62 protein-coding genes and 1 pseudogene (2 of these 63 cut by a window edge) are annotated in these 54075 nt (G+C 60.9%); 31 read left to right on the forward strand and 32 right to left on the reverse strand.

All coding sequences use genetic code 11. The annotated features are described in order from the left end of the window. From hflC to rpiA, 4 genes are all read right to left on the reverse strand, one after another. Positions 1-260, reverse strand: the 5' portion of a protein-coding gene (gene hflC / locus ACR0J1_RS03375) for a protease modulator HflC (RefSeq protein WP_480730500.1). The gene continues 634 nt to the left of window position 1, outside the view; 260 of the gene's 894 nt are visible here — the first part of the coding sequence; its start codon is at positions 258-260; its stop codon lies beyond the left edge, outside the window. Then, complete coding sequence (hflK, locus tag ACR0J1_RS03380; protein WP_480730502.1) at positions 260-1402, reverse strand: FtsH protease activity modulator HflK; 1143 nt, start codon at positions 1400-1402, stop codon at positions 260-262. Before hflK ends, hflC begins: the two co-directional genes overlap by 1 nt. A 72-nt stretch (positions 1403-1474) precedes the next feature. After that, positions 1475-2833 carry a glutathione-disulfide reductase gene (gene gor, locus ACR0J1_RS03385; RefSeq protein ID WP_480730504.1) on the reverse strand — a complete coding sequence of 453 codons (1359 nt, stop codon included), beginning with the start codon at positions 2831-2833 and terminating at the stop codon, positions 1475-1477. A 130-nt stretch (positions 2834-2963) separates the two neighbouring features. Continuing rightward, the gene (rpiA, locus tag ACR0J1_RS03390) at positions 2964-3749 is read right to left on the reverse strand and encodes a ribose-5-phosphate isomerase RpiA (protein ID WP_480730506.1); all 786 of its coding nucleotides are present in this window, start codon (positions 3747-3749) and stop codon (positions 2964-2966) included. 167 nt (positions 3750-3916) lie between these two features. On the opposite strand from rpiA, the gene ACR0J1_RS03395 reads away from it, so the two are divergent. From ACR0J1_RS03395 to ACR0J1_RS03405, 3 genes are read left to right on the forward strand one after another with little or no spacing between them, the layout of a single operon-like run. Continuing rightward, the gene (locus ACR0J1_RS03395) at positions 3917-4615 is read left to right on the forward strand and encodes a glutathione S-transferase family protein (RefSeq protein WP_480730508.1); all 699 of its coding nucleotides are present in this window, start codon (positions 3917-3919) and stop codon (positions 4613-4615) included. A 1-nt stretch (position 4616) separates the two neighbouring features. Then, positions 4617-5990 (forward strand): L-serine ammonia-lyase, encoded by a 1374-nt coding sequence (locus tag ACR0J1_RS03400; protein ID WP_480730510.1) that lies wholly within the window; start codon positions 4617-4619, stop codon positions 5988-5990. A 44-nt stretch (positions 5991-6034) separates the two neighbouring features. Then, a complete protein-coding gene (locus ACR0J1_RS03405) occupies positions 6035-6949 on the forward strand; it encodes a DMT family transporter (RefSeq protein WP_480730512.1) in 915 nt (304 codons plus the stop codon). Here ACR0J1_RS03405 and ACR0J1_RS03410 read toward each other — a convergent pair. Then, a complete protein-coding gene (locus ACR0J1_RS03410; protein ID WP_480730513.1) occupies positions 6894-7601 on the reverse strand; it encodes a thiamine diphosphokinase in 708 nt (235 codons plus the stop codon). The genes ACR0J1_RS03405 and ACR0J1_RS03410 overlap by 56 nt on opposite strands. Positions 7602-7723: 122 nt before the next feature. Between ACR0J1_RS03410 and ACR0J1_RS03415 the strand changes: the two genes are divergently transcribed. Beyond that, a complete protein-coding gene (locus tag ACR0J1_RS03415) occupies positions 7724-9424 on the forward strand; it encodes a hypothetical protein (protein ID WP_480730515.1) in 1701 nt (566 codons plus the stop codon). A gap of 152 nt (positions 9425-9576) precedes the next feature. On the opposite strand, the gene ACR0J1_RS03420 is transcribed toward ACR0J1_RS03415, so the two are convergent. From ACR0J1_RS03420 to nthA, 6 genes are all read right to left on the reverse strand, one after another. Next, positions 9577-10281 carry a porin family protein gene (locus ACR0J1_RS03420; RefSeq protein ID WP_480730517.1) on the reverse strand — a complete coding sequence of 235 codons (705 nt, stop codon included), beginning with the start codon at positions 10279-10281 and terminating at the stop codon, positions 9577-9579. Between the two features lie 82 nt (positions 10282-10363). Then, on the reverse strand, positions 10364-10606 hold the full coding sequence (locus ACR0J1_RS03425; RefSeq protein WP_480730519.1) for a DUF2842 domain-containing protein: 243 nt from the start codon (positions 10604-10606) through the stop codon (positions 10364-10366). After that, complete coding sequence (locus tag ACR0J1_RS03430; RefSeq protein ID WP_480730521.1) at positions 10606-11898, reverse strand: adenylosuccinate synthase; 1293 nt, start codon at positions 11896-11898, stop codon at positions 10606-10608. The genes ACR0J1_RS03425 and ACR0J1_RS03430 overlap by 1 nt, the downstream gene beginning before the upstream one ends. A 217-nt stretch (positions 11899-12115) precedes the next feature. Then, positions 12116-12451 carry a nitrile hydratase accessory protein gene (locus tag ACR0J1_RS03435; protein ID WP_480730523.1) on the reverse strand — a complete coding sequence of 112 codons (336 nt, stop codon included), beginning with the start codon at positions 12449-12451 and terminating at the stop codon, positions 12116-12118. Further along, entirely contained in the window at positions 12448-13125 is a 678-nt protein-coding gene (gene nthB / locus ACR0J1_RS03440; protein ID WP_480730525.1) for a nitrile hydratase subunit beta, read from the reverse strand. The genes ACR0J1_RS03435 and nthB overlap by 4 nt, the downstream gene beginning before the upstream one ends. Beyond that, positions 13122-13736 (reverse strand): nitrile hydratase subunit alpha, encoded by a 615-nt coding sequence (nthA, locus tag ACR0J1_RS03445; RefSeq protein WP_480730527.1) that lies wholly within the window; start codon positions 13734-13736, stop codon positions 13122-13124. The genes nthB and nthA overlap by 4 nt, the downstream gene beginning before the upstream one ends. Positions 13737-13887: 151 nt before the next feature. On the opposite strand from nthA, the gene secG reads away from it, so the two are divergent. The 6 genes from secG (at position 13888) to ACR0J1_RS03475 (ending at position 18091) form a co-directional block, all read left to right on the forward strand. Then, complete coding sequence (secG, locus tag ACR0J1_RS03450; protein WP_480730529.1) at positions 13888-14253, forward strand: preprotein translocase subunit SecG; 366 nt, start codon at positions 13888-13890, stop codon at positions 14251-14253. A 159-nt stretch (positions 14254-14412) separates the two neighbouring features. After that, entirely contained in the window at positions 14413-16056 is a 1644-nt protein-coding gene (locus tag ACR0J1_RS03455; RefSeq protein ID WP_480730530.1) for a CTP synthase, read from the forward strand. A 102-nt stretch (positions 16057-16158) separates the two neighbouring features. Beyond that, positions 16159-16935 (forward strand): isocitrate lyase/PEP mutase family protein, encoded by a 777-nt coding sequence (locus ACR0J1_RS03460; RefSeq protein ID WP_480730532.1) that lies wholly within the window; start codon positions 16159-16161, stop codon positions 16933-16935. A gap of 71 nt (positions 16936-17006) precedes the next feature. Continuing rightward, positions 17007-17189, forward strand: coding sequence for a hypothetical protein (locus tag ACR0J1_RS03465; RefSeq protein ID WP_480730534.1), 183 nt, complete (start codon positions 17007-17009; stop codon positions 17187-17189). Beyond that, positions 17183-17632, forward strand: a complete 450-nt coding sequence (locus ACR0J1_RS03470) for a tellurite resistance TerB family protein (protein ID WP_480730536.1) — start codon at positions 17183-17185, stop codon at positions 17630-17632. The genes ACR0J1_RS03465 and ACR0J1_RS03470 overlap by 7 nt, the downstream gene beginning before the upstream one ends. Positions 17633-17653: 21 nt before the next feature. Then, positions 17654-18091 carry a tellurite resistance TerB family protein gene (locus tag ACR0J1_RS03475; protein WP_480730538.1) on the forward strand — a complete coding sequence of 146 codons (438 nt, stop codon included), beginning with the start codon at positions 17654-17656 and terminating at the stop codon, positions 18089-18091. Positions 18092-18131: 40 nt separating this feature from the next. Here ACR0J1_RS03475 and ACR0J1_RS03480 read toward each other — a convergent pair whose 3' ends face one another. Next, entirely contained in the window at positions 18132-18725 is a 594-nt protein-coding gene (locus ACR0J1_RS03480; protein WP_480730539.1) for an NUDIX hydrolase, read from the reverse strand. Positions 18726-18913: 188 nt separating this feature from the next. On the opposite strand from ACR0J1_RS03480, the gene ACR0J1_RS03485 reads away from it, so the two are divergent. From ACR0J1_RS03485 to ACR0J1_RS03500, 4 genes are all read left to right on the forward strand, one after another. After that, positions 18914-19690 (forward strand): ABC transporter ATP-binding protein, encoded by a 777-nt coding sequence (locus ACR0J1_RS03485; RefSeq protein WP_480529376.1) that lies wholly within the window; start codon positions 18914-18916, stop codon positions 19688-19690. A 37-nt stretch (positions 19691-19727) separates the two neighbouring features. Then, complete coding sequence (locus ACR0J1_RS03490; RefSeq protein WP_480730542.1) at positions 19728-20477, forward strand: transporter substrate-binding domain-containing protein; 750 nt, start codon at positions 19728-19730, stop codon at positions 20475-20477. Positions 20478-20559: 82 nt separating this feature from the next. Next, positions 20560-21447 carry an ABC transporter permease gene (locus ACR0J1_RS03495; RefSeq protein WP_480730544.1) on the forward strand — a complete coding sequence of 296 codons (888 nt, stop codon included), beginning with the start codon at positions 20560-20562 and terminating at the stop codon, positions 21445-21447. Then, positions 21444-22250 carry an ABC transporter permease gene (locus ACR0J1_RS03500; protein ID WP_480730546.1) on the forward strand — a complete coding sequence of 269 codons (807 nt, stop codon included), beginning with the start codon at positions 21444-21446 and terminating at the stop codon, positions 22248-22250. Before ACR0J1_RS03495 ends, ACR0J1_RS03500 begins: the two co-directional genes overlap by 4 nt. Here the strand turns inward: ACR0J1_RS03500 and ACR0J1_RS03505 are convergent. Next, the gene (locus ACR0J1_RS03505; RefSeq protein WP_480730548.1) at positions 22247-23056 is read right to left on the reverse strand and encodes a M90 family metallopeptidase; all 810 of its coding nucleotides are present in this window, start codon (positions 23054-23056) and stop codon (positions 22247-22249) included. The genes ACR0J1_RS03500 and ACR0J1_RS03505 overlap by 4 nt on opposite strands. Before the next feature lie 229 nt (positions 23057-23285). Between ACR0J1_RS03505 and ACR0J1_RS03510 the strand changes: the two genes are divergently transcribed. Continuing rightward, positions 23286-24485 (forward strand): DegT/DnrJ/EryC1/StrS family aminotransferase, encoded by a 1200-nt coding sequence (locus ACR0J1_RS03510; protein WP_480730550.1) that lies wholly within the window; start codon positions 23286-23288, stop codon positions 24483-24485. Here the strand turns inward: ACR0J1_RS03510 and ACR0J1_RS03515 are convergent. The 4 genes from ACR0J1_RS03515 to ACR0J1_RS03530 all read right to left on the reverse strand — a co-directional run bounded on the left by ACR0J1_RS03515 (position 24482) and on the right by ACR0J1_RS03530 (position 28320). Further along, the gene (locus tag ACR0J1_RS03515; protein ID WP_480730552.1) at positions 24482-25243 is read right to left on the reverse strand and encodes a trypsin-like serine peptidase; all 762 of its coding nucleotides are present in this window, start codon (positions 25241-25243) and stop codon (positions 24482-24484) included. The genes ACR0J1_RS03510 and ACR0J1_RS03515 overlap by 4 nt on opposite strands. 8 nt (positions 25244-25251) lie before the next feature. Continuing rightward, entirely contained in the window at positions 25252-25803 is a 552-nt protein-coding gene (phaR, locus tag ACR0J1_RS03520) for a polyhydroxyalkanoate synthesis repressor PhaR (RefSeq protein WP_480730554.1), read from the reverse strand. Between the two features lie 136 nt (positions 25804-25939). Then, the gene (locus tag ACR0J1_RS03525; RefSeq protein WP_480730555.1) at positions 25940-26386 is read right to left on the reverse strand and encodes a phasin family protein; all 447 of its coding nucleotides are present in this window, start codon (positions 26384-26386) and stop codon (positions 25940-25942) included. A gap of 131 nt (positions 26387-26517) precedes the next feature. Continuing rightward, the gene (locus tag ACR0J1_RS03530) at positions 26518-28320 is read right to left on the reverse strand and encodes a PHA/PHB synthase family protein (RefSeq protein WP_480730557.1); all 1803 of its coding nucleotides are present in this window, start codon (positions 28318-28320) and stop codon (positions 26518-26520) included. A gap of 111 nt (positions 28321-28431) precedes the next feature. On the opposite strand from ACR0J1_RS03530, the gene phaZ reads away from it, so the two are divergent. Together phaZ and ACR0J1_RS03540 are read left to right on the forward strand one after the other, a co-directional pair. Continuing rightward, positions 28432-29706, forward strand: coding sequence for a polyhydroxyalkanoate depolymerase (gene phaZ, locus ACR0J1_RS03535; RefSeq protein WP_480730559.1), 1275 nt, complete (start codon positions 28432-28434; stop codon positions 29704-29706). Next, positions 29703-30281, forward strand: a complete 579-nt coding sequence (locus tag ACR0J1_RS03540; protein WP_480730561.1) for a DUF6151 family protein — start codon at positions 29703-29705, stop codon at positions 30279-30281. Before phaZ ends, ACR0J1_RS03540 begins: the two co-directional genes overlap by 4 nt. Here the strand turns inward: ACR0J1_RS03540 and ACR0J1_RS03545 are convergent. The 4 genes from ACR0J1_RS03545 to ACR0J1_RS03560 form a co-directional block, all read right to left on the reverse strand. Further along, complete coding sequence (locus tag ACR0J1_RS03545; protein WP_480730562.1) at positions 30278-30988, reverse strand: alpha/beta fold hydrolase; 711 nt, start codon at positions 30986-30988, stop codon at positions 30278-30280. The two genes, ACR0J1_RS03540 and ACR0J1_RS03545, sit on opposite strands and share 4 nt — an antisense overlap. Positions 30989-31072: 84 nt before the next feature. Next, positions 31073-31687, reverse strand: a complete 615-nt coding sequence (locus tag ACR0J1_RS03550; RefSeq protein ID WP_480731304.1) for a hypothetical protein — start codon at positions 31685-31687, stop codon at positions 31073-31075. Positions 31688-31704: 17 nt separating this feature from the next. Next, positions 31705-32697 (reverse strand): alpha/beta hydrolase, encoded by a 993-nt coding sequence (locus ACR0J1_RS03555; protein ID WP_480730563.1) that lies wholly within the window; start codon positions 32695-32697, stop codon positions 31705-31707. After that, a complete protein-coding gene (locus ACR0J1_RS03560; protein ID WP_480730565.1) occupies positions 32697-33446 on the reverse strand; it encodes an alpha/beta fold hydrolase in 750 nt (249 codons plus the stop codon). The genes ACR0J1_RS03555 and ACR0J1_RS03560 overlap by 1 nt, the downstream gene beginning before the upstream one ends. Before the next feature lie 219 nt (positions 33447-33665). On the opposite strand from ACR0J1_RS03560, the gene thrS reads away from it, so the two are divergent. From thrS to ACR0J1_RS03585, 5 genes are all read left to right on the forward strand, one after another. Beyond that, positions 33666-35657 carry a threonine--tRNA ligase gene (gene thrS, locus ACR0J1_RS03565; protein ID WP_480730567.1) on the forward strand — a complete coding sequence of 664 codons (1992 nt, stop codon included), beginning with the start codon at positions 33666-33668 and terminating at the stop codon, positions 35655-35657. A gap of 222 nt (positions 35658-35879) precedes the next feature. Further along, positions 35880-36182 carry a BufA1 family periplasmic bufferin-type metallophore gene (locus ACR0J1_RS03570; RefSeq protein WP_170683089.1) on the forward strand — a complete coding sequence of 101 codons (303 nt, stop codon included), beginning with the start codon at positions 35880-35882 and terminating at the stop codon, positions 36180-36182. A gap of 70 nt (positions 36183-36252) precedes the next feature. Then, on the forward strand, positions 36253-37110 hold the full coding sequence (gene bufB / locus ACR0J1_RS03575) for an MNIO family bufferin maturase (RefSeq protein WP_480730569.1): 858 nt from the start codon (positions 36253-36255) through the stop codon (positions 37108-37110). Beyond that, a complete protein-coding gene (locus ACR0J1_RS03580) occupies positions 37107-37868 on the forward strand; it encodes an HvfC/BufC family peptide modification chaperone (protein WP_480730571.1) in 762 nt (253 codons plus the stop codon). The genes bufB and ACR0J1_RS03580 overlap by 4 nt, the downstream gene beginning before the upstream one ends. Then, positions 37865-38392 carry a DoxX family protein gene (locus ACR0J1_RS03585; protein WP_480730572.1) on the forward strand — a complete coding sequence of 176 codons (528 nt, stop codon included), beginning with the start codon at positions 37865-37867 and terminating at the stop codon, positions 38390-38392. Before ACR0J1_RS03580 ends, ACR0J1_RS03585 begins: the two co-directional genes overlap by 4 nt. 1 nt (position 38393) lies before the next feature. Here the strand turns inward: ACR0J1_RS03585 and ACR0J1_RS03590 are convergent, their stop codons facing one another. After that, complete coding sequence (locus tag ACR0J1_RS03590; protein ID WP_480730574.1) at positions 38394-38762, reverse strand: hypothetical protein; 369 nt, start codon at positions 38760-38762, stop codon at positions 38394-38396. 44 nt (positions 38763-38806) lie between these two features. After that, positions 38807-39124: an arsenate reductase family protein gene (locus tag ACR0J1_RS03595; RefSeq protein WP_480730576.1), complete on the reverse strand. Its 318-nt coding sequence runs from the start codon at positions 39122-39124 to the stop codon at positions 38807-38809. Between the two features lie 213 nt (positions 39125-39337). On the opposite strand from ACR0J1_RS03595, the gene ACR0J1_RS03600 reads away from it, so the two are divergent. Continuing rightward, entirely contained in the window at positions 39338-39544 is a 207-nt protein-coding gene (locus tag ACR0J1_RS03600) for a cold-shock protein (protein WP_010439113.1), read from the forward strand. 122 nt (positions 39545-39666) lie between these two features. On the opposite strand, the gene thyX is transcribed toward ACR0J1_RS03600, so the two are convergent. Continuing rightward, entirely contained in the window at positions 39667-40578 is a 912-nt protein-coding gene (thyX, locus tag ACR0J1_RS03605; RefSeq protein ID WP_480529355.1) for an FAD-dependent thymidylate synthase, read from the reverse strand. A gap of 177 nt (positions 40579-40755) precedes the next feature. On the opposite strand from thyX, the gene ACR0J1_RS03610 reads away from it, so the two are divergent. From ACR0J1_RS03610 to ACR0J1_RS03620, 3 genes are read left to right on the forward strand one after another with little or no spacing between them, the layout of a single operon-like run. Continuing rightward, complete coding sequence (locus tag ACR0J1_RS03610) at positions 40756-41184, forward strand: VOC family protein (RefSeq protein ID WP_480730579.1); 429 nt, start codon at positions 40756-40758, stop codon at positions 41182-41184. Beyond that, entirely contained in the window at positions 41181-41885 is a 705-nt protein-coding gene (locus ACR0J1_RS03615; RefSeq protein WP_480730580.1) for a DUF1194 domain-containing protein, read from the forward strand. The genes ACR0J1_RS03610 and ACR0J1_RS03615 overlap by 4 nt, the downstream gene beginning before the upstream one ends. Further along, entirely contained in the window at positions 41882-42646 is a 765-nt protein-coding gene (locus ACR0J1_RS03620; protein WP_480730582.1) for a DUF1194 domain-containing protein, read from the forward strand. The genes ACR0J1_RS03615 and ACR0J1_RS03620 overlap by 4 nt, the downstream gene beginning before the upstream one ends. Here the strand turns inward: ACR0J1_RS03620 and ACR0J1_RS03625 are convergent. The 3 genes from ACR0J1_RS03625 to ACR0J1_RS03635 form a co-directional block, all read right to left on the reverse strand. Next, the gene (locus ACR0J1_RS03625; RefSeq protein ID WP_480730584.1) at positions 42593-43090 is read right to left on the reverse strand and encodes a MarR family winged helix-turn-helix transcriptional regulator; all 498 of its coding nucleotides are present in this window, start codon (positions 43088-43090) and stop codon (positions 42593-42595) included. The genes ACR0J1_RS03620 and ACR0J1_RS03625 overlap by 54 nt on opposite strands. Before the next feature lie 77 nt (positions 43091-43167). After that, complete coding sequence (locus ACR0J1_RS03630) at positions 43168-43425, reverse strand: succinate dehydrogenase assembly factor 2 (protein ID WP_480730585.1); 258 nt, start codon at positions 43423-43425, stop codon at positions 43168-43170. Continuing rightward, the gene (locus ACR0J1_RS03635; protein ID WP_480730587.1) at positions 43422-43814 is read right to left on the reverse strand and encodes a helix-turn-helix domain-containing protein; all 393 of its coding nucleotides are present in this window, start codon (positions 43812-43814) and stop codon (positions 43422-43424) included. The genes ACR0J1_RS03630 and ACR0J1_RS03635 overlap by 4 nt, the downstream gene beginning before the upstream one ends. A 91-nt stretch (positions 43815-43905) precedes the next feature. Between ACR0J1_RS03635 and ACR0J1_RS03640 the strand changes: the two genes are divergently transcribed. Next, positions 43906-45108, forward strand: a complete 1203-nt coding sequence (locus ACR0J1_RS03640; RefSeq protein ID WP_480730589.1) for a pyridoxal phosphate-dependent aminotransferase — start codon at positions 43906-43908, stop codon at positions 45106-45108. A gap of 8 nt (positions 45109-45116) precedes the next feature. Next, positions 45117-45518, forward strand: a complete 402-nt coding sequence (locus ACR0J1_RS03645; protein WP_480730591.1) for a hypothetical protein — start codon at positions 45117-45119, stop codon at positions 45516-45518. A gap of 4 nt (positions 45519-45522) precedes the next feature. On the opposite strand, the gene ACR0J1_RS03650 is transcribed toward ACR0J1_RS03645, so the two are convergent. The 3 genes from ACR0J1_RS03650 to ACR0J1_RS03660 all read right to left on the reverse strand — a co-directional run bounded on the left by ACR0J1_RS03650 (position 45523) and on the right by ACR0J1_RS03660 (position 48753). Further along, positions 45523-46887: an MATE family efflux transporter gene (locus ACR0J1_RS03650; protein WP_480730593.1), complete on the reverse strand. Its 1365-nt coding sequence runs from the start codon at positions 46885-46887 to the stop codon at positions 45523-45525. A gap of 137 nt (positions 46888-47024) precedes the next feature. Then, a complete protein-coding gene (ppk2, locus tag ACR0J1_RS03655; RefSeq protein WP_480730595.1) occupies positions 47025-47945 on the reverse strand; it encodes a polyphosphate kinase 2 in 921 nt (306 codons plus the stop codon). 199 nt (positions 47946-48144) lie between these two features. After that, entirely contained in the window at positions 48145-48753 is a 609-nt protein-coding gene (locus tag ACR0J1_RS03660) for a carboxymuconolactone decarboxylase family protein (RefSeq protein WP_480730597.1), read from the reverse strand. A 157-nt stretch (positions 48754-48910) separates the two neighbouring features. On the opposite strand from ACR0J1_RS03660, the gene parE reads away from it, so the two are divergent. Together parE and ACR0J1_RS03670 are read left to right on the forward strand one after the other, a co-directional pair. After that, positions 48911-50869: a DNA topoisomerase IV subunit B gene (gene parE / locus ACR0J1_RS03665; protein ID WP_480516024.1), complete on the forward strand. Its 1959-nt coding sequence runs from the start codon at positions 48911-48913 to the stop codon at positions 50867-50869. 30 nt (positions 50870-50899) lie between these two features. Further along, the gene (locus ACR0J1_RS03670; RefSeq protein WP_480730599.1) at positions 50900-51583 is read left to right on the forward strand and encodes a hypothetical protein; all 684 of its coding nucleotides are present in this window, start codon (positions 50900-50902) and stop codon (positions 51581-51583) included. Positions 51584-51928: 345 nt separating this feature from the next. On the opposite strand, the gene ACR0J1_RS03675 is transcribed toward ACR0J1_RS03670, so the two are convergent. Then, positions 51929-52699 (reverse strand): alpha/beta hydrolase, encoded by a 771-nt coding sequence (locus ACR0J1_RS03675; RefSeq protein WP_480730601.1) that lies wholly within the window; start codon positions 52697-52699, stop codon positions 51929-51931. A gap of 165 nt (positions 52700-52864) precedes the next feature. Here ACR0J1_RS03675 and ACR0J1_RS03680 point away from each other — a divergent pair. Further along, positions 52865-53620 (forward strand): annotated as a pseudogene (locus ACR0J1_RS03680) (hypothetical protein); the annotation flags it as partial. 7 nt (positions 53621-53627) lie between these two features. Here ACR0J1_RS03680 and ACR0J1_RS03685 read toward each other — a convergent pair. Then, positions 53628-54075 carry the 3' portion of a TIGR04283 family arsenosugar biosynthesis glycosyltransferase gene (locus ACR0J1_RS03685; RefSeq protein ID WP_480730603.1) on the reverse strand. It continues 227 nt past the right edge of the window, so 448 of the gene's 675 nt are visible here — the last part of the coding sequence; its start codon lies beyond the right edge, outside the window — the gene reads right to left on this strand; its stop codon occupies positions 53628-53630.

Genomic DNA, 54075 nt, shown 5'->3' on the forward strand with positions numbered 1-54075 from the left:
GCATCGACCACCAGACGGCGATCATCCAGAGGCGTCACTTCCAGAGGTTGTACGTCGATTGACAGAATACGGTCATCGTAACGGACGACTTCCTGAATCAGAGGGATCTTGAACGCGAGACCGGGCTCTTCCTTGACCGCGACAACGCGACCAAACTGCAGAACCAAGGCCCGTTCACGCTCATCCACGATGAAAATCGACGAAAGGACGCCAACAATCGCGATGAAGACGACGGGCAGAATAAATGTCGCTTTACGCATCAGTTGCTCTCCTGTCCGGAATTACGGCGCAGCTCGTTCAGTGGCAGGTAGGGCACGACGCCTTGTCCTGACCCGGTCGAGTTCTCGTCCAGAATGATCTTGTCCACGTCACCCAGAACCTGCTCCATCCGTTCCAGATAGAGACGTTTGCGGGTCACATCGGGTGCTTTGGAATATTCCTCGAGAACCGCGCTGAAACGGCTGGCCTCACCCTGCGCACCGTTGATCTGCTGGGCGCGATAGGCTTCTGCCTCTTCCAGAACCTGCGCGGCTTCACCACGCGCTTCGGCCAGAACCCGGTTCGCGTAAGCGTCAGCAACGTTCTGCAAACGGTCACGTTCCTGCGCGGCGGCCTGAACGTCGCGGAACGCGGCAATCACGTCCTGCGGCGGGTCGGCTTTGTCAAAGTTCACACGGACGATGTTCACGCCCGAGTCGTAGCTGTCCATTGTCGACTGGATCAGTTCCTGCAGGCGGTCTGCAATCACACCACGATCCCGGTTCAGGATCGGGGCCAGTTCACTTTGCGCAATAATCTCGCGCATCGCCGATTCAGACACAGCCCGGATCGTCTGACGTGGGTCGCGCAGGTTGAACAAGTATTTGGCCGGGTCATTGATGTTCCAGACGACCTGATAATCGATATCGACCACATTCTCGTCGCCAGTCAGCATCAGACCGTCATCACTGCCACGGGCACCGCCCATGTCTTCGTTCTGTTCGCGCGTCACGGGGATGACCTCGGCCGTCACAAACGGCCAGGGCGCAAAGTTCAGACCCGGATTTCCGACAGCCGAGAACTCGCCCAGAAACAGCTCAACTGACTGTTCTTCGGGTTTGACCGTATAAAAGCTTGCCAGGCCCCAAAGACCCGCGGCGACCAACAAACCAATCGCAACGGTCCCCTTGGTAAACGCCGGACCACCGCCGCCGCCCGAGCCGTTGGTTCCACGGCCACCGCCGCCACGACCGCCCATAAGGACGCGCAGCTGCTCTTGACCCTTTTTCATCAGCTCGTCGATCTCGGGGATCTGCGGGCCGTCGCCTTCGGGGGGCTTGCGCCCGTCCCCGTTGTTACCCCGATTTCCTCCGCCACCGGATGAGCCTCCGCCCCCCCAGGGGCCGCCGCTGTTGCCCGCCATATGTGTGTTTTCCCTTGTGTTGGACCGTGTGATCACGGCTTCCCTTGTAACGTGTGTGCGCGCGGTTGCAAATCAAGCCGTGCGTACAGGTTGCCGCATTGTCACCAGTTCTTCAGCCATCACCGGATGAACCGCAACCGTGCGGTCGAAATCTTCCTTGGTGGCACCCATTTTGACGGCAATCCCGGCCAGCTGAATCATCTCACCCGCGCCCGGCGCCACGATGTGACAGCCCAGCACCTTGCGGGTCGCTTGGCTGACGATCAGCTTCATCAGCACCCGCTGCGTGCCACCTGCAAAGGCCTTCTGCATCGGCTTGAACGAGGTGGCATACACCTCGATGGGTTCCTGCGCCGCCGCCTCTTCTTCGCTGAGGCCCACGGTGCCCATTTCAGGCTGGGTGAAAATCGCGGTCGGGATCAGCTCGTGATCCACAGGCGTCGGGTTGCCTTTGAACACGGTCTCGACAAAGGCCATGCCTTCGCGGATCGCCACCGGGGTCAGATTCACCCGGTCCGTCACATCTCCGATCGCATAGATCGAGGGCACGCCGGTCTGGCTGTATTCATCCACGATGATTTCGCCCTTTCGGCCGCGTTCAACGCCCAAAACCTCAAGCCCCAGATCATCCGCATTCGGCGCGCGGCCGGTGGCATACATCACCACATCAAACGATTGCTCAGACCCATTGGTGGCCTTCACGCGAATCTTGTCGCCATCCTTGGCCATCTCGAGCACATTGGTGCCCAGATGCAGATCGATACCGTTCTGGCACATCTCTTCACTGATCAGCCCGCGCGCTTCATCGTCGAAGCCGCGCAGAATCTGTGCCCCGCGATAGAACTGAGTCGTCTTCACGCCCAGCCCGTTCATGATCCCGGCGAATTCGCAGGCGATATAGCCGCCACCCACGATCAGAATGCTTTCGGGCAGCTTCTCAAGATGGAAAATCTCGTTCGAGGTAATGGCCAGTTCAGACCCCGGAAACTCGGGCACGACAGGGCGACCACCGGTGGCGATCAGAATATGCTTGGCCGTCTTGCGCGTACCGTCGGCCAGCTCGACCGTATGCGGATCAACCACACGGGCCCGCTGATCAAAGCTCTCGACACCGTTGTTCTTGAGGATATTGCGATAGATGCCTTCCAACCGGTCCAGCTCAGCAACCAGCTTGCCGTGGAAGGTGTTCCAGTCAAATGCACCCGGCTGAATGTCCCAACCATATTCCTGCGCATCCCCGACCATGCCCGAGAACTCACTGGCGAAAACCATCAATTTCTTGGGCACACAGCCCCGGATCACGCAGGTCCCGCCATAGCGATCCTCTTCCGCCAGCGCCACCTTGGCCCCATTCTCACCCGCCGCCACACGTGCCGCGCGAACCCCGCCCGAGCCGCCTCCGATGACGAACAGATCATAGTCAAAGCTCATAGGTGCGTTCCTTTTATTCCGCGTGACCAAAATTCACTGGATATCTGGGCGCAAATTTCCAACTGCCAACCCCCCGGCAGCCGAAATTGCGATTTTTCTTCCGCCGCTTACCAAACCACCCGCCCAGCGCTTAGTCCGCCAGATCGGAAAACAGGTTATCCCCGCTCTCGCCCAGCAAATCGGTCTCAACTGTGCCCGCGTTAAGGTCGCGCAGCTCGACCCGGCCATCGCCATAGCCAACGATGACCTTGTCGCAGATATCGATGAACAACCCGTTTTCGACAACACCTGGGATCTGGTTCAGCACCAGTGCCAGTTGCCGTGCGTTACCGATACGTTTCAGATGCAGGTCCAGAATATGGTTGCCCTCATCCGTGACCTTCGGGGCCTCACCATTCATGCGCAACGTGACCGAGGTGCCCAGCACGTCCATCGTGTCCAGTGCTTCCTCGATCAGGGTGCGCGTGGTCTGCCAGCCAAAAGGGATCACCTCGACCGGCAAGGGGAACGCGCCCAGCGTCTCGACCTCTTTGCCCGCATCGGCGATCACCACCATCTGATCGCTGGCCGTGGCCACGATCTTTTCCTGCAGCAACGCCGCACCTCCGCCCTTGATCAGATTGAACTCATCATCAAACTCATCCGCGCCATCAACGGTCAGGTCCAGCCATCCGGCCTGATCCAGCGAGACGACCTCGATCCCGACCTCGCGCGCCAGCTGCGCCGTGGCGGTCGAGGTCGGCACGCCCTTGATCTTCAGCCCTTCGTCGCGCACGCGTTCACCCAGACGCTTGACCAGCCACGCGGCGGTCGATCCGGTGCCCAGACCCACGCGCATCCCGTCCTCGACCAGATCGGCGGCGCGGTAGGCCGCAACATATTTGGCTTTGTCGATCGGCGACAAATCTTTGCTCATGACAACATCCCCCAAGCATTCTGCCCGCCTTATACGGAATGCCCCCAACGACTGCGAGAGGCAAATCGCCCCGCACCTGTGCTAACATGCCGCTGGAATACGCCTTTCCGATAGGAAACGTCGCAATCAGGGTGACGTACCGCCGCTGCAGCACATAGATAGAGGTCATGGAGACGCCCTACCGCCTGCATTACGCCCCCGACAACGCCTCGCTGGTGATCCGGCTGGTGTTGGAAGAGATGGGCCTGCCCTATGACACCGTTCTGGTCGACCGCGCCCGGAACGAACAGGACAGTGCGGCCTATCGGGCGCTGAACCCCAACGGGCTGATCCCGGTGCTGGAAACCGCACAGGGCCCGATCTTTGAAACCGCCGCGATCCTGCTGTGGCTGGGCGATACCCACGGGCAGATGGCCCCCGGCCCCGAAAGTCCCGACCGGGCTGCGTTTCTGAAATACCTGTTCTTTGCCTCGAACACCCTGCACGCCGACCTGCGCATCCTGTTCTACGCCGAGAAATACATTGAGGCCGCACAGGCCGAAGCCTTACGCGCGGGCATCCGCCCCCGGCTGCGCCAGCACCTGCACGTGCTCGACGCGCTGGCCCATCAAGGCCCCGACTGGTTCAGCACGCAAGCCTCGGTTCTGACCTATTACGTCGCCTGCATGATGCGCTGGATGGCTCTTTATCCCGCGCAGGCCGACCGCAGCTGGTACCAACTGGCCGACACCCCATATCTGCAGAACATCCTGATGCAGTTGGAAATGCGCCCCGCAACGCGCGCCGCAATCAAAGCCGAGGGGTTGGGGGTCACCCCCTTCACCTCTCCGACCCATGCCAATCCACCAGAAGGCTCAGCTATCTGATATGTTTCTCTCTGTCTTCGAAATGTTCAAAGTGGGCATCGGCCCGTCCTCGTCCCACACCATGGGCCCCATGGTCGCCGCCGCAAGGTTCCTCGACATGATGCGGGAATCCCCGTTCGAGTTCTCGGGCCTGCGCGGATCGCTGCACGGCTCACTGGCCTTTACCGGCGTCGGCCATGCGACCGACCGGGCGACCATCCTTGGCCTCGCAGGCTTTGTCCCCGACACCTATGACAACGACAAGGCCGAGGCGGCGCTGGCGCAGATCAACGAGACCCGCACGGTTACACCCGAGGGCCTGCCGACGCTGCAGTTCGACCCCAAGGCCGACCTGATCTTTGACTTCGAACATAACCTGCCCGGCCATGCCAACGGCATGATCCTGATGGCCACCGACGCGCAGGGCGACGTGATCCTGCGGCAGGTGTTCTATTCGGTCGGAGGCGGCTTTGTCCTGACCGAGGAAGAACTGGCCGAAGGCAAGGACACCAATGATGGCCCGCCCGTGCCCTACCCGTTCGAATCCGCCGTGCAGATGCTGCAGATGGCCAAGGACAGCGGCAAGACCATCGCCCAGATGAAGCGCGCCAACGAGATCGCGCGCGGCTGCCCCGAAAGCTTTGCCAAAGGCTCGGCCCGGCTGTGGCAGGTGATGAACGACTGTATCGAGCGTGGCCTGACCACCGACGGCATCCTGCCCGGCGGCCTGCATGTGCGCCGCCGCGCCAAAGGCATCCATGACGCGCTGGTGGCTGAACGCGGCATGAACCTGAACGCCCCGCACACGATCAACGACTGGATGAGCGTCTACGCCATGGCCGTGAACGAGGAAAACGCCGCCGGGGGACAGGTCGTCACCGCCCCCACCAACGGCGCGGCAGGCGTTCTGCCTGCGGTACTGCGCTATTACCTCGACCACGTGCCGGGGGCGTCCGAATCCCGGATCGAGGATTTCTTGCTGACCGCCGCCGCCATCGGCGGGCTGGTCAAGTATAACGCCTCGATCTCAGGCGCCGAAGCCGGCTGCCAGGCCGAGGTCGGCAGCGCTTCGGCCATGGCCGCCGCCGGGTTGTGCGCGGTGATGGGCGGTACGCCCGAGCAGGTGGAAAACGCCGCCGAGATCGCGCTGGAACACCATCTGGGAATGACCTGCGACCCGGTTGCCGGTCTGGTGCAGGTTCCCTGCATCGAACGCAACGGTCTGGGCGCGATCAAAGCAGTCTCGGCCGCCTCGCTGGCGCTACGTGGCGACGGCCACCACTTCGTCCCGCTGGACGCGGTGATCGAGACCATGCGCCAGACCGGCCATGACATGCACGAGAAATACAAGGAAACCTCGCTGGGCGGGCTGGCCGTGAACGTGCCCAACTGCTGAGTTTGCCCTTCCCCCCGGGCACCGCTTGACCTAGCGTGCCCGCCATGACCCAGGATCGCCCCGTATTCGGCATCGTTCTGATGCTTGGCTTTTGCGTGCTTGCCCCGCTGGGCGACGCCATGGCCAAAGTGCTGGGCGAGACCACCCCCATCGCCCTGCTGGTATGGGTGCGCTTCGCGGTGCAGGTGCTCATTCTAGCTCCGCTCATCGCCGCAACGGGCCGCCCGTGGCGGATGCGCGGGCGCATCCTGCGGCTAACGGTGATCCGCACCCTTCTACATATTGCTGGCATCTCGGCCATGTTCAGCGCGCTTCTGTTCCTGCCGCTGGCCGACGCCGTGGCCATCGCCTTTGTCATGCCCTTCATCATGCTGCTGCTGGGCCGCTTCGTGCTGGGCGAACAGGTCGGCCCCCGCCGCCTGATCGCCTGTATCATCGGCTTCATCGGCACCCTGCTGGTGATCCAGCCCAGCTTTGCCCAGGTCGGAGCTCCCGCCCTGCTGCCCCTGATCGTCGCCGTGGTCTTCGCCCTGTTCATGCTCGTCACCCGCCAGATCGCCAAAGAGGTCGACCCCATCGCGCTGCAGGCCGTGTCCGGAGGGATGGCAACGGTGATCCTGCTGCCGGTCCTGCTGCTGGGAACGCGCGCGGGTGTCGATCAACTGTCGTTCATCACCCCCAACGTCGAAACGCTCTGGCTGCTGATGGCGATCGGAGTTCTGGGCACGGTCGCCCATCTGCTGATGACGTGGTCGCTGCGCTATGCGCCCTCGGCGACGCTGGCCCCAATGCAATATCTGGAAATTCCCGTCGCCACGCTGATCGGCTGGCTGATCTTCCGCGACCTGCCCAACGGGCTGGCCGCCATCGGCATCCTGATCACCATCGCCGCCGGGCTTTACGTCATCCTGCACGAGCGGGCCAATGCCCGCACCGGCCCGACAGAAACGCCTGCATGACGTGATCCAGTGCCCCACGCGGCACCATCACCAGCAGGCCCGGACCGTCCACCTCAAGCGTCACCTCTCCGATCGCCCGGTTCGAGGTCCCGACCCGCCCGTCCGGCTCAAGCACCAGATCGTCAATCGGCCATTCCAGCCCCCGACTGCGCCCCGTTATGCGCTGAAATGGAAACAATGACACGGTGGCCCCCGCGGTCAGATTCAGCGTGATCCGGGGCGGAGACAGAAACACAACCTCATGCGCGCCCAGCAGCAGGCAGGCGCGATCTGGCCAACGCACAAGGCTATTGAACGCCGCCAACTGATGATCCACCCGCGCGCCCAAGAACCCCGCAGCCAGCACCAAAGGGGCCTGAACATGGCGCAGCGCCTTGTCGAAATCCGTGCTGTCCTGTTCCCGGATCGGAAACAACCGATCCTCGGGAATCTGCGCCCGATGGGCTGCCGTCAGCGAGTCGAAATCTCCGATCACCGCATCCGGAACACGCCCCGAATCAATCAGCGCCGCCGCACCGCCATCCGCCGCGACGGCAGAATCGACCCGCTCCAGCACCAGATTCACGTCGCCGGGGCCGATTTCCCCACCGCCAAACAGCCCGATTGCCCCCTCGGCCCGAACAATTGCCGCATTTTTCGCAAGATTGACCATATTTCCCGGTTTTGGACATAATGAGACCACAAAATGATAGACTCATAGCTACAGTTTGAAGTCGATTGCCCAAAGCTGTGTTGGGCAATGTGACTTGGTAGTTTGTAGAGGACGTGCGTCTGATGGTACAGAACAACAAGGTATTAACCGTTTCCTACGGGACCTTCTCGTGCACTTTGGAAGGCTTCGACGATTCATTTGAAACGATGAAAGCCATCGCCGAATACTTCCGCGATCTTGCGGCGGATGACCGCTATTTCGGATCGGAACCCCCTCAGCCCGACGCCGAAATGCTGACCCGCATCGCCCAGCGCGATGCCGCCCGTCAGGTCGAAGCCAGCCAGAACGACAGCGGCCTGCTGCTGCGCGCAACCCAGGCCCCCGCCGCAGCACCGACCCCCGCTGCCGTCGCACCCGCCCCGGCCCCCGATCCGGTTCAGCCCGCCGCCAGCGTCACGCCCCCGGCCGCACCCGCAGCCGAGCCCGCACCGGCGGCCGACAGCATCGCGGCCAAGCTGCAGCGTATCCGCGCCGTGGTCTCGCATTCCCATGATACCCCCCCGGCCTATGCCGAGGATGAAGATACCAGCTATCTTCAGCCCGCCGAGCCGCAGGTCGACGCGATCTCTGCCGCTTTCGAGGCCGGCGCACTCAGCCCTGCCGATCTGGACGAACCGGCCCCCCTGCCGGAACAGGCCGAAGACAGCGCCGCCCCCGCCGAGGAACCGGTTGAAGACATCGAACAGGATGAGGTCAATCTGACCGAACTGACTTCGACCCTCGCCGCGGACGAGGACGCCTACGAGGACGAAGTCACCGAAGACGACATCGACCTGACCGCTCTGGTCCCCACACCCGAGGTCGAGGAAGAAGAGACCGCGCAGCAGGACGATGCGCCCGCTGATGTTGCCGAGAATGACGTGACAGACAGTGACGTCCTGTTCTCGGATCTCGACGACGCGTCTGACGCGGAAGAGACCCCCGAGGATGAGGCCAACATCCTGAGCGCTGAGACCGACGCGGAAGAAGCCCCTTCTGAGGCGCTGGCCGATATCGCCCGTGACGTTATCTCGGCCGAGGACGAGGCGCTGCTGCTGGATGAAATCGCACTGGTCGAATCCGAACTGGTCGCCGCCACCCCGACTGAGCCGACACCGATGTCAGGCCTGGATCAGGACGTCTCGCGCCTGATGGACACTGCTGGCGAGCGGCTGGACGATCCAACCACCACCGATCAGCGCGAAACCTATTCGCACCTGCGCACCGCCGTTGCTGCGACCGAGGCCGAACGCACCGACCAAGACGGCAAGGCCACCGGCCCCGAGGATGACTATCGCGGCGATCTGGCCTCGGTCGTCAGCCCCCGCCGCCCCGAGGTTCAGGTCACTAGCGCCCGTCCGACGGCCCCTGCCGCCGCGCCGCTGAAACTGGTGGCCGAACAGCGTGTCGACGCCTCGGACGACGACGCCGACGCCGCCCCGGTGACCCCGCGCCGCGTGACCACGGTCGAAGAAGGTGCTGCCGATGAAGAAGGCGGCTTTGCCACCTTTGCGCAGGAACAGGGTGCCCAGTCGCTGCCCGACCTGCTCGAGGCCGCGGCCTCGTACCTGTCCTTCATCGAAGGCCAGGAACAGTTCTCGCGGCCCCAGCTGATGAATAAGGTCCGTTCGCTCAAGCAAGAGGCGTTCAATCGCGAAGAAAGCCTGCGGTCGTTCGGCCAGTTGCTGCGCGACGGTAAGATCGAAAAGGCTGGCGGCGGGCGTTTTGCCGCCTCGACCCAGATCGGGTTCCGCCCCGATGACGACGAACGCGCCGCGGGCTGAGCCCCGGCCACACAGAAATACCCCCCTCGAAACGCGACAGGGCCAGAGGCAACTCTGGCCCTGTCCTTGTGCAAGCGCTGCGCGCGGCAGAGTGAATCAAGGAAGATATATTATTATCAGCTGTTTACCTGCACGGCAGCCAGTCGAACGGATCAAAAGTTGAATGCCAGCGCCACATAAGGACCGGTCAGGATCAGGTCGATCACCTCGCGCCCCTCCTGAAATTCGACGTCCAGATGCCGGTATCCGCCTGCGACGCTGATACCGTGCTTCCACTTCCAGCTCGCCTGCGCCAGCGCCTCCCACTGGAACTCGGACCCGTAGCCAAAGCCGCCGACATTGCCCAGCGCGGTAACACTCCACCGGTCGTTCAGAACCCGACTATAGCGCGCGCCGATCAAAGGGTCGGTCCAGCTTTGATCGGTGCTGAAAGTCCGATCCAGTACTGTGGTCGAGACATCCAGATCCCAGTGTCGCAGCCCGCCCATCGCCTCCAACCGCGACTGATCATCTTCGTAAACCGCATAGCTGACCCCGATCGAGGTCATGGTCCCATCCATGTCCCAACTGGCAGCGTCGTCAAACGGCCCGACCGTGACATCATCGCCCAGATCAAGATAGTTGAACTCGCCTCCGATCGCCCAGGGCCCGTTCCGGGCCTCACCAGCGATCAGGAAAGCACCATCCAGAATATCGAAGATCGACGTGTCCCCGTTCACCGGCGGGTTCGGCCCTACATCAAGCGATGTCCTGAATTCCGGCCCCCAGAAATAGGGCGCAACCGTATAGCTCCAGTCATCTGCCTGCGCGGCTTGCGCAAAACAACCTGCAACAACGACTGCCAATATCCGATTCATGATGCCTTGCCTGCCTCTGCCTGCTACACGTCTGAGTTGCGGGCACAGTGCCACTCTGATGGTGTCGGGACAACCGAGGTGATTAATTCTGATCCTGATCTGGGTCTTCCTTGCCAACCCCGCGGAACACGAACTTGAACGGCAGCACCCAAAGGATGCCCAGCACGATATAGACCAACAGCTCGATCAGTATCGGAGGGCGGTCGAACAGGCTGATCACCCGCACCGCAACCATGATATACAGCGGCAGCCCGACCACCAGAATGACCAGCGACCAGCGTCGCCGCGCCTTATAGCTAAGGCCGGGCTTGTTGTCCCCGCCCATCAGTCGGCAAACGGGTCGGTGACCAGAATGGTATCCTCCCGCTCCGGGCTGGTGGACAGCAGAGCAACGGGGCAGTCGATCAGTTCCTCGACCCGGCGCACATACTTGATCGCGTTGGCGGGCAGATCGGCCCAGCTGCGCGCGCCCTCGGTGGATTCACTCCACCCCGGCATCTCTTCATAGATCGGCGTACAGCGCGCCTGCTGATCGGCGGCGGTGGGCAGATAGTCCAGACGGGTGCCGTCCAATTCATACCCCACACAGATTTTCAGCGTCTCGAACCCATCCAGCACGTCCAGCTTGGTCAGCGAAATGCCGTTCACACCGCTGGTCGCGCAGGTCTGACGCACCAGACAAGCATCGAACCAGCCGCACCGACGCTTGCGACCGGTGGTGGTGCCAAACTCATGCCCACGTTCACCCAGTCGCTGGCCATCTGCGTCATCCAACTCGGTCGGGAACGGTCCTTCACCCACACGGGTGGTATAGGCCTTTACGATCCCCAGCACAAAATCAATCGAGCCGGGCCCGATGCCAACCCCGGTCGAGGCCTGCCCCGCGATGACATTGGACGAGGTGACGAAAGGATAGGTCCCGAAATCAATATCAAGCAAAGCACCCTGCGCGCCTTCGAACAAGATACGCTTACCGGCCTTGCGCTTTTCGTTCAGCACCTTCCAGACCGGCGCGGCAAAGGGCAGAATTTCAGGCGCAATCTCTTTCAGCTGCGCGATCAGCCCATCCCGGTCGATCGGTTCCAGCCCCAGCCCGCTGCGCAGCGCATTGTGATGAACCAAAGCCCGATCCACCCGCAATGCCAGCGTCGCATCATCGGCCAGGTCTGCCACCCGGATCACCCGGCGCCCCACCTTGTCCTCATAACACGGCCCGATCCCACGGCCCGTGGTGCCAATCTTGGCCACCGAGTTCTGGCTCTCGCGCGCCCGGTCCAACTCACCATGAAACGGCAGGATCAAGGGAGTGTTCTCAGCAATAATCAGCGTCTCGGGGTTGATATCGACCCCCTGCGCCCGGATGGTCCCGATCTCCTTGATCAGATGCCACGGGTCCAGAACAACGCCGTTACCAATGACACTCAGCTTACCGCCGCGCACCACACCCGAAGGCAGCGCGTGCAGCTTGTAAACCTCACCATCAATGACCAGTGTATGCCCGGCATTATGCCCGCCCTGAAAACGCGCAATCACATCCGCCCGCTCGCTGAGCCAGTCGACGATCTTGCCTTTTCCCTCGTCACCCCACTGGGCGCCGACAACAACCACGTTGGCCATATCCGGTCCTTTTTGCGCTGAGTCTTCAAACCCGGCTCGTATAGCGGCGCGACCGCGGCAGGGAAACCGATAATTCGCCGCAGATCAAAACCGCGCGTGCCGCGCGGTGCCTCCGGCGGGGATATTTTTAGCCAGATGAAGATCCGGATCCCCTGCTTCATCTGGCCAGAAATATCCCGGGGGAGTCGCCCAAAGGGCGGCGGGGGCAGAGCCCCTTCTAACTTTGCGACAAGCGCACAGGTTTGCCGTGGGGAGTGGTCAGATACGCCTCTTCCCAGGCATTCCGCAGCGCCGCGATGTCGTCAGGGGCGGCATCGCCCTGCTCGGTCAGAAGTGACTCGAGCGTTTCAAGCCAAGCGCGAAAGTAGTCGTCACCGCCATCCAGCTCTTTATTCAACCCATTGCGTTTCAGCGTCTGCGAAAAGCGCGCCGCCCAGTCGGGCCAGTCAAAACGGCCCGCTTCGTTCAGCGCCACGGTGACGGCAAAGACCTGCGCGTGCCAGGGTTCAGCAAAGACAGGCTCGGGCGCGGAATGGGTGATACACTCGCTCATGCCGGTTCCAGATAGGATTGCCACAGGTCCAGCACGACCTCATCGCGCGGATGTTCCGGATCGGCCCAAAGCTCGGACGCGGGGAATACCACCGCGTAAAGCGGTTCGGGCGCTTCGCCCAGCCCGTGCGCGTTAGAATCGGGCAGGACATGGGTGCCGTGCAGGCGCAGGATGCGGCCCGTTGCGCCGGCGGCATAGATCGGCAGGCGGGTATGGCCGCCCTCGACCAGCTGATTGGCCGTGGGGCGCACGGTGCGGACGGCTTGCCCGGCCTCGAACTGCACGGCGACATTCGACGGACGATCGGCGGGACCACCTTTGGCCAGCGCGGTCGCCACATTTTCGGCCCGGAGCTTGCGCGAGGCCAGCGGGTGGTCCGCGTCCGCGGTTTCTCCGCGCAGGTCATCCAATGTCAGCACGCCCTGCTGCACCAGCAGGTCGGCCAGCCCGGCCATCCACTTTTCGTAATAGGAAAACCGGGCGTAGTCCTTCGGCGACAGGCATTCGCGCGCGTGGCGCGACACGTCGATATTCCACTGCCCCAGAAAGCCCGAGGCCAGCGTCACCGCCAGCGCTCGCGCGTGCCAATCCTCGGCAAAGATCGGGGCATCTTCGGCTTCGGGATTGATCGGACCATCGCCAAACCGTCCGCCCATGTCATGCACGCGGGTCATGAGGGCACCTTTGCCAGACCGGTGCCGATCATGCTGTCACGGCTGACAATGGCTGCCAGCTCGTCCTCACTCATCCCCTCGGTCCCTTCCGGGCGCATCGGCAGCACGAGATAGCGCATCTCGGCGGTCGAATCCCAGACACGGACCGAAGTCTCCTCAGGAAGCGTCACGCCGAATTCCGCCAGCACCTTGCGCGGCTCGCGTACCGCGCGGGCGCGATACGCATCGGATTTGTACCAACCCGGAGGAATACCGAGCAGCGGCCATGGGTAGCAACTGCACAAAGTACAGACGACCATATTGTGCTGTTCCGGCGTGTTCTCGACCACCACCATATGTTCGCCCTGACGCCCGAAATAACCCAGATCGGCAACAACCGGTGTGGCATCCTCAAGCAAGGCCGCCTTGAACGCAGGATCGCTCCACGCCTTGGCAACAACGCGCGCGCCGTTCTGCGGGCCGATCTTGTTCTGATAAGTGTCGATAATCTCATCCAGCGCCGCCGGATCGATCAGCCCCTTGCGGGTCAGAATCGTCTCGAGCGCTTTGACGCGCAGCGCAGGTTCAGGAGGCAAAAGGGCGTGCGGGTGGTCGTGATCGTCATGTGGCATGAGACGCAGCCTGCGTTACAGATCAACGCCCTGTCCAGTCCCTTTGCCGTGATGTGCAACATCAGCATCCGTGATGCCAACTCGTCCCTTGCCCCCGGAACCAAACTTGCATAAGTACCACGCGATACACGCCACGCTGTACGGGACACCCATGGAAAACGTCGTTCTCATCATCCATCTTCTTCTGGCCCTTGGCCTGATCGCCGTCGTTCTGATGCAGCGGTCCGAAGGTGGCGGCCTTGGCATGGGCGGCGGCGGTGGCGGCGCTATGACAGGCCGTGCCGCAGCAACCGCGTTGGGCAAGGTCACATGGATTCTGGCCGGGTGTTTCATCGTCACCTCGATCACGCTGACCATCCTGGCGGCCCAGAAATCTTCGGGCAGCTCGGTCATCGACCGTCTGGGCGTCCCCGCCCCGGCCGCGACCGAGGAAAGCGCACCCGCGGTTCCGACGGCGGATGACCTGCTTCCGCCGGCGCAGGGCGACAATGCACCGCTGATCCCGCAAGCGGACTGAGCCACAAAACCTAGAATTACGGAGGAGAACTGCAACAGCATCTTGCGGTTCTCTTGCGCTTTGGGCGCGAATCCTTTATACGTGAAGTCCCGTGATGCTGCGGTTTTTTCAAGCCGTCGGGCAGCAGATAATGACCTCTCACGGGAGCAGCCGAAAATCATGGCGCGTTTTATATTCATCACTGGTGGTGTGGTTTCGTCCTTGGGCAAAGGACTGGCTTCGGCGGCCTTGGGCGCGTTGTTGCAGGCCCGGGGATACTCGGTGCGGCTGCGCAAGCTGGACCCCTATCTGAACGTCGATCCCGGCACCATGTCGCCCTTTGAACATGGCGAAGTGTTCGTGACCGATGACGGCGCCGAGACCGATCTGGACCTCGGTCACTACGAACGCTTCACCGGTGTGGCGGCGCGTAAGACCGACTCGGTCAGTTCCGGCCGGATTTATTCGAATGTGCTCGAGAAGGAACGCCGCGGCGATTACCTCGGCAAGACCATTCAGGTGATCCCCCACGTCACCAACGAGATCAAGGATTTCATCGCCATCGGCGAGGATGAGGTCGATTTCATGCTCTGTGAGATCGGCGGCACCGTGGGCGACATCGAAGGCCTGCCCTTTTTCGAAGCCATCCGTCAGTTCAGCCAAGACAAGCCGCGCGGCCAGTGCCTGTTCATGCACCTGACCCTGTTGCCCTACATCAAGGCATCAGGCGAGCTGAAAACCAAACCGACCCAGCACTCGGTCAAGGAGTTGCGCTCCATCGGTCTGGCCCCCGACATTCTGGTCTGCCGCTCCGAAGGCCCGATCCCGAAGAAAGAACGTGAGAAGCTCGCCCTGTTCTGCAACGTCCGCCCCGACAGCGTGATCGCGGCGCAGGATTTGTCCACCATCTACGACGCCCCTCTGGCCTATCACAAGGAAGGTCTGGATCAAGCGGTTCTGGACGCGTTCCAGATCAGCCCCGCGCCCAAGCCCGATCTGGCGAAATGGGAAGACGTCAGCGACCGCATCCACAACGCCGAAGGCGAGGTGAAGGTCGCCATCGTCGGCAAATACACTCAGTTGGAAGACGCCTATAAATCGATTGCCGAGGCCCTGACCCATGGCGGCATGGCCAACCGCGTCCGCGTCAAGATCGAATGGGTCGACGCCGAGGTGTTCGACACCGAAGACGCCGCCCCTTATCTGGAAGGCTTCCACGCCATCCTGGTCCCCGGCGGGTTTGGCGAACGTGGCACTGAGGGCAAGATCAAAGCCGCCCAGTATGCGCGCGAACATAAAGTGCCCTATCTTGGCATCTGCCTTGGCATGCAGATGGCCGTGATCGAAGCTGCGCGGAATGCGGCTGGCATAACCGAGGCGGGTTCGGAAGAATTCGACCACGAAGCCGGGAAAAAGCGTTTTGAACCCGTGGTTTACCACCTCAAGGAATGGGTGCAGGGCAACCACAAGGTCGAACGCAAGGTCGGTGACGACAAAGGCGGCACCATGCGTCTGGGCGCGTACGACGCGGTTCTGGCCGATGGCTCGAAAGTGGCTGAGGTCTATGGCGGCACCGCGATCGAGGAACGCCACCGTCACCGGTACGAGGTCGATATCAAGTACCGCGACAAGCTGGAAAAGGCAGGCCTGAACTTCTCGGGCATGTCACCCGATGGCCGCCTGCCGGAAATCGTCGAATGGTCCGACCACCCGTGGTTCATCGGCGTTCAGTACCACCCGGAACTGAAATCCAAACCCTTCGACCCGCACCCCCTGTTCCGCGATTTCGTGCGCGCCGCAAAGGACACCTCGCGGCTGGTCTGATCACGGACCAATAACACTATTGTACCCCTCGGTGCGAAACACCTTTACGCGCCGAGGGTTCGCACGGTTAACTGCCGCCATAGCAGCGACAGGAGACCGGTCATGACCGACCAGATGACTCACGCGAAACAGTTTGCCGCCCTGCACAAGAAGGGCGATCCGGTCATCCTCTATAACATCTGGGACGCCGGCAGCGCCGCCGCCGTGCGCGACGCGGGGGCCAAAGCCATTGCCACCGGCAGCGCGCCGGTCGCCATGGCGCAGGGCTTTGCCGACGGACAGAACTTTCCCTTTGACGCCGCCCTGGAAAACGCCCGCCGCATCGTGAACGCCGTCGATATCCCGGTCACGATGGACCTTGAAGGGGCCTATGCCGAGGATACATTCGGCATCTCGACCAATGTGACACGCGCGCTGGATACCGGCGTCATCGGCTTTAACTTCGAAGATCAGATCGTTGGCACCAAACAGCTTTATGACATCGAAACCCAGTCCGCCCGCGTTGCCGCCATGCGCGAAAGCTGCGACGCCGCCGGTATTCCGGCCTTCATCAACGCCCGCACCGATATCTTCCTCAAGGCGCACCCCGACACCCATGACGACGCGATGCTCGACGACGCCATGGCCCGCGCACAGGCCTATGCCGAAGCCGGGGCCAGCGGCTTCTTCGCCCCCGGCCTCAAGGACGAGGCGATGATCCAGCGCCTGTGCGAGGCCACCGACCTGCCCGTCAACATCATCGCCCTGCCCGGCACCCCCGACACCGCCACGCTGGCCGGGCTTGGCGTCGCGCGCATCAGCTATGGCCCGGTCCCCTACAGGCAGATGACCGCCTGGCTGCAGGATCAGGCCCGCGCGGCGCTGCAATCGGGCGGCTGATCCACTTTTAGGGGATTGCATTCCCCGACGTTCCTCCGCACCTTGCGCCTGACACCGCAAGAGGACACCCGATGCCCAAAGGATACTGGGTCGCTCAGGCCGATGGGGCCGACATCGAGACCGAGACGCCCGACATCGCCACCAAGGCGCTGCGCGATCCGGTCTCGACCGGCGATCTTGTGATCAATCGGGATCACGAGGGCCAGCGCCGCTTGGCGCGCCTCGATTTAGGGAATATCCTGACCGTATGTTAAAGAAATTCCTTCAGGCCTTCCGCCCGCCGGAACATGACAAACTGCCCGACCCGGATGCCGAACTGGCGCTGGGGGCGCTGATGGTGCGCGTGGCGCAGGCGGACCGGGATTACAAGCTGGAAGAGATCAGCCTGATCGACCGTATCCTCGCCCGCCTCTATCAGCACAACGCGATCGAGGCCGCTAAACTGCGCGCCACCTGCGAAAAACTGCACGCCGCAGCGCCCGAGACCGACACGTTCGGCAAGCTGATCCGCGAAACCACCGACCTGCAGGAACGTCTGGCCGCGCTGGATGCCCTGTGGGAGGTCGTTCTGGCCGACGGCAACTCGGACGAGGGCGAGATCAAGATCGTCGAAGAGGCCCGCGTTGCCATGGGCCTCAGCTTCAACGACAGCAAGGCCGCGCGTGAACGCGTGCAAAGCCGGTTGGAAGCGACCTAACCAACAACTATATGGTTCAGAATGTTCAGTGATTTCCTGTCCCGGCTGACACAGCCCCAGCCCGATCCGCTTGTCGAAGACGACGCCCGTCTGGCCCTGACCGCCCTTCTGGTGCGCATCGCGCGATCCGACAACGATTATGCCGATGCCGAAATGGCCCGGATCGACCGTATCTCGGCCGAACGCTATGGCCTCTCGCCGTTCGAATCCGCCGCCCTGCGCGCCCGCGCCGAAGACCTCGAGGCCGAGGCCCCCGACACCGTCCGCTTCACCCGCGCCATCAAAGAGGCTGTCGCCTATGACGACCGTCTGGCCGTGGTGCAGGCCATGTGGTCGGTCGCCCTGGCCGACGGCCACCGCACCGGCGAAGAGGATTCGCTGCTGCGTCTGGTGGTCAGCCTGCTGGGCGTCAGCGACGTCGATTCGGCACTGGCACGGCAGAAGGCGGCGAAGGCCTGATCTCGCCCGGAGTTATGCGTCGCAAGCGAGCGAAGGTGGACTATTGAGGCCTTCGCGCCGTATCGGACTTGATCTGGCGGCCTTCGATTAGGAGGTATTTGCTCGGGGTTCGTCTGACGAACTCCTCTTCTATCCAGCGAAGAACACGTCGTTGCCCGCCAAAGGGCACCATGTCTACAGCTTCTTCAAAACTTACCCAACGATATTCGCTGTGCTCATGATTGAGCGTTACTGTCGCCGACTCGTCGATGAACGCAACAAATACCGGCGCTATCGTGACCGCGTCGCGAGCTGGTTCATAAAACTGCTCGTAAGTATCCGCCGAATATAGAGCATTGGGTTGTAATCCAGTCTCTTCAAAAAGCTCGCGCAGCGCTGTCTGCCAAGCCTTTTCACCTTCTTCGATGCCCCCCGCGACTTGGCACCACTCGCCGACTAAGGACTGCGTCCGCTTGAGAAGAAGGACTTCGTGCTGGATTTCAGTTTTTCGAACAGCGACGAGCGATGCAAGGAACGACCTAATTGGAATTTCCGTCACTGGCTGACCCTCGCAACTGATGATGTGCCCTTTTTGTAGGCGATTGAAGGCATATGGCAAAGCGTCCCCTACGCCCGCCTTGCCAACCCCAAGCAATAACCCTCCCCAATCACCCCCACACGCGCAATTCCCAACACACCCCACACAGCAAACTGACGATATTGATCAAAGCCACTGGTCAATTTGGCGAAATCAATCCCCGAATTTGTCATTTGCGCATTGCATTGGCTCGTTTTTTCGGCCCTAGTACCGGACCAACAGCACTCACAATATCTGGACCGCCCGTGACAGAAACCGCACCCGTTATCGAGATCAAGAACCTGCACAAAAGCTTCGGAACTCTCGAGGTGCTCAAGGGGGTGGATATCACAGCCCATCGCGGCGACGTCGTATCGCTGATCGGCTCATCGGGGTCCGGAAAATCCACATTGCTGCGCTGCTGCAACCTGCTGGAAGACAGCCAGCAGGGCGAGATTCTGTTCAAGGGCGAACCGGTCAGCTGGGCCGGCAAGAATCACAGCCGCCGCCCCGCCGATCCCAAGCAGGTGCTGCGCATCCGCACCAACCTGTCGATGGTCTTCCAGCAGTTCAACCTGTGGGCCCACATGACCATCCTGCAAAACGTGATGGAGGCCCCGGTGACCGTTCTGGGCCGCGACCGGGCCGAGGTCGAGGACAGCGCGCGCAAGTATCTGGACAAGGTCGGCATCGGCGACAAATGCGACGTCTACCCGGCGCAGTTGTCGGGCGGCCAGCAGCAACGCGCCGCCATCGCGCGCGGGCTTTGCATGGAGCCCGAGGCGCTGCTGTTTGACGAACCCACCTCGGCGCTGGACCCCGAACTGGAACAGGAAGTGATCCGCGTGATCAAGGATCTGGCCGCCGAAGGCCGGACTATGATCATCGTGACCCACGACATGAAAATGGCAGCCGATATCTCCAGCCACGTGGTGTTCCTGCATCAGGGCCGGATCGAGGAAGAGGGCACGCCCGAAGACATCTTCACCGCCCCCGAATCCGAACGGCTTCGGGGCTTTCTTTCCGCCACTCAGGCGGCATAACTTCAGGACAGAACCAACATATAAAGGGGAGTAACTCATGAAAAATCTGATTCTGACCACCGCAGCACTGGCCCTGACCGCCGGTGTGGCCATGGCCCAAACCGTGCGCATGGGCACCGAGGGCGCCTACCCTCCGTACAACTTCATCAACGACGCCGGCGAGATCGACGGGTTCGAGCGTGAAGTCGGCGACGAGCTGTGCAAACGCGCCAATCTGGACTGCGAATGGGTCAAGAACGACTGGGATTCGATCATTCCGAACCTCGTCTCGGGCAACTACGACACCATCATCGCAGGCATGTCGATCACCGACGAACGGGATGAGGTCATCGACTTCACCCAGAACTACTATCCGCCGACCGCTTCGGCCTATGTTGCCGCCGCTGAAGGCACGGACGTGAAGGGCGGCATCGTCGCTGCACAGACCGCCACCATCCAGGCCGGTCACGTCGCTGAATCGGGCGCAACTCTGGTCGAGTTCGCAACCCCCGAGGAAACCATCGCCGCGGTACGCAACGGCGAGGCGGATGCCGTTCTGGCCGACTATGACTTCCTGGTCCCGATCGTCGAGGAATCCGGCGGCGAGCTGGTCTTTGTCGGCGATCTGGTTCCGCTGGGCGGCGGCATCGGCATGGGCCTGCGCGAAAGCGACGGTGAGCTGCGCGGCAAGTTCGACGAGGCAATCACCTCGATGAAAGCAGACGGTTCGCTGAACGAGATGCTGGTCAAATGGTTCGGCGAAGGCATCGCGACCTACAACGCTGACGGCTCGGTTGTAACCAACTAAGCCCTCCGTACAATGGTCCGGCGCGTCAGCGCGCCGGACATGCCCGGACCTGAGACCGGGCCAGACGTTCGAAAGACGCCTAATGTTCTCGTATTGCGCTGATCCCGACACGCTGGGCACGTTCCGCTGGTTCTCGTGCTATCTGACCAATGGCGTCCACTGGTCGTTCTACCTGTCTTTCTTCAAGGTGCTGGCCCTGCTGGCCGTCACCGCGCCCGTCGCGCTCAGCTTCGGCTTTGCCGGGGCCATGGCGGCGCGGTCGCATTTCCCACCGCTCAGCTGGTTGGGCAAGGCCTATATCGCCATCGTGCGCGGCGTTCCCGATATAGCGTTTTTCCTGTTCTTCGTGATCGCACTGGATCAGGGGTTCGAATGGCTGCGCCACAAGGTCCTGTGCCCGGAATGGACCGACCCGATCCGGCAGGGCAATGATTTCATCGTCTGTCAGGCGGCCAAGCTGCCTCTGGGCACGGCCCCGGAATGGGTGCATGAAACCTATGGTTTCGCGCTGGCCGTGATCACCTTTTCCATCGTCTTCGGCGCCTTCGCCGCCAACGTCCTGTTCGGCGGGATGCGCGCCGTGCCCCACGCCCAACTGGAAACCGCCGAGGCCTATGGCATGACCCGCCGCCAGACCTTCTGGCGCATCCTCGTGCCCCAGATGTGGGTCTATGCCCTGCCCGGCCTGTCCAACCTGTGGATGGTGCTGATCAAGGCCACGCCGCTGCTGTTCCTGCTGGGCATCGAAGACATCGTCTATTGGGCCCGCGAACTGGGCGGCACCAAGACATCCCGCTTTACCGACTATCCCCATGGCGACTGGCGCATGTGGTACTTCCTCGCCCTGCTGATCTTCTACCTCGGCATGACCCGCGTGTCCGAGCTTGGGCTTGAGAAACTGATGCGCCGCCTGTCCCACGGTCAGGCCACATCCGGCGGAGAGCTGCTGCGCAAGGAGACCACCGCATGAGCTGCCTCCAGACCATTCAGGATTACGGCCTGCGGTCCATCGGCTATGGCGAGCGTCTGCTGCCCAAGACCGACTTCACCCTGTGCGAGCATTTCACCCTGATCGGCTCGGGCATGATCTGGAACGTCTATTTCGGCCTCATGGCGCTGGTGACCGGGTTCTTCATGGCCACGGCGCTGGCGGTCGGCAAAGCCTCGCCCAACAAATGGCTGCGCAAACCGTCCGAATGGTTCATCTTCCTGTTCCGCGGCTCGCCCCTGTTCATCCAGTTCTTCTTTGCCTACTTCCTGTTCCTGTCGCTGAAGAAGACCTATCCGATGTTCGACGCGTTGACCTCGGCCTGGCTGGGCGCGCTGATCGTGCTGTTCCTCAACACCGCCGCCTATTCGGGCGAGATCTTCTATGGTGCCCTGCGCTCGATCCCCAAGGGCGATATCGAGGCGGCGGACGCCTATGGCATGTCCGGCTGGGCGCGGTTCCGCCGCATCATCTGGCCCACCATGCTGCGGCTGGCCTGGCCCGCCTATACGAACGAGGCGATCTTTCTGTTCCAGGCCACCACGCTGGTCTTTTTCTCGGCCTTCCCGGCATGGCAGCAGCGCGGCGATGCGCTGTATTACGCCAGCTATTTCGCGGACAAGACGTTCAACCCGTTCGTCCCCTACCCGATTCTGGCCTTCTATTTCATCCTGCTGACGCTGGTGATTGTCTGGGGCTTTGGCATGGTCAACAAACGCCTGAACCGCCACCTGCCCGCCGCGCGGAAGGCCAAGATGCGATTCCGTCTGAATCTGGCGCGCTAAGCCCACTCTACCGGGTTGAGCCGGAACAGTTTTGAAAGCTGTTCATAGACCTCGGGCACTTCGTGTTTCAGCGCTTTCGGGCGCTCAAAAAACACCTCGACCGAGACGGCAAAGAACTCTTCATGGCCGGTGGCGCCATAAGGGTCGATCACCGTGTGCCGCCCGCTTTCAACGGCGCGGACATGGGCATCATAGGCGGTCAGAAACACCTGTTCCCATTCGGCAAAGCTCTGCCCTTCGCTCAGGATCGGCACGCCATTGGTGCCGCCTGACAGATCGTCGATCTGATGCGCAAACTCATGCAGCACCACATTCTGCCCGTCGCGATCATCCAGTGCGCCCTGCTGGCTATGCGCCCAAGACAGGATGACCGGCCCGCGATCCCAGCTTTCGCCGGTGCGCACGATCTCTTTTTCGGTGACGACAAAGCCCGAGTGCCGCTGTTGCTTCGATTTGAACGCGTTGGGATAGATCAGAACCGTGGTCAGATTATCGTACCAAAGGTCGCTGTTGATCACCAACAGACAGGCCTGCGCGGCTATCGACAACTCCATCTCTTCGCTCACCTCCAACCCGTCGCAGCCGTAAAAGCTCACCTGATCCAGAAACAGGTTCACCTTGCCATCCAACCGCGCGCGCAGGTCCGGCGGCAGCCGCCGGATGATGGGCACCTGACGCTCGATAACGGCGCGCTGATGGTCACTCAGTGGCGTCGCCAACAGCGCGGCCCGGGCCTGCCGCCCCGACCAGAAGTGATAGGTCAGAGCGCCCGCGACGAGTAAGACAATGGTAAGAAAGATGAACATGGTCAGACCCTACACGGATCGCGCGGGCGGGCACAATCGGCGTGGATCGGGGTGGTACAAACCGGACAACCCGCAGGTTGGCGCGCGTACAAACCCAACATTTCTCCCTTGGGCCATCGCAGCCCAATACGACAATTCGGTGAAATTTTGCCAAGGCCTAAAAACAGGTCTTGGTTTGAGCAATTTTTGAATTTATATTTACCAAAGGTAAAATTCGGGAATTTCAAATATGACGCTTGTCCCCAACGTCCATGACGCCGAACCCATCCCCGCCGCCGCGCGCGAGGCCATTGATGCGCTGATGCAGTCCGGCGACCTGTTCCGCTATACCGCGCCGCAGGATGCACCGGTCGCGCTGCTCGAGGCCGAGTTTGCCGAACTGCTGGGCGCGAAATACGCGCTGGCGGTGTCTTCTTGCTCGGCCGCGCTGTTCCTGTCGCTCAAGGCACTGGGTCTGCCGCGCGATGCACGGGTGCTGATCCCCGGCTTTACCTTCGCCGCGGTGCCCTCGTCGATCGTACATGCCGACTGCATCCCGGTTCTGTGTGAAGTAGGTGATAACTACCGGATAAACATGGAAGACTTCGCTGCCAAACTGGACGGCGTGCAGGCGGTGATCATCAGCCATATGCGCGGCCATACCTCGGACATGGACGCGATCATGGCGCTGTGCGACGCCCGCAACATCCCCGTGATCGAGGACGCGGCCCATTCGCTGGGCACCACCTGGCACGGGCGCAATATCGGCACCATCGGCAAGATGGGCTGTTTCTCGTTCCAGTCCTACAAGATGATCAACGCCGGTGAAGGTGGCATTCTGGTCACCGACGATGCCGATCTGATCGCCCGCGCGGTGATCATGTCGGGCGCTTATGAGCACAACTGGAAGAAACACTCGGGCGCGCCCGAGCTTGCGCAGGCCTTCGCCCGCTGGCAGAACCAGTTGCCGCTGTATAACCTGCGCATGAGCAACCTCAGCGCCGCAGTGATCCGGCCTCAGATTCCGGAACTGGCGCGTCGGGTGCGCGATGGGCTGGCAAACCATGACTACGTCGCAAATCGTTTGAATACATCACCTTACATCGACGTACCCGCCCCGCTGACGCCCGAGCGCCGTGCGCCGGATTCGATCCAGTTCAATCTGCTCGACCTCAGCGATGATGAGATCAAGGCCTTCTCGGCCGCCGCCGAGGCGCGCGGCGTCAAGGTGCAGATCTTTGGCCTGAGCCAGGACAATGCGCGCGCCTTCTGGAACTGGCAATTCCTGCCCGAACAGGTCGACCTGCCGCAAACCCGCGCCATGCTGATGACCGCCTGCGACGTGCGCCTGCCCGTGCGCCTGACGCGCGACGAGTTGGATGTGATCGCGGACATCCTGCTGGCCTCGGTCGGCGAAGTCGTCGGCCCGATGCCCGTCTACGGCACCTAAGTCCCCGATAAATCAAATACCTGAACAGACAAAAACAACGCGTCGATCCCCTGCGGGGTCGGCGCGATGCGCGACAATATCCCCATCACCGCCGGCCCCTGATCCGTCTCGATCAGTAGCGGAGCACCGGAATCCCCCATCATGACAGGGCAGATCGCACGCAAAAGATCTGCCCCAAACGCGTTGGGTGCGCAGGTCCCGGTGCGGTTCAGGACATGCGGGCGCAGGCCGGGGTAGCCTGCAACATACCCTTCGTCTGACGCCTCCCCGGCGATCGCCAGAAACCCGACCTCTGCGCCAACCGGGTCGGCAAGCTCCAACACAGCCCAGTCCAGATCAGCAGCATTGTCAAAGGCCCCGTTCACACCCTGCGCCGGGTCCAGCCGGTAGGCGTTGACGGTCGAAACGGCGGCGGCCTGCCCGCGCTGATACCCGGCCGCGAAGCGAATGCTCGAAGGCGGTATCCAGCGCTTGCGGGCAGAATTGTACAGACAATGCGCCGCCGTCAGAACCAGACGGTCTGATACCAATACCCCGGTGCAATGGGACCGCTGACTGCGGCTGGCGAAATTGACCCGCCCGATGGCGCGCCAAGGCACCGCCGCAGCGTCCAGAAATTCCCGGCTGCGGATATCCTCGCAGCCCGCCGAAGCATCTTGCCCCAGCGTGCACACCGGTGCCCACACCTCCGAAAACTGCCCCTGCGCCAGCGCAACCTGCCCCCAAAGCAGCGCAGCAATCGCGGCCAGCCAGCGCATCAAAGCGATCAGCTGAGCTTGGACAGTTTCTGCTGCAGCTCGGCCAGTTGCTTCTTGATATCGTCCAGATCTTCTTTCGGCTCAGACGCCTCAGCTTCTGCATCCGGACCCGACCAGTTGCCCGACAAACCGCCGGTCATGGCCTTCAGAAAGGCTTGTTGCTGCGCCTGCATCGCCTCGAACCCCGGCATCTGCGACATCGGGTTCATCGCGTTCATGTTTTCCATCATCTTGGACTGGCTCTCGCGCAGCATCTCAAACGAGCTTTGCAGGAATTGCGGCATCATCCCCCCGCCCGGCACCATGTAGCTGCGCACCAGATCGTTCAGCACATTGACCGGCAGCACGTTTTCGCCCCGGCTTTCATGTTCGGCAATGATTTGAAGCAGATACTGACGGGTCAGATCGTCCCCGGTTTTCAGGTCGATGATCTGCACCTCGCGCCCATCGCGGATGAAGCCCGCGATATCTTCAAGCGTGACATAGTCGCTGGTCTCGGTGTTATACAGCCGACGGCTGGCATAGCGCTTGATCAACAACGGCTTTTCTTGTTCTGACACCGTTTACCCTCCCCAAGGATGATGCGTTGCAGCAGAGGTTATGCGACTGCAGAACAAAAAGAAAGGGCAGGTCAAGCGACCTGCCCGCAGCGATTGCACCATTTGGGAGGAATGGGTGCCTTTCGCAGTCTTTGCCTTACTTGGCGGCTGTTGCTTTCTTGGCAGCAGCAGTCACTTCGTTGGTAGCTTTTTTGACAGCTGCGGTTGCATCTTCTGCAGCGTTTTTGCCAGCAGCCATCAGCAGCTCGACGGTTTCGGTCTGAACTTTTTTCGCGATTTCAGCGAAAGCAGCCATGTTTTCGGCAGCAACTTCAGCCGACGCGCTTGCGAAGTCGGTTGCGGCTTTGGCGTAGTCAGCAGGCTCTGCTTTTGCTTTCGACATCTCGGTCAGCTTGGCCAGGGTTTCCTTGGTCCATTTGTTCGAGATTTCTGCCGATTTCTCAGCTGCGTCCAGGGCAACGCCCGACAGCTTTTCGTTCAGCGATGCGGTCGATTTGAACGCGTCTTCCAGAGCGCTTGTGTCAACCGGGAATGCACCCATCATGTCTTTCAGGGTCGCGGTAAAGTCTTGGGTCTTTGCCATTGTCCTAATCCTCTTAGCCAGTCCGGGCCCACCCCGGTTTTCATCAGCTTGAGGACAATATGATTGCTGCGCCGCAGCATTGCAAGTTTTTTCTTGCTGCGACGCAGAAAAATGTGGGTTTCAAAATGATATCAGCGGGTTGCTTTGACCAGAACATAAGTCCCCGGAGCCGGGCACAGACGTGGGTGATCCGAATCGCCGGTCTCACGGGCCGGAACCTGCTTGCCGGACCGCTTCTTCAGCCAGGCCTCCCACATCGGCCACCACGAACCTTCGTGGAAGTCCGCCTCTTTCAGCCAGGTATCAGCGTCGGCCTTCATATCAGGGTTGGTATAGTGACCGTATTTCTTCTTACTGGGCGGGTTCACGATGCCCGCGATATGGCCCGATTCCGAGACCACAAAGGTCTTGGATTTCGATCCCATCTGCTGCACCCCGCGATAGCAATCTTTCCACGCCGCGATGTGATCGGTCTCGCAGGTGATCGCCATCAGGGGCACGTCGACATCCTTAATATGCAGCTTGTGCCCCATCAGCTCGAACCCGTCGGTGACGAAATCATTGCTCTGACACAGGCCGCGCAGATACTGGACCGCCATTCGGCCCGGCAGGTTGGCGCCGTCGCCGTTCCAGAACAGTAAATCGAAAGCAGGAGGCGTTTCGCCCATCATGTAGTTGCGGATCGCGGGTGTATAGATCAGGTCGCGCGACCGCAGGAAGGACATGGTCCGCCCGATGATCCAAGCCTTCAGCACACCGTCCTTTGAGACCTGATCCTCGATCCCATCGACGAAATCGTTCTGCAGGAAGGGCGTGAACTCGCCCTGCTCGCCGAAATCGGTGAGTGTCGTGAAGAAGGTCGCTGATTTGATCGACTTGTCGCCGCGTTGTTTCATCAGCGACAGGGTCAGGTTCAGCGTCGTGCCCGCGATGCAATAGCCCACCGCATTGACCTGTTTGACCTTGCAGATCTTCTTGGCCTCTTCGATGGCGGTCAGGAACCCTTCCTGAATATAGTCCTCCATCCCAATATCGGCATGAGAGCTGTCGGCATTGACCCAGCTAACCACAAACAGGGTATAGCCCTGCTCGGTCACCCATTTGATCAGGCTGTTCTGCGCCTTGAGATCAAGGATATAGAACTTGTTGATCCACGGCGGGAACAGCACGATCGGCGTTTCATGCACCGTCTCGGTGACCGGCTTGTACTGGATCAGCTCCATCATCCGGTTGCGATAGACCACATCGCCGGGGGTGGTGGCGATGTTGCCACCGATCTCGAACGCGCTTTCATCGGCCAGCCTGACAACCATTTCGCCATCGTTGGCCTCAAGGTCCGACACGAGGTTCTCAAGCCCCTGTATCAATGACTGCCCTTCGGTCTCGATCGCCTTTTCCAGCGCATCGGGGTTGGTGGCCAGAAAATTCGTCGGCGCCATCATGTCGATGATCTGCTGCGAGAAATACTGAAGGCGCTGTTTGTCCTTGGTATCCAAATCCTCGACCGAGGCAACGGCTTGCGAGATCGCCTCGGCATTGGTCTGATACTGCTGACGGATCAGGCGGAAATAGGGGTTGGTGTCCCACATCGGGTTGGAAAACCGCCTGTCCTTGGACTTGGCCTGAGGTGCGTCGTCTTCACTGGCCGTCAGCGCCTTCTGCGCTTCGGCAAAGTTCAGAACCGACTTGCCCCAATACTCAATCTGATGCTCAAGCAGCTTGGTGGGGTTCTGCATCGCCTCGGCCCAATAGGCCGTTGCTGCTTTTGCAAAAAGCTCTTGATTCGGGCCATCCAGCGCGGGGGTATGCGGCGTCTTGCCCGCCATGACTTCGACAAGGCGCTTGGACAATTCTTCGACTTTGCCCATATTTTCTCTAAGCCGTTCAATATGTTCGTCGGTCAACTTGGGTGTCTGGCCGTCAGTAGTTGTCATTTTAACAATTCCCACCTAATCTCGCTGCTGTGCAGAATAACGTCGTGGGCGTCGGGCGGCAAAGCGACGAATGGTCCGAACTCTCAGGCTGATACGCAGGAGGCACATTCGATGCGCTACATGATGACCTACGACCTGATGGAAACCATGCGTAACACCAACCAATGGCTTGGTGCAACTGCAAGCGCGATGGCCTCTTATCCGCTGTTTTCGATGACGCCGAACCCCGCATTCAACTGGATGGCTGCCTGGGGTGAGGTGACCGAGCGCACGTTCCAACGCATGATCGTCAAGCCTGATTGGGGCATTCGCACCTTCACCTGCGAGGATGGCAAGGACCATCTGGTTGACGTGACCACCGTTCTGGAACGCCCCTTTGGCGACCTCATCCATTTCCGCGTCAACGGGCGCGAAGAACAGCCGCGCAAGGTTCTGCTGGTTGCGCCGATGTCGGGCCATTACGCCACCCTGCTGCGCTCGACCGTCAAAAGCTTGCTGGTCAATTGCGAAGTTTACATCACCGATTGGCATAACGCGCGCGACATCCCCGTGTCCGAAGGCAAGTTCGATGTCGAGGATTACACCCTCTACCTTGTCGATTTTATGAAAGAGCTGGGGCCGGATACCCATGTCGTGGCCGTCTGCCAACCCGCGCCGCTGACGCTGGCCGCAACCGCCTATCTGGCCGAGGTCGAGCCCAAGGCCCAGCCCAGCACCCTGACCCTGATCGGCGGCCCCGTCGATCCCGACGCCACCCCGACCGAGGTCACCGATTTTGGCCGCCGCGTGACCATGGGCCAGTTGGAAGAAACGATGATCCAGCGCGTGGGCTTCAAATACAAAGGCGTGGGCCGCATGGTCTATCCCGGCCTGCTGCAACTGGCCTCGTTCATGTCGATGAATGCGGAACGGCACAGCAAGGCGTTCTCGGATCAGATCCAGCGGGTGATCCGCGATGAAGCCTCGGACCACGACGCGCATAACCGGTTCTACGATGAATATCTGGCCGTGATGGACATGACGGCTGAGTTTTACCTGTCGACGGTCGAACGGGTCTTTAAGAACCGCGAAATTGCGCGCAACGAATTCGTTGTTGCCGGGCATAAGGTCGATATCGGCAAGATCACCGACGTCGCCGTGAAATCGGTCGAAGGCTCAAACGACGATATCTCGGCCCCCGGTCAGTGCATCGCGGCGCTGGATTTGTGCACCGGCCTGCCGGACAGCAAAAAGGCCAGCCATGTCGAACCCGGCGCGGGCCATTATGGCATTTTCGCAGGCCGCAGCTGGCGCGACAACATCCGCCCGCTTGTGATTGATTTCATGAACGAAAACAGCCGCAAGAAACCCCGCCGGCGCGCCGCCAACAGCAACAAGGTGGCATGAGCGGGACTGGCACCCTTGCCTTCTCCTGCACCTGCGGCGCGCTGCAGGGGCACATAACGCCCCGAGGGATCAAGCTTGGCACCCATGTCGGGTGCTACTGCCACGATTGCCGCGCCGCGCAGCTGTATTTCAAACAGCCCGACCCGGCCCCCGGGCCTGTCGATATCCTGCAGACCACACCCGAAGACATCCGCATCGAACAGGGGGCCGAACATCTGGCTGCCATGCAACTCAGCCCAAAGGGGATGTTGCGTTGGTATGCAGATTGCTGCGGCGCACCGCTGGCGACTACGCCGCAAAGCTCCAAATTTCCGTTTGCCGGGCTCATCGTCAAACGCATTCCCGATCCCTCGGCGCTGGGTCCAATCACCACACGCGGCTTTGTGCCCAGACCGGGCGGCAAGCAAAAGCACGAAAAGCTAAGCTATGCGGCCATCGGATTGATCCGGCGGGTGCTCGGGTCACGCTTGTCCGGTCGCTGGAAAACGTCGCAGTTCTTCTCGGCCCAGACCGCCGCACCGGTCGTCACACCAACCGTTCTGACCAAAGAACAACGCCGCGCGCTGTATGACTAGAACAATTGCAGCGGCACCTGCAGCCATTGCTGCATCGCAGCATTAACCGCCTCCGGCGCTTCGAGCGTCGGCAGATGACCCGCATCATCCAACTCCTGCAACTCGGCCTTGGGGATCAGGTCCGCCATGAACCGATGCTTTCTGACCGGGGTCAGCGTGTCATGCACCCCGCACAGAACCAGCACCGGCACCTTGATCAGCCGCAGCGCCGCCTGCTGATCCGGTCGGCGTTGCAGCGCGCGCATCTGGCGGATGAACAGATCGGGGCCCAGTTCACGCGCCATCTGTATAACGTCCTGCAGGATCGGAATGCGCTGCGGCCCGGGGGCCAGCATGTCCGACCCGATGGCCTTGTGCATCACCTCGTCCAGCCGCCCCGCCTGCGCGCCGATAATCAGTTCCTCGCGCCCCGCCGCGATCTGAGGCGTGTCAGCCTGCGCATCCGTGGCCATCAGGCATAACCGCATCACCCGGTCGGGCGCGCGCCGGATCAGTTCCAGCGCAACCATGCCACCCATACCCTGCCCCGCCAGCGCAAATCGTTGCGGCAACTGATCCAGCAGGCCCGAGGCGATCTCCTCCATCCGCTCCCCGCCCGAGATCGGCGCAACCATCACCGCCCGCTCCTGCGACAGCCGTTCGATCTGCGGGCGAAACAGCCTTGCATCACTCATCAATCCGGGCAGCAGAACCAACGGCTCGATCAAGCGGGGCCTCCCTCGTTCGACGGTTCAGACGGTCTTGTTTTGCCTCAGGATGAGAGTTTTGCCCGCGCGCGGCAAGCGCAATTTTCACGGATAGCGGATGCCGCGAAAAGCCGGAAAATCGGCATATCGCGCTTGCCGCTGCGCCAGCGTTTCGCCCGGCTCATCCCCTGCGCGCAACAAACAGCCACGCGGCGCGATATAGCTGTCGATCCGCCGTTGCGGTTTGGGCCGCCAGACCAGATTGAACGCGCAAAGCTTGGGAAAAAACCAGATCTCGGAATAGTCCAGATGATCATGCATCCACCACGCCAGATCGCGCCAATCCCGTCCCTGCGCATAACGATCCGCAAACCACGGGATCACCACCGAAGCCCCCGCAACCCGCGCCTCGCCCTGCCCCCAATCCCAGATATGACACTCCAACGGATTGTCATTGCGAGCACAGTTCAGATGATTTTCATTGCCGTAACGGTTCAACGACGGCGAGCGGTACCCCGACCGCACCGCGACCCGGCCAAAGGTCTCCTCCAGCGGATCCATCAGGGTTTCGCAAAAGGCCCGCCCGGTCTCGATCGCAAGGTCGGGATTCTCGGGGATATTCTGTTTCTGGTGAAAATTCCCTATCTCGGAATACAGGAAATCGCGCATGAAGAAATGCTTCGACAGACGCACCCGGCCCAACGTCTCAAGGCTCCACATACTGCCGGGTTTGCGCATCACTCGATCCCCTGTTCAGCCAGCCAGTCGAGTATCCCTGACACCGCCGCGTCCGTCTGCCCCGGCGACATCAGCCGCCCCGCAATCACGTGCGAGGCCGGATCATCCCCCGGCCCCATCGTCACCAGCTGAACCGTCGTCGGACCACCCCACGCCGCTGCAACCCTGTGCGTGCGATCCGGGCGAACCACCTGATCATCATCCGAAAACCAGAACAGCGCCGGCACCTGCGCACCCGAGAAATCCAGCGCATAGACCGCATCCACCAACACCGACATGGGCACCACCGCCTCCCACGGATAAACCACGGTCCAGTACTTGTTCTTCTCAGGGTCAGGCCCCGAAACGTCGCGCTCATCCCCCATCAGCAGCGGCAACCACCTGCGCGCCCAAGGCAGAGACGGAACCCAGGCCGCCGCCGTATTGACCCCGAAGTTCGGCGAGACAAAAACCATCGCCGCCACATCTTCGCTCAACGCGGCATCCAACGCCGCCGCAGCGGCCAGGGTGCCCCCGGTCGAGGTCGACATCACGATCACCCGATCCCCCACCGCCCGCGCCGCAGCCAGCCCCTCGGCCATATCCTGCATCCACCCCGTCGCCGTCGCGTCGGCCATTGCCGAGCCATCGCGCCCGTGACCCTGCAACCGGGTATAAACAAGATTTGCGCCCAAAGCGTCGGCAATCCTGTCAGGCACGGGCCGGACTTCCTCGGACGAGGCCGAAAAGCCGTGAAGGTAGAGGACCGAATAGGGCGTGCGACGCTCATAATACCCGTCCTGCCAGACCACCCTCTTCTCAACGCCCGGTACAATGTCGTCATACGCAGACTCGATGCTTTCGAAATAAACCTGCACCCCTTCGCCGAACTTGCGCGGATCAAAGCGCGGATGCAGGTCAACCGGCTCGCGCGGGCCAAAGACATAGATCAGCCCACAAACCAGCCCAAGGCCCAACAGCACCCGCCCAAGGACCCATCCGAAACGACGCATCAGGCCTCACCCATCACATCCAGAACAGCCTGTTCTATCATCCCCAGACAGGGACCGTCCGAGAACCGATGATCCGCCTCCTTCACCAGCAACAGCCGCATATCCGGGCCGGTCGCGTGTTCAATCAACTGCACCGCTGTCCCGACCGACACCGCCGTATCCGCCGTTCCCTGCAAGAACCGCACCGGAAACGGCAACTCCAGCGCTGATCGCAACACCAGCCGCTGCCGCCCATCCTCGATCATCCGCTTGGTGATGACATAGGGCTCCATATAATCCGAAGGCAGCTCCACCTGTCCCTCGGTCTCCAAAGCCGCCTTCTGTTCGTCCGTGAATGAGGCCCAATACCCATCCTCAATAAAATCAGGTGCCGCCGCGATGGTCACCATCCCTGCAACACGCTCGGGCATCACCCGCGCCAGCAACAGCGCCTGCCAACCACCCATGGACGACCCCACGACAATCAAAGGCCCCTCGGTCAACCGAGACACCGCCGCCAACGTATCCTCATGCCAATCACCGATGCAGCCATCGGTAAACGCACCCGAACTTTCCCCATGCCCCGAATAATCAAACCGCAAAAACGCCTGCCCCCGCGCCTGCGCCCAGGCCTCAAGATGCACCGCCTTGGTGCCCTCCATATCCGACTTCAACCCGCCCAGAAAAACCACGGTCGGCCCCGCACCGTCACTCTTGTGATACGCCAACCGCCGCCCCTGCGCCGTCTCCAGAAATTCTGCCTCAGCCATGAAACCCTCGCTGCTAATCCCCCACATCATGCACGTCACGACCCCAGCCGCAATTCCCCGATCCATTCTTCATCTGGCTAAAAATATCCCGGGGTGCGCGAGGGGCAGCGCCCCTCGCTCCAACCCTTGACACGCACACCACCACCTGCCAAAGCAGCGCAACACACATAACCCGCAACCGGGCGTTCAGTGGGCGCCAAACCGACGAGGAGAGCCAATATGGCCCTGGATTCAAAATCCGTCTCACTCACCTTCCCCGATGGCAATGCACGATCCTATGACGCTGGCGTCACGCCTGCGCAGGTGGCGGCTGACATCTCGACCTCGCTGGCCAAAAAGGCCATCTCGGCCACGGTCGATGGCAAGCATTGGGATCTGCAATGGCCCATCAACGCCGACGCACAAATCGCCATCCACACCATGAAAGACGAGGTGCAGGCCAATGAGCTGATCCGCCACGATCTGGCGCATATTATGGCCCGCGCGGTGCAAGAGATCTGGCCCGACACCAAAGTCACCATCGGCCCCGTCATCGAAAACGGCTGGTATTATGACTTCGACCGTGCCGAGCCCTTCACCCCCGAAGACCTCGGCAAGATCGAAAAGAAAATGAAGGAAATCATCAACAAGCGCGACGCCGTGACAACGGAAGTCTGGGACCGCCAACGCGCGATTGATTTCTACACCGCCAACAACGAGCCCTACAAAGTCGAACTGATCGACGCCATCCCCGGCGATGAGCCGCTACGCATGTACTGGCACGGCGACTGGCAGGACCTCTGCCGTGGCCCGCACCTGCAGCACACAGGTCAGGTGCCCGGCGACGCGTTCAAACTGATGTCCATCGCCGGGGCCTACTGGCGCGGCGACAGCAGCCGTTCGATGCTGCAACGCATCTACGGCGTGGCCTTCACCGGCAAGGAAAAGCTCAAGGCTCACCTGCATATGCTGGAAGAGGCCGCCAAACGCGACCACCGCAAACTGGGCCGCGAGATGGACCTGTTCCACATGCAGGAAGAGGCCCCCGGTCAGGTGTTCTGGCACCCCAATGGCTGGACCATCTACACCCAACTGCAGGACTACATGCGGCGTAAACAGCGCGCAGGCGGGTATAACGAGATCAACACGCCTCAGGTGGTCGACCGCAAATTGTGGGAGGCCTCGGGCCACTGGGAAAAATACCAGCACCATATGTTCCTCGTTGAAGTGGACGAAAGCCGGGATGGCGAGAACGACGATGCAAGCTCGAAGAACCGCGATCAGACCCGGATCAACGCGCTGAAGCCGATGAACTGCCCCTGCCACGTGCAGGTGTTCAATCAGGGCCTCAAAAGCTATCGCGATCTGCCGCTGCGGCTGGCCGAGTTCGGATCATGCTCGCGGTTCGAACCATCGGGCGCCCTGCACGGGATCATGCGCGTGCGCGGGTTCACGCAGGACGACGCCCATATCTTCTGTACCGAGGATCAGATTCAGGACGAATGCGCGCGCTTCATCGACTTTCTCGCGAACGTCTATGACGAGCTCGGCTTCAAAGAGTTCGAGATCCGCTTTGCGACCCGCCCCGAAAAGCGTGTCGGTACCGATGAAAGCTGGGATTATGTCGAGGGCGCGCTGGAGAACGCGATCAAGGCGGTGGGTCGGGACTATACGCTGGAACCCGGCGACGGCGCATTCTACGGCCCCAAGCTGGACTTTTACCTGACCGACGCCATCGGTCGGGTCTGGCAGTGCGGCACATTCCAGGTTGATCCCAACCTGCCCGAGCGGCTGGACGCGACCTATGTCGGCGCAGATGGCGACCGGCACCGCCCCTACATGCTGCACCGCGCCTGCCTTGGATCGTTCGAACGGTTCATCGGCATCCTGATCGAGAACTGGGAAGGCAAGCTGCCCTTCTGGTTGGCCCCGCGTCAGGTCGTGGTCGCCTCGATCACGTCCGAGGCTGATGCCTATGTGGCCGAAGTGGTCGAAACGCTCAAAGCAGCCGGTGTGCGGGCCGAGGCGGATATCCGCAACGAAAAGATCAACTATAAGGTCCGCGAACACTCGGTCGGTAAAGTGCCCGTGATTCTGGCCGTCGGCCACCGCGAGGTCGAGGAACGCACCGTCAGCGTGCGCCGTTTGGGCGAAAAACAGACGCAGGTTCAGTCACTTGAGTCTGTAACAAATGAGCTTTCCCGTGCGGCAACTCCGCCCGATCTGCTGTAACATTCGGCATCATATCGCCGGAAATCCGGCCCCAGACAGGGGGCCGGATTGAAACATTTTCACTTTTCCCCTTCAAAAACAGTTTGTTAACGCGCAAGATGGCATGACTATCTTTGACGCGCTTGTGAGACACGGGCTCGTGAATTCAAACCCGGCCCCCAAGCCACTAACTTGATCAGTGTCACAAGCAGACAAACGCAGTCAGCAAGAGGATTACTCGAGATGTCGAACACCGCAAAAACCCTGGTTATCGCAAGCGCCGTTGCAGCCGCCGTATCGGGCGCAGCCACAACCGCAACTGCCCAAGCGAAAGAGAAATGCTATGGCGTTTCGCTGGCCGGTCAGAACGACTGCGCCGCGGGCCCCGGCACCACCTGCGCGGGCACCTCGACCGTCGACTATCAGGGCAACGCATGGACCCTGGTTGACGCAGGCACCTGCGCCGATATCGAACTGCCCAAGACGGCAGACGGTTCGGACCGCAAAGGCTCGCTCGAGCCGCTGGATCGCGACCTGCCTGCATAAGGTTGTCCGAATGAATTACGAAGGGCGGGCAGGTTCGCCCGCCCTTTTGTCATGATCAGAGGATTTGCAGATGTTGGATGACGCACTCAGGTCGAACCGGTTGCCCGCCGCCCCCGGCGTCGGCTACAAACCGCAGCATTTCGCGCAGATCCTCGAGCAGGCCAAGCCTGTGGCATGGCTGGAAATCCATGCCGAAAACTACATGGGCGACGGTGGCCGCCCTCTGGCGCAGCTGCGCCATCTGTCCGAACAATTCCCCATTTCCGTCCACGGCGTCGGCCTGTCCATTGGCGGCGAAACCCCGCTGGACCCCGATCATCTGGCCCGGCTGAAACATCTGGTCGGCTGGCTGAACCCCGCCAGCTTCTCGGAACATCTGGCGTGGTCGACCCATGACAGCCACTTCCTGAACGACCTGCTGCCCCTGCCCTATACCGACGCCACTCTGGCGCGGGTCTGCGATCATATCGATCAGGTGCAGAACGTGGTCGGGCGGCAGATGCTGCTGGAAAACCCCTCCAGCTATCTGGCCTTCGAAGAAAGCACATGGTCCGAGCCCGATTTCCTGCGCGAAATCACCCGCCGCACCGGCTGCGGGTTGCTTTTGGACGTGAACAACGTCTTTGTCTCGGCCACCAATCTGGATTTCTCGCCGCAGGGCTATATCGACGCCTACCCGCTGGATCAGGTGGGCGAAATTCATCTGGGCGGCCATGATGAGGATGAAGACGATCACGGCCATCCCCTGCTGATCGACAGCCACGGGCGCGAGGTGGTCGATCCCGTCTGGGCCCTGCTGGATTACGTTCTGGACAAATCCGGCCCCAAACCGCTGCTGATCGAATGGGACACCGACGTGCCCGACTGGCCCATCCTGCGGGCCGAGGCCGAACGCGCCCAACAAGCACTGGACCGCGTGCCCGCATGAGCGTGTCGCAGACCACATTCCACAGCGCCCTTCTGGATGCTGGCCAACCCATCCCCGACGGGTTGCTGGATGCCGAGGCCCAGCCCGCCGGGCGTCGTTTCAGCGTCTATCGCAACAACGTGGCCGTCTCGCTGACCGAAGCGATGCATCAGGCTTTTCCGGTAATCACCAAACTGCTGGGGGCGCAGAACATGGACGGTCTGGCCGGGATTTTCCTGCGCCAACACCCGCCCTCGTCCCCGTTGATGATGTTCTACGGCGAAGACTTCCCGGCCTTTCTGCAGGGGATGCAGCAGCTCTCGCATCTGGGCTATCTGCCTGATGTCGCCCGGCTGGAACTGGCGTTCCGCCGGTCCTATCACGCCGCCGACGCGCCGCCCATCGAGGCCGACGCGCTGGCCATCCCGCCCGAGGATCTGATGCAAGCCAAGCTGACTCTGGCCCCCGCAATGCAGGTCCTGCACTCGGATTGGCCGATCCACGCGATCTGGCGGTTCAACACCGAAGACAACGCCCCCAAGCCACAGGCCGAGGCGCAAGATGTGCTGATCACCCGCCCCGAATACGACCCCGAACCCAATCTGCTGCCTGCAGGTGGCGCGGCGTGGATCACGCGGATTCAGGACGGCCAAACCATTGGCGATGCATTTGAGTTAACCGTGGCGGAAACGCCCGAGTTTGACCTTGGAACCACTCTGGCACTGCTTTTGCAAGGCGGTGCAATAACTTCTGTGACTATCGAAAGGCTGGAAACATGACTGCCCTGATCTCAATTCACAATAATGTTCTGGGGAAACTGGACGTCGTTTCCGGCTGGCTGACACCCACTCTGGCCCGCTTGGTCTTTGCCGCAACCCTGCTGATTTATTATTGGAACTCCGCTTCGACAAAACTCGGCAGCGGGTTTTTCGGCTTCCTGTTCCCGTCCGACGGTGCCTACGTGCAAATCTTCCCGAAAGCGATGGAAGCCGTCAGCTATGACAGCTCGCAACTGGGATTCTTCCACTGGATCGTTGCCGTGGCCGGAACATGGGCCGAATTCCTGCTGCCCGCACTGGTGCTGGTGGGCCTGCTGTCACGTCTGGCGGCCCTGGGCATGATCGGTTTTATCTGGGTGCAGACCATTGTGGACGTCGCCGGGCATGGCGCGCAACTGGGTGAGTTCTTTACCGCCGCACCCAATATTCTGGATCAACGGACACTCTGGACCTTCCTGCTGCTGGTGATCGTGATCAACGGCGCGGGCCCGCTGTCGGTCGACCGGGCGCTGCGCCTGAAGTAAGTTAGAAATGCGCCTTGGGCTCGTCCGGTTTACCCGCAGCGAGCCCAAGCAATCCCGCCACGCCCGCGAATGCGATCGGGAACATGGTGAAGACGCCGAAGCCAAAGGCGTAATACATCCCCGCCGCCGAGATCATCAGCAAAACACCCCCGACCAGCGCGCGGGCATGGGCCATTGCCCCGCCGACAATCGCCAGCAAAGGGGCCACGATTGAGGCGGTCTGGATCAGGGCGGGATTATCGACCTGTTCGGCAATGCCGTCGATCTCTCCAAACCGATCTACGAACTCGACAAAGCCGTAACCAAAAAAGCCCACGATCATTCCGATCAGCCCGGCGATGACGCCGAGTATCATGGCCGCGTTACGCATAAACAGGTCTCCTGTATGTTATACCGAGTCACATAAGCAGTCGTTCAGGAAACGCCAAGCCCCGCGCGGGTTTCAGGTGTCCAACCCAGATACATCTGCCCGTCCGCCTCGATCAGTGGCCGCTTCATCAGCGTCGGGTGATCCGCCAGCAGCTCAAGCACCGGCCGATCGCGCGCGCCCTCGTCCAATCCACGCCAGGTTGTCGAACGGGTGTTGAGCAAGGCTTTGCCGAAACTCTCGAACGCCGCCGACATCACATCTTCGGGAACGCCCTGCGCCCGCACGTCGACAAATTCGGCATCGGGCAGGGATTTCAATGCCTTACGGCAGGTATCGCAGGTCTTTAACCCAAATAGACGCATGGTTCGGCTGATCCTGTATTCGCTGCAATTTCGGGCAAACCGCGTGGCCCACCCCGGTTATTCTTGATTTTTTACTTCACCGTGCAATGTTGAAAAAGACGAAACACGCAATCCGGGCTGTATCGTGTGGGCGAACAGTGATGTGTTGCGGTCTTGTCATGACGGCCCCCACCAATTTGTGGGACAACGTGTAAGTAGAAGGAGACACGGGAAATGCCAACCGGCACCGTGAAATGGTTTAATACAACCAAAGGCTATGGTTTTATTGCGCCCGATGAGGGTGGCAAAGATGTGTTTGTTCATATCTCGGCCGTAGAACGATCCGGCCTGACCGGACTCGCTGACAATCAGAAAGTCTCGTACGAGCTGGAAGACGGACGTGATGGCCGCCAGATGGCGTCTGATTTAAAGCCGCTTTGAAGTAAACCCGCCGCGGCGGGAAGGTTAGATAAGGTTAGCGGCCAATTTCCGGCCGTTAACCGTTACATCACCCAAACAGACGCGCCCGCGTTGGGACGCGGCTCTTTGTTGTTTTGCGAGCTTCAGCTTTCGCGGATGACCGCCTCGAACTCGCGCCACTCGCGCGCAGTCATGCCCGAGTTTTCTTGCGTAACCGCCTCGCCCGCGATCATCCGGCGCAGGCAGGTAACCATCTGGGCCGACAGGTTGACCGCGCCAAGGCGGTAATCCTCGAACGCGCGGAACGCGAAGGGCACCCAGTCGGCCACGATCTTGCACATGGTCTCGGCATAGACCCGGATTTCGTACTGCGCGTGCGGATCGGCGCGCAGACGCAGGAAGTGGAACAGGTTGTGCAGGTCCACCTTCCAATACCACTGCGTATAGATATTGGCTGGCAGGTTCATCCGCGCCAGTTCACGCGCCAGACCCTGCTGACCGTCCTGCCCGATCATCGCCTCGTAGTTGTCATAGCAGCGGGCGCTGTCCGCCTTGAGGATTTCCAGAACCCGCGCGGCCTCTTCCCCTTGCAGCGTGTCACCGCGGCCCTGATTGTTGACCTCGGACTGCGCCGCGACGTGCTCGGGCGCCGGGATATAGAATTCACGATCCAGAATCGAATACCGCGCCGAGTATTCGTTCACATTTGCCGTCCGGTGCCGGATCCACTGACGGGCCACGAAAACCGGCAGTTTGACGTGCAGCTTGATTTCGCACATCTCGAACGGGGTCGAGTGCCAGTGCCGCATCAGATACCGGATCAACCCCTCGTCATTCTGCACCGATTTGGTGCCCTTGCCGTAAGACACGCGCGCCGCCTGACAGATCGCAGCATCGTCACCCATATAGTCGATGACACGGACAAACCCATGGTCCAGAACCTGATGCGCCGTGTACAGGTGGTCTTCCATACCTTCGGCGACGACACGGCGGGTCGGGCTCGATTGTGCGCGTTGAGCTTCGATCTCGGCCAGTTGGTCGGCAGACAGCGGCATGAAATTATCCTTTCCAGCAATGAGTCGCCAACCACTATATATCGGTCAGCCTGGCATCGGAACCGCGATATGTGCGGCGTATCGCGTAAATCTCAAAATGTGTCCGACCGGCCCCTCGACATGGGAGGCGGGCGCGCTAAGCTGCTGATCATCACAATCAAAGCAAGGAAAACCGCGATGGGGCTGACATATCTTCACACCATGGTCCGCGTGAAGGATCTTGAGAAATCCATGGCATTCTACACGCTGCTGGGCCTGAAAGAGACCCGCCGCTATGAAAGCGAAGCAGGTCGGTTCACCCTGATTTTCCTCGCCCCGCCGGGTCAGGAGGACGCCCCGATCGAGCTGACCTACAATTGGGACGGTGACAATGACCTGCCCAGCGACAGCCGCCATTTCGGACATCTGGCCTACGGCGTCGATAATATTTACGAGACCTGCAAGCACCTGCAGGACAATGGCGTCGTGATCAACCGCCCGCCGCGCGACGGACGCATGGCCTTCGTGCGCTCACCCGACAACATCTCGGTCGAGCTGCTGCAAAACGGCGAGGCGCTGGAACCGGCTGAACCCTGGTCCAGCATGGAAAGCACCGGTCACTGGTGATCCGCTGGCTGGCAGCGCCGGGGCTGGCCCTTGCGGGCAGCCCCCTTTGGGCCGAGCCCTGCCGCCTGGCGCTGGCGCTTGCGATGGATATCTCGACCTCGGTTGACGCCGCCGAAGATGCGCTGCAACGCAAGGGGCTGGCCGCCGCCCTGATCGCGCCCGAGGTGCAAGAGGCGTTCTTCCAATCCCCACAGCCTGTTGCGCTGGCGGTCTACGAATGGTCTGGCAGCTCCAACCAGTCCCTGCTGCTGGATTGGCTGGTGATCGAGACGCGGGCCGATCTGCTCGCCGCCGCGCAACGGATCGGCCAGTCCGAACGTTCGGCAAATGATTGGCCCACCGCGATGGGCCACGCGCTGGCCTATGGGGCCAAGCTGATGCAACGGGCGCCACGTTGTCTGTTTCAGACCATCGATATCTCGGGCGATGGCAAGAACAATGACGGCTATGACCCTCAGATCGCATACAAGCACTTCCCGTTCGAGAACACGACGGTCAACGGGCTGGTTATCAATGCCGCCGATTTTGAGGGCGAGATCGATCTGATCCCCTTCTTTCAAAACAACGTCCTGCACGGCCCCGGCGCCTTTCTTGAGATCGCCGCCGGGTTCCAGGATTTCGAACGGGCCATGCGTCGCAAGCTGGAGCGGGAGCTGAAAGGGCTTGAACTCAGCGAACTCAGCCCGGGCGGATTTGAATGATCCGCCTGCTCGCCACCCTTCTGTGCCTGATGGCCGCCCCGCTATCGGCCCAGTGTCGGCAAGCACTGGCGCTGGGGCTGGATGTGTCCGGCTCGGTCGACAGCCATGAATATCGGTTGCAACTGGACGGTCTGGCCGCCGCCCTGCGTCGCCCCGAGGTCGCCGGTTTGATCTTGTCCAACCCCGCCACCTATGTGCGTCTTGCTGTGTTCGAATGGAGCGAACCGGGCCATCATCGCATATCGTTGGACTGGACCGACATTCGGTCACCCGATGACCTGCAACAGATCGGACAGCGGCTGAACAGCACTCAGCGCTCCACGGCCCCGCAAGGAACCGCCATCGGATCGGCGATGCTGGCTGGGGCCGACATACTGGCAGAACAGGCCGATTGCTGGCGGCGCACACTCGATCTGTCGGGCGATGGTAAGCACAACCTCGGCCCCCATCCACGCGATGTGAAGACGGCGCTGCAAACCTCGGGGATCACGATCAACGGTCTTGTCATCGGTGCAGATGATCCCGCCACCGGCGACGTGCGCTATGTGCAGGTCGGAGAGCTTTCCGCATACTACACGGCCTGGGTCATTCTGGGACCCAACGCTTTTGTCGAAGTCGCGCTTGGGTTTGAGGCCTACGAAGAGGCGATGACCCGCAAGCTGATCCGCGAACTGGAGGGGATCGTTTTATCCAACACGCCTGCGCCATCAGTAAATATAGCGGATCTGATCCGTCCAATAGCGCTCGACCCGGCGGAGTGAGCCGGTGATCTCTTCGATCCCCTCGGCCCCGATCACACCCCGGTTCTGCAACCCCTCGGCATGGCGCGAGAACAGCTCGGCCACGATATCGCGTATCTCGCGCCCGCGCGGGGTCAGCCTGACGCGCACGGACCGGCGGTCAATCTCGCAGCGCTGGTGGTGCATATACCCCATATCGACCAGTTTCTTGAGGTTATAGCTGACATTGCTGCCCTGATAGTAACCACGGCTTTTCAACTCGCCCGCCGTCACCTCATGATCGCCGATATTGAACAAAAGCAGTGCCTGCACCGCGTTGATCTCCAACACGCCGACGCGTTCAAACTCATCCTTGATCACATCCAGAAGCAATCGGTGCAGACGCTCGACCAGCGCCAGCGCCTCAAGATAACTGGACATGAAGCCCTTGGTCCCGGGCGCGGAAACCTGCAGTTCCATACTCATCCGATCCTCCGATTCATCGCGCTGCTTTTGGCAGGATGGCGTGAATTCCCGAAAAATCAGTTAAGCCGGAATAGTTCTTATTTCTGAAAGGTCTGGGCGATATCGGCGATCAGATCAGCCAGTTCCGCAGGCGGGGCAACCTGCCCGGTCACCCATTGGTACAGGTCCTGATCGTTCTCATGCAACAGCGCATCATAGGTATCCAGCCCGGCCTCATCCATCGCCGCCAGATTGCGGTCGGCATACGCCGTTAGGATCAGGTCCATCTCTTTGATGCCACGCCGCATCGAACGCATCTTCATGCGTTTGATGCGGGTGTCGCGCGTTTCGGTCACTGATCGCGCTCCAGTTTCAGGCGCAGCGCCTTCTCGACCCGGGCCAGACGCTCAGAGCTGGCACGCATCTCGCCGCGGATGGTGCGCAGTTCGGCCACCAGATCGGTCAGTTCGGTGTCAACCTCGCCGGTCAGGCTGGTGGCGTCCATGCCGTCGCCCTCGCCGGTCAGCAGCCACATGATCGAGACGTTCAGCAGCCCGGCCATCATCGACAGCTTATTGGCGCGCGGCTCGGACAGGTCGTCTTCCCACGCGGCGATTGTGGCTTTCTTCACACCCAGCCCGCGGGCCAGCTGCACTTGCGTCATTCCCGCGAACTCGCGCGCGCCTGCGACCCGGTCACCGAACGTGGCTGCATCAGGCCCGTACCAGTCTTTTTCCTCGGTCATACCTGTCTCCAATCCTCAAATGTCATATGGCTTGATCGTTATTCGGGCGCACCCTATGACAGTCGGACCCGACATACAAACCGAGGCCGCCATGAGTTTCCTTTCTGCGACATTGTCGCGCGTCAAACCCTCGCCCACCATCGCGATGACGGCCAAAGCGGCCGAGTTGAAGGCCGCCGGGCGCGATGTCATCGGCCTCAGCGCGGGCGAGCCCGATTTCGACACGCCGCAGAACATCAAGGACGCCGCCGTCGCCGCAATCGCAGCGGGCAAGACGAAATACACCGCCCCCGACGGTATCCCCGAACTGAAACAGGCCGTTTGCGCCAAGATGAAACGGGATCATGGGCTGGACTATACGCCCGCCCAGGTCTCGGTCGGGACCGGGGGCAAACAGACGTTGTATAACGCGTTGATGGCCACGCTGAACGACGGGGACGAGGTCATCATCCCCGCGCCCTATTGGGTCAGCTACCCCGACATGGTGCTGTTGGCCGGGGGCACGCCTGTGGTCGTCGAAACCAGCCTCGACAACAGTTTCAAGCTGACGCCCGCGCAGCTTGAGGCCGCGATCACGCCCAACACAAAATGGTTCATCTTCAACTCACCTTCGAACCCCACCGGAGCGGGGTACAACCGGGATGAGTTGAAGGCGCTGACCGATGTGCTGATGCGCCACCCCCATGTCTGGGTGATGACGGATGATATGTACGAGCATCTGGCCTATGACGGGTTTGAATTCTGCACCCCGGCACAGGTCGAACCGGGGCTCTATGACCGCACGCTGACCTGCAACGGCGTGTCCAAAGCCTATGCCATGACCGGCTGGCGCATCGGCTATGCGGCCGGTCCGGTCGAACTGATCTCGGCGATGCGCAAGGTGCAGTCGCAATCCACCTCGAACCCCTGTTCGGTCAGCCAATGGGCAGCGGTTGAGGCGCTGAATGGCACGCAAGCCTTCCTTGCGCCCAACAACGAGATTTTCAAACGCCGCCGCGATCTGGTGGTCGATATGCTGGGCCAGATCGACGGCATCACCTGCCCCACGCCCGAGGGTGCGTTTTACGTCTACCCGTCGATCGCCGGCCTGATCGGAAAGACCTCGCCTGCGGGCACGCTGATCGACTCGGACGAAGCCTTCGCCACAGCCCTACTGGAAGAGACTGATGTGGCCGTGGTCTTCGGTGCCGCCTTTGGCCTGTCGCCGAATTTCCGGGTCAGCTATGCCACCTCGGACGAAGCGCTGACCGAGGCCTGCACCCGTATCCAGCGTTTCTGCGCATCTCTGACCTGAGGTTCCCGATGCACGCCGCCCTGCCCGACTATTACTTCCGCATCCGTGAAAACGGAGCAGCGGTGTTCCGCATCGACACCGAAAACCCGCAGCGCCGGATCGAGATGGAACAGATCGCCGTCATCAACATCCGCAACGGCGAGGTCAAACCGCACGGGCAGCGCCGCCTTACCGATGCGGACGCGGCCGAGATCGCCCGCTGGATGACTGCCCGCAAAGCCCTGCTGGCCCGGCGCGACCTGGACGATATCCACCGCACGGTCGACCAACTGAACCTGACCGCTCAATGGGCGCAGTCCAAGGCCACCGGCGCGCAGTTGGACGAGGTGACAGACCAATTGCTGATGGCGATGCATGATTTGCGGTCGGTTCTGGTGCGAAAGAAATCCGACCGGCTCGGCAAAGAGTGACCGCCTAGGCCGGAACGCCTCCGACCTCGCGCACCGATCGCAGCCAGAACCGCGCCATCAGCAGGACCGCCGCAAAGGCCAGCCCCAGCACGAGGCCCAGCCAGACACCGATCCCCTCCAGCCCCTGAACGAAGCCAAAGAAATACGACGCGGGGATGCCTACCACCCAATAGCTGAGCGCGGCCATCACCATCGGAACCTTGGCATCCTGCAACCCGCGCAACAAGCCCAGCGCAATCACCTGCGCGCCATCGACCAGCTGGAACAACGCCGCCATCGCCAGCAATCCGCTGCCGATCAGCAGGATCTGCGGCCGCTGCGGATCGTCCGATTCCATGAACAACGAGATCAGCGGCTCGGCACAGGTCAGAAACAGGATGACGGTCAGGACCGACATCACCAGCGACATCGCCGTCACCGTGATCGCCCCCTTCTCAAGATGCGAACGATCCCGACGGCCCAGCGCATTGCCCGCCCGGATGGTCGCCACGTTCGACAGGCCCAGATGCACCATGAACGTCGCCGACGCGAGGTTCAGCGCAATCCCATGCGCCGCCAGCGGCACCGGCCCCAACCAGCCCATCATCACCGCCGAGGTCGCAAACAGCGACACCTCGGCCAGCGTCGTCAGACCGATGGGCACACCCAGACGCAGGACGCTCAGGAACATCTCCCAATCCGGACGCCAAAAGCGTTGAAACAGGCTGTGTTCCGGCAGCGCCCGCACCGCATAGATCACCACCGCCACCAGCGACACGATCTGCGTCACCACCGAGGCGATGGCCGCCCCGATCACCCCCAACTCGGGCGCGCCCCAGTTGCCGAAGATCAGCGCATAGTTCGTCAGCCCGTTGACCAAAGCCGCCACAACCGTGATCCACAGCACGATCTGCGTCCGCTCCAACGCGGCCAGATAAGATTTCAGCACCATCACCAGCAGCGCCGGGAACAACCCCCACCCGGCGACACGCAGGTATTTCGCGGCGGTCTCGGCCACCTCCGGCTCTTGCTGCAGCGCGATCAGGATCGGATGGGACCACCACAACAGCGGCATCATCACCGCCGCATAGATCAGCGACAGCCACAGCCCCATACGGGTAGACCGACGAATGCTGGTCTCATTCTCTTCGGCGGCGGCGGTCGCAACCATCGGCATCACCGCCCAGCCGAACCCCGCGCCAAACAGGAACAAAACAAAGAAATAGCTGTTGGCCAGCGTCACCGCGGCCAGCGCATCAACCCCGTACCATCCCAGCATGATGGTATCCGTCAGGCCAATGGCAAACTGCGCCAGATGCCCGCCGATCAACGGCAGGCCCAGCACTGCAATCGCCCGGAAATGGGCGGGATATGTCATCACCTTGTTCATCCCGCCAGCCTTAGGCTCGCCCGCAGCCCGAGACAAGAGTGGATCAGATTTATTTCAAAGTGAGACTCACCCCGCCAAAACCAGCAAAAGCCACGCCCCGACGGGGTCATGGCTTTCGCATGAAGGGGTTGCCCGGATCAGCCTGTCTTGGCGTCAGGATTCAGCGTCGCCCCAAGGATATGTTCGGAACGATGGATCACATGATGCGCCTGCCCCACGATCAGCGGGTCCGGCTCACCGACGATCTTGTCGTTCTTGTCGGGGTAATCCAGCGTCGACAGGAAGTGGCGCATGCAATTCAGACGCGCGCGTTTCTTGTCATTCGATTTGACGATGGTCCAGGGCGCATCGGCGGTGTCGGTATAAAAGAACATCGCCTCCTTCGCCTCGGTATAGTCATCCCACTTGCTCAGGCTCGCCTTGTCGATCGGTGACAGTTTCCACTGTTTCAGCGGATCGGTTTCGCGGCTCTTGAACCGACGCTGCTGCTCTTCCTGCGTCACCGAGAACCAATACTTGTAAAGCTGAATGCCCGACCGCACCAGCATCCGCTCCAACTCGGGCGTCTGGCGCATGAACTCCAGATATTCGTTGGGTGAACAGAAGCCCATCACCCGCTCCACACCGGCGCGGTTGTACCAGGACCGGTCATAGAACACCATCTCGCCTACGGTGGGCAGCTGCTGCACATAGCGCTGGTAGTACCATTGACCCTTCTCTTCCCAGGTCGGCTTGTTCAGGGCAACCACACGGGCCTGACGCGGGTTCAGGTGCTCCATGAACCGCTTGATGGTCCCACCCTTCCCGGCCGCATCGCGCCCTTCGAACAGCAGCACAAACCGCTGACCGGTTTCCTGCGCCCATAGCTGAACCTTCAGCAGCTCAGCCTGAAGCTCGGCTTTCTCCGCCTCATAGGTCTTGCGGGCCATCTTGCGACCATAGGGATATCTGCCACTCTCAAAAGCCTGCCGGATCTTCTCGGGGCTGGGGGCTGTGGTATCCTGCTGATTGGCCGGAACCACATTGGTCTGAGACGGGGTCTGGGGCGTTGCGTCCATGCATGATCTCCTGCGTTTCACTGTCTGGCCCGAGACTTATCAGACCCATCGCATCTCCGCTTTGATTGGTGTCAAAGTGACTTACCTTTTACCCCCTCTGCGAACCGCCGCCCCGGCCAACCACAAAACCCGATCCAAACCTTCATCTGGCCACAAATATCCCGGGGAGCGCGAGGGGCAGCGCCCCTCGCTCCTGCCCTCACCGATGTCCCCAATCATCCGGGTTATCCGAGTTGTTAGGTGACAACCCCAACACATCCCCCTCAGTCGAACAGCCCAACCCAAGCACCGTCCGATTGGCATAAGAGAAATACGAACACACCTGATTGATCTCCAAAATCTCCCCATCATCCCAACCCGCGCCCCGCAACGCCTCGACATCCGCCTCGGTCAAATCCGCCGGAGCCTCGGTCAGCACCCGCGCATAGCGCATCGCCGCGATCTGCACCCCGTCCAACGGCGCTTTCTCCGGCGCGCCCGCCTCAATCGCCGCCCGGATCGCGTCACCACGCGATTCATCCCCCAGCAACCGCTGCAAACCGGCAAAATGATGCTCGACGCAGTAGCTGCACCGGTTCAGCGCGCTTACCCAGACACCCAACACCTCAAGGAACCACTTCGGCACCCGATTGGCCGAATGATGCAGCACGTTCTTGTAGACGGCCATATGCGCTTCCATCGTATGCGGCCGCAGTGAATGCGCCATCATGATGTTGTCCACATTGTTGTCTGGCCCGGTCACCCGCTCATAGAGCTTCCTCAACCTGCCCGTCGCCTCGTCAAATGGAATTGTCCTGATCCAGCTCATCACCTGCACCTCCTGTTTCATCAACCACTTGAGCCGGGATTTCGCCGGATTGCAACGCGGCAGCATCAGCAAACCACCTACAACACCTCGGGCCCCTCTTCCCCCGGACCACATCACCTGCCATAATGGGGGAAACTTGAAAACAAGAGCAGCACCCATGCCCGACGATCTTTTGACGCCCGAAAACACGACCGCCTATGACGCCTCCTCGATCGAGGTGCTCGAAGGTCTGGAACCGGTCCGCAAACGCCCCGGCATGTATATCGGCGGCACGGATGAGCGCGCTTTGCACCATATGGTCGCCGAAATCCTCGACAACTCGATGGATGAAGCGGTCGCTGGCCATGCCAACCGGATCGAGGTCGAACTGCACGCAGATTACGCCCTGACCGTGCGCGACAACGGGCGCGGCATTCCCATCGACCCGCACCCCAAATTCCCCGACAAATCCGCGCTCGAGGTCATCCTGTGTACCCTGCACGCGGGCGGCAAGTTCTCAGGCAAAGCCTACCAGACCTCGGGCGGTCTGCACGGGGTTGGGGCCTCGGTCGTGAACGCCCTGTCGGATTCGATGGTCGTGCAAGTGGCGCGCGACAAAACACTGTTCGAACAACGCTTCTCACGCGGCATCCCTCTGGGTCCCGTGGAAAAGATCGGCGCAGCCCCCAACCGGCGCGGCACCACCGTGACCTTCCACGCCGATGCCGAAATCTTCGGCCACCACAAGTTCAAACCGGCCCGCCTGTTCAAATCCATCCGCTCCAAGGCCTACCTATTCTCGGGTGTCGAGATCCGCTGGAAATCCCATATCGACGATGGCGAAACCCCGACCGAGGCCACCTTCCACTTCCCCGGCGGCCTCAGCGATTACCTCAAAGAAACGATGAACGGCTCGTCCACCTACGCCGAGCAGCCCTTTGCCGGCACGGTGGATTTCAACGAGAAATTCGGCACCCCCGGCAAGGTCGAATGGGCGATCAACTGGACGCCTTCGCGCGATGGGTTCATTCAATCCTACTGTAACACCGTCCCCACACCCGAAGGCGGCACCCACGTGGCAGGTTTCTGGGCCGCCGTCCTCAAAGGGATCAAGGCCTACGGCGAGCTGATCAACAACAAAAAAGCCGGTCAGATCACCCGAGACGACCTGATCACCGGCGGCTGCGCGCTGGTGTCCTGCTTCATCTCCGAGCCCGAATTCGTCGGCCAGACCAAAGACCGCCTCGCCACGGTCGAGGCGCAACGGCTCGTCGAAAACTCGGTCCGCGACCATTTCGACAACTGGCTCGCCGCCGACACAAAATCCGCCGGCGCGATCTTGGATTTCCTCATCCTAAGGGCCGAGGAACGCCTGCGCCGACGGGCCGAGAAGGAAACACAACGCAAGTCCGCCACTAAGAAACTTCGTCTCCCCGGCAAGCTGGTGGACTGTTCCAGTTCAACACGCGATGGAACCGAATTATTCATCGTCGAGGGCGACTCGGCGGGCGGTTCCGCCAAAATGGGCCGCGACCGCAAAACGCAGGCCCTGCTGCCCCTGCGCGGCAAGATCCTGAACGTGCTGGGCGCGGCCAGTTCGAAACTGGGCACCAATGCCGAGATCAACGACCTGACCCAAGCGCTGGGTGTGGGCCTTGGCACCAAGTTCAACGTCGACGACCTGCGCTATGACAAGATCATCATCATGACCGACGCGGACGTGGACGGCGCGCATATCGCGTCCTTGCTGATGACGTTCTTCTTCACCCAGATGCGACCGATGATTGACGCGGGCCACCTGTACCTCGCCTGCCCGCCCCTCTACCGCCTGACCCAAGGCGCCAAACGCGTCTATTGTCTGGACGAGGCCGAGCGTGACGAATGGCTGGAAAAAGGTCTGGGCGGCAAAGGCAAAATCGACGTGTCCCGCTTCAAAGGTCTGGGCGAAATGGACGCCAAAGACTTGAAAGAGACCACAATGGACCCCGCCTCGCGCAAACTGATCCGCGTCACGATTGACGAGGACGAACCCGGCGAAACCGGAGACCTCGTCGAGCGCCTAATGGGCAAGAAACCCGAACTGCGGTTCCAGTATATTCAGGAAAACGCGCGGTTTGTGGAGGAGCTGGATGTTTGAGGCAAAGGGCTTATAAAGCTTTGAAAAATTATGCTTAAATTAGAAGATCTTCCTAAAGAACCTGTTTCCGCACTTAATGCCATATTGGTCTATATGATGAGCAAAACTGCCAATGGCGGTGCTCAAATTGGTAAACTCAAGCAGTCTAATCACCATTTGTACTCCGAATTGCTTAGCGGCTCACTTGTTGCGAAGTCAGCAGCATCTCGAATCGACGACATAGAAGTAGCGCAGTCGATCAAAGAAAGCCTGCTACTCAAGGATGAACTGAATCTTCAGCAATACAATTCTCGACTGACACAAGCTCTTTCGCTGGTATTAGCCCTTCAATTCGATGATCATTTTATTGACCAAGAATCCGTTGAGATCTTCGACCGAGCCGAACTTAGCCAATCTGAAAAGCAAGAAATTCGGAGCCTTATGGCTGAAGCGAGGAAAGTAGTTGATAGTTCTGAAACTCTTTTCGAGAGCCAAAAGAAAAATGTTCTCTTTCACATAGCAAAGATTGAGAATGAGCTGCACAAATCAAAATCAAATTTCCAAGCCTTTCTTGCGGCCGCGTATGAAATGTCTGGCCTTGTGAGACAAGTTGGAGAGGACGCACAACCTATTGCTGATGCGGTCGAAAAAGCTCGAACGATTACACAAAAGAAAGTTGTTGGGTATGCTCAGCTCCCACAGGATGAAAAACCTAAACAGTTGCCAAAACCATAGCGCCCGTCCAATGAGCCGGGTTGGGCACGTGCTTGATGCATTACATAAAGCATTGGGTGGATAGTGGGCGTAGGATGGGTGTTTACACCCATCAAATGTCCCACATCAAGATGGGTGTAAACACCCATCCTACATCACCACAATCCCCGCGTCCGATCTCAACGAACTCCCCGTAGGCCGCGCTTCAACCCGGCACCCCAAACGCCCTCCGGCTCCCCTTCACACGCCCCAATTCCTAACGGGTTCTAAACACCCAACCCCCCGAAAATTTTGTACAAACCGAACAAACCCCATCCGAAACAACGTACAAACCATACAATTCCCGATTTCCGCACGATCGGGGCGTCAATCCGACACCCCATCCAACCACTCCGCAATCTGCCCCGCTGGCCCCTCCCACCCCGGCTCCATGAACAGAAAATGCGCGTGGTTTTCGACCGGCAAAAACGTCGCGCGGTCTCCGTAAAGCTTCGCCAAAGCGCGGCAGGTGTTGGGGTTCACGGCCCGGTCCTCGGTGCCGGATACGATCAGAACCGGGCAGTCAACCTTGTCGATATCCACCTTCATCGCGTGGTGATCGTCGAACATCCAAAAGAACATCTCGAACATCACCCGCCCGCTTTCGGGGCCAAGTTGATCGAACACCTCATGCTGCTGCGCCTCGGGCATCTTGTTCAGCGCGAAGGGGGCCATCAGGTCGAAATCGACGCGCATCGGCTGCTTCCAGAACGCCCCGCCTTCCATCAACGCACGCGGCACAGCGCGTTCGTCGTCGGTTTCGGGCAACGTCCCCCAAGCCGCGTTCGGGTTGATCAGGACAATGGCGCTGGCCAATCCCCGAGACGCCACCTGCTGCGCTACCACCCCCGCGATAGCATGACCCAGCAGCACGGGCTTGCTGTCGAGATCCTGAATAAACGCTGCAATATCATTGGTATAGTCCATGACGCTGGTGTCAGTCAGGCCGGGGTCGGGATCGGCCTTGGGATCTCCGCCATGATAGCGCAGCGCGGGTGTGTGCACCGTCCAGCCGCGCGCGCGGAAGAAGCCTGCGTAATCCTGCATGCACCACGGCCCGGCAAAGGCTCCGTGGATCAGAACAATCTCTTTGGTCATGAAATCCCCCTTCTTTCACGCCACTATGAGAGAAGAAGGGCCCATCCAGCAAGGCCCCAGCGGGCCTGCCGCAAGACCGCCCCGGGACCCGTAACACAATCGCATGTGTTACAACTGCGCGTGAGGATGCTTGCCAGCCTGCGCGCAGGACGTACACTCAGGGCCATGACATTTGTTGCCGAAAACCAATTGCCGCTGCTGATACTGTTCTTTTTGATCGGACTGATCGGCACAGGGTTTCTGTTCCGCAAACCGGCCGGGCATCGGGCGTGGAAGCTGGCCGATCTGGTCTGGGTCGTGCTGGGCGGGATCGGTGCGCTGGTGGCGGTGCTGGCGGGGCTTTATACCTCGGACAGTTCGCGGCTGGACCGGCAGATCGACGTGGCTTATGCCGCCACGCTGGCCTTTGACCGCGACGCCGCGCGGTTCCGCCTGCGGTTCTGCGACCCGGCCTATGACCCCGACACGGCTGTGCTGTGCGAGAAGGTCGAGTTCCTGTCGGCCTCAACCGCCAGCAACGCTGACCTGCCCCTTTTTATTGCAGTCACGAATGAGGTCGCACCGCTGCAGGGGCTGCATTTCCTGTTCGGCGGCGCCTCGAAAGACGATATGGACGAAGCGCGCGACATGGCCGCCAAAGCGGATGCATTCAGCATCGACCAGTTTCTTGTCTTCACCACACTGGACGACAAGACACAGGCCTCAGTCGACAATATGCGCCGCAAAGTCCCGGCCATCGCTGGGGACTATCTGATCCTTGCCCAAAGCTATGACGACCTGATCGAACAGGTCGGCAAGCTGAAGGATGAATGGGAATACCTGCAGGCCAATGCGCATATTCTGGTGCTGCAGATCATCGCGCTGTGTCTGGTCAGCTTTGCGGCCCCCTTCCGGCTTGGCAAATCGCTTGTCGAACTGCGCATGGCCTTCAACGCCGATAAGCCTGCGCCAGCCGTTCGGGATCAGCGCCCAGAAAATACCGCGTCAGAGTCCAAAGGTTCCGCGCCCCGCGGCGAAACCAGCCCTGACGGATATAGCGTTCCGCACTCGTGACAGCGTCGGCCTTCAACAGGGCTGCCGACGGCAGGGTGCGGACCAGCGCGACATCCTCCATCAGCTGTTGATCTGGATAGCCCCCCGCCGCGTCATACTCGGCGCGGCGAACCAGCAAGCCCTGGTCGCCATAGGGCAAGCCAAACAGGCGACTGCGCAGGTTCGCCCACCCTGCGACCCAACGCGCGGCAAAGCCGCTGGCGCGGAATCGCAGCCGGAACGCCGCGGGTCGACCCGAAGGCAGATGATCGGTGACCACACCGCTCCACCCTGCTTGCAACTCGGTATCGGCGTGCAGGATCAACAGCCACTCGCCCTTGGCA

This window comes from Ruegeria sp. CJ3 (genome assembly GCF_056536725.1).

Coding starts and splice junctions, on each gene's coding strand:
- ACR0J1_RS03410 (WP_480730513.1), bottom strand. CDS start 7,601: ATGGTCAATCTTGCGAAAAATGCGGCAATTGTTCGGGCCGAGGGGGCA.
- rpiA (WP_480730506.1), bottom strand. CDS start 3,749: ATGAGCAAAGATTTGTCGCCGATCGACAAAGCCAAATATGTTGCGGCC.
- ACR0J1_RS03495 (WP_480730544.1), top strand. CDS start 20,560: ATGTTCTCGTATTGCGCTGATCCCGACACGCTGGGCACGTTCCGCTGG.
- ACR0J1_RS03455 (WP_480730530.1), top strand. CDS start 14,413: ATGGCGCGTTTTATATTCATCACTGGTGGTGTGGTTTCGTCCTTGGGC.
- ACR0J1_RS03570 (WP_170683089.1), top strand. CDS start 35,880: ATGTCGAACACCGCAAAAACCCTGGTTATCGCAAGCGCCGTTGCAGCC.
- ACR0J1_RS03620 (WP_480730582.1), top strand. CDS start 41,882: ATGATCCGCCTGCTCGCCACCCTTCTGTGCCTGATGGCCGCCCCGCTA.
- ACR0J1_RS03400 (WP_480730510.1), top strand. CDS start 4,617: ATGTTTCTCTCTGTCTTCGAAATGTTCAAAGTGGGCATCGGCCCGTCC.
- ACR0J1_RS03540 (WP_480730561.1), top strand. CDS start 29,703: ATGAGCGGGACTGGCACCCTTGCCTTCTCCTGCACCTGCGGCGCGCTG.
- parE (WP_480516024.1), top strand. CDS start 48,911: ATGCCCGACGATCTTTTGACGCCCGAAAACACGACCGCCTATGACGCC.
- ACR0J1_RS03435 (WP_480730523.1), bottom strand. CDS start 12,451: ATGAGCGAGTGTATCACCCATTCCGCGCCCGAGCCTGTCTTTGCTGAA.
- ACR0J1_RS03595 (WP_480730576.1), bottom strand. CDS start 39,124: ATGCGTCTATTTGGGTTAAAGACCTGCGATACCTGCCGTAAGGCATTG.
- ACR0J1_RS03645 (WP_480730591.1), top strand. CDS start 45,117: ATGCACGCCGCCCTGCCCGACTATTACTTCCGCATCCGTGAAAACGGA.
- ACR0J1_RS03670 (WP_480730599.1), top strand. CDS start 50,900: ATGCTTAAATTAGAAGATCTTCCTAAAGAACCTGTTTCCGCACTTAAT.
- ACR0J1_RS03640 (WP_480730589.1), top strand. CDS start 43,906: ATGAGTTTCCTTTCTGCGACATTGTCGCGCGTCAAACCCTCGCCCACC.
- ACR0J1_RS03600 (WP_010439113.1), top strand. CDS start 39,338: ATGCCAACCGGCACCGTGAAATGGTTTAATACAACCAAAGGCTATGGT.
- bufB (WP_480730569.1), top strand. CDS start 36,253: ATGTTGGATGACGCACTCAGGTCGAACCGGTTGCCCGCCGCCCCCGGC.
- ACR0J1_RS03460 (WP_480730532.1), top strand. CDS start 16,159: ATGACCGACCAGATGACTCACGCGAAACAGTTTGCCGCCCTGCACAAG.
- ACR0J1_RS03660 (WP_480730597.1), bottom strand. CDS start 48,753: ATGAGCTGGATCAGGACAATTCCATTTGACGAGGCGACGGGCAGGTTG.
- ACR0J1_RS03650 (WP_480730593.1), bottom strand. CDS start 46,887: ATGAACAAGGTGATGACATATCCCGCCCATTTCCGGGCGATTGCAGTG.
- ACR0J1_RS03610 (WP_480730579.1), top strand. CDS start 40,756: ATGGGGCTGACATATCTTCACACCATGGTCCGCGTGAAGGATCTTGAG.
- ACR0J1_RS03675 (WP_480730601.1), bottom strand. CDS start 52,699: ATGACCAAAGAGATTGTTCTGATCCACGGAGCCTTTGCCGGGCCGTGG.
- ACR0J1_RS03625 (WP_480730584.1), bottom strand. CDS start 43,090: ATGAGTATGGAACTGCAGGTTTCCGCGCCCGGGACCAAGGGCTTCATG.
- ACR0J1_RS03530 (WP_480730557.1), bottom strand. CDS start 28,320: ATGACAACTACTGACGGCCAGACACCCAAGTTGACCGACGAACATATT.
- ACR0J1_RS03585 (WP_480730572.1), top strand. CDS start 37,865: ATGACTGCCCTGATCTCAATTCACAATAATGTTCTGGGGAAACTGGAC.
- ACR0J1_RS03465 (WP_480730534.1), top strand. CDS start 17,007: ATGCCCAAAGGATACTGGGTCGCTCAGGCCGATGGGGCCGACATCGAG.
- phaZ (WP_480730559.1), top strand. CDS start 28,432: ATGCGCTACATGATGACCTACGACCTGATGGAAACCATGCGTAACACC.
- thyX (WP_480529355.1), bottom strand. CDS start 40,578: ATGCCGCTGTCTGCCGACCAACTGGCCGAGATCGAAGCTCAACGCGCA.
- ACR0J1_RS03525 (WP_480730555.1), bottom strand. CDS start 26,386: ATGGCAAAGACCCAAGACTTTACCGCGACCCTGAAAGACATGATGGGT.
- ACR0J1_RS03590 (WP_480730574.1), bottom strand. CDS start 38,762: ATGCGTAACGCGGCCATGATACTCGGCGTCATCGCCGGGCTGATCGGA.
- ACR0J1_RS03475 (WP_480730538.1), top strand. CDS start 17,654: ATGTTCAGTGATTTCCTGTCCCGGCTGACACAGCCCCAGCCCGATCCG.
- ACR0J1_RS03635 (WP_480730587.1), bottom strand. CDS start 43,814: ATGACCGAGGAAAAAGACTGGTACGGGCCTGATGCAGCCACGTTCGGT.
- ACR0J1_RS03430 (WP_480730521.1), bottom strand. CDS start 11,898: ATGGCCAACGTGGTTGTTGTCGGCGCCCAGTGGGGTGACGAGGGAAAA.
- ACR0J1_RS03515 (WP_480730552.1), bottom strand. CDS start 25,243: ATGCGCTGGCTGGCCGCGATTGCTGCGCTGCTTTGGGGGCAGGTTGCG.
- ACR0J1_RS03550 (WP_480731304.1), bottom strand. CDS start 31,687: ATGTGGAGCCTTGAGACGTTGGGCCGGGTGCGTCTGTCGAAGCATTTC.
- thrS (WP_480730567.1), top strand. CDS start 33,666: ATGGCCCTGGATTCAAAATCCGTCTCACTCACCTTCCCCGATGGCAAT.
- ACR0J1_RS03395 (WP_480730508.1), top strand. CDS start 3,917: ATGGAGACGCCCTACCGCCTGCATTACGCCCCCGACAACGCCTCGCTG.
- ACR0J1_RS03490 (WP_480730542.1), top strand. CDS start 19,728: ATGAAAAATCTGATTCTGACCACCGCAGCACTGGCCCTGACCGCCGGT.
- ACR0J1_RS03580 (WP_480730571.1), top strand. CDS start 37,107: ATGAGCGTGTCGCAGACCACATTCCACAGCGCCCTTCTGGATGCTGGC.
- ACR0J1_RS03420 (WP_480730517.1), bottom strand. CDS start 10,281: ATGAATCGGATATTGGCAGTCGTTGTTGCAGGTTGTTTTGCGCAAGCC.
- gor (WP_480730504.1), bottom strand. CDS start 2,833: ATGAGCTTTGACTATGATCTGTTCGTCATCGGAGGCGGCTCGGGCGGG.
- hflK (WP_480730502.1), bottom strand. CDS start 1,402: ATGGCGGGCAACAGCGGCGGCCCCTGGGGGGGCGGAGGCTCATCCGGT.
- ACR0J1_RS03505 (WP_480730548.1), bottom strand. CDS start 23,056: ATGTTCATCTTTCTTACCATTGTCTTACTCGTCGCGGGCGCTCTGACC.
- ACR0J1_RS03415 (WP_480730515.1), top strand. CDS start 7,724: ATGGTACAGAACAACAAGGTATTAACCGTTTCCTACGGGACCTTCTCG.
- ppk2 (WP_480730595.1), bottom strand. CDS start 47,945: ATGGACGCAACGCCCCAGACCCCGTCTCAGACCAATGTGGTTCCGGCC.
- ACR0J1_RS03500 (WP_480730546.1), top strand. CDS start 21,444: ATGAGCTGCCTCCAGACCATTCAGGATTACGGCCTGCGGTCCATCGGC.
- ACR0J1_RS03425 (WP_480730519.1), bottom strand. CDS start 10,606: ATGGGCGGGGACAACAAGCCCGGCCTTAGCTATAAGGCGCGGCGACGC.
- ACR0J1_RS03405 (WP_480730512.1), top strand. CDS start 6,035: ATGACCCAGGATCGCCCCGTATTCGGCATCGTTCTGATGCTTGGCTTT.
- nthB (WP_480730525.1), bottom strand. CDS start 13,125: ATGACCCGCGTGCATGACATGGGCGGACGGTTTGGCGATGGTCCGATC.
- nthA (WP_480730527.1), bottom strand. CDS start 13,736: ATGCCACATGACGATCACGACCACCCGCACGCCCTTTTGCCTCCTGAA.
- ACR0J1_RS03555 (WP_480730563.1), bottom strand. CDS start 32,697: ATGCGTCGTTTCGGATGGGTCCTTGGGCGGGTGCTGTTGGGCCTTGGG.
- ACR0J1_RS03470 (WP_480730536.1), top strand. CDS start 17,183: ATGTTAAAGAAATTCCTTCAGGCCTTCCGCCCGCCGGAACATGACAAA.
- ACR0J1_RS03510 (WP_480730550.1), top strand. CDS start 23,286: ATGACGCTTGTCCCCAACGTCCATGACGCCGAACCCATCCCCGCCGCC.
- ACR0J1_RS03560 (WP_480730565.1), bottom strand. CDS start 33,446: ATGGCTGAGGCAGAATTTCTGGAGACGGCGCAGGGGCGGCGGTTGGCG.
- secG (WP_480730529.1), top strand. CDS start 13,888: ATGGAAAACGTCGTTCTCATCATCCATCTTCTTCTGGCCCTTGGCCTG.